This is a genomic window from Halomonas sp. KM072, assembly GCF_050710315.1.
GTDB classification, from domain to species: domain Bacteria; phylum Pseudomonadota; class Gammaproteobacteria; order Pseudomonadales; family Halomonadaceae; genus Vreelandella; species Vreelandella hamiltonii.
Map to the genome: position 1 here is coordinate 626766 of NZ_CP136132.1, position 57671 is coordinate 684436.

Genomic DNA, 57671 nt, shown 5'->3' on the forward strand with positions numbered 1-57671 from the left:
TCGCTGGTACACAGGGTTACGCTGTGTGCTGACCGGTATCGTGGGGGCTGCCCACCTGGTGGTGCTTTGGCGGCTCATGGCCTGAGGCTGGCATCAGACCCGTTTCTGAGCCATTATCACAGCCACGCCAAGGACAGCCATGAGACGATGACATGTTATTGAAATCCCAAGCATCACCCGCTTTCGCGCCCTCCTTCAAGCCAGCCTTGATACTGGCAACGATGCTGGCTTTGGGGGGGCAATCTGCCCAAGCCAGCCCTCAACTGATGACCGAAGTCGATGCGCGAGCCGCCGAGCAAGTGCAGTATGCCAGCTTCAACCAGTGGCTGAGTGATTTCCGCCGTTACGCCGCCAATCAAGGGATCAGTGAAGCCACTCTGGCCAAAGCGCTGGACGGTGTGCGTTATCGCGAGCGCGTGATCGAGCTGGATCGTTATCAGCCTGAGTTCGTCAGGCCCATCTGGCAATACCTCGATAGCGCAGTGTCCAGTACGCGCATTGCCAATGGTCGTGAAAAGTATGCTCAGCATCGCGATACTGCTCAACAGATGCAGCAGCGCTATGGGGTGCCTGCCGAAATCATCGTTGCCATCTGGGGTGTCGAGAGTAATTACGGCAGCAACTTTGGTGACTTTTCGACGCTGGAGTCACTCGCCACTCTGGCCTACGACGGCCGTCGCCGTGATTTTGCCCGCGGAGAGCTTCTGGCAGCGCTGCGTATCATCGATCAGGGAGATATCGCCGCCGATGAGATGCGCGGCTCCTGGGCCGGGGCCATGGGGCATACTCAGTTCATCCCCAGCAGCTTCGAAGCCTATGCGGTGGACGGCGACAACGATGGACGGCGTGACATCTGGGGCAGTATTCCCGATGTCATGGCCTCGACGGCCAACTACCTGGCCCGCGCCGGTTGGCAAGCAGGCCAGCCCTGGGGGGCGGAAGTGGTGCTGCCTGATGCGTTCGACTACTCGCAAACCGAGCGTCTGAGCTCGGCCCAATGGGCCGCGCAGGGCGTACGAGCAGTGAATGGCGATTTGCCTGCTTTCGATAGCGCTGCCGTTATCGTGCCAGCAGGCGCCAGTGGCCCAGCATTCATCGTAGGCCCCAACTTCCGTGCCATTTTGCGCTACAACAATGCGACCAGCTATGCGTTGGCGGTGGCGACATTGGCCGATGCCATTGCCGGGCGTCAGGGCATTACTCAGTCCTGGCCCACTCATGAGGCACCTTTGACGCGCGACGATGTCAGAACGCTGCAACAGCGGTTGAACAACGCCGGTTATTCGGTGGGCGCCGCCGATGGCATCATGGGGCCCAATACCCAGGCCGGTGTGCGAGCCTTCCAGCGTGATCAAGGGCTGGTGCCAGATGGCTTTGCCACTCAATCACTGCTCGAGCGACTGCCATAATTCCACTACCCTTTTAATCCAACTATCAAGGATGCGTTGCGATGGTGAATAGACTGCGAAAGGCCATGGGCATGACGGCTCTGGCGAGTGTGCTGATGGCGAGTGTCAGCGTACAGGCTGAGGACAAGGTGTTCGGCTGGGTGGAGAATGCGTTCATCGAGCCTTGGGGCATTGGCGTCAAGGCCAAGCTGGACAGCGGTGCGCTGACCTCGTCGTTGGACGCCCGTGACATCGAGATTTTCGAGAAGGATGGCGAAGACTGGGTGCGCTTTCGTTTAAAGCTGGAGGACCAGGCCAGCGGTGAGACCTTCAGCGACGAAATCGAACGTCCGCTTTATCGTGAGCAAGCCGTGCGCGGCGCTGGTGGGCGCGATGAACGCCCCGTGGTGCTGATGGATGTGTGCATGGGTGACACCATCTATGAAGAGCAGTTCAGCCTGCGCGACCGTGAAGAAATGCTTTACCCACTGCTGCTGGGTCGTCGCACGATCAGCCACCTTGGATTGCTGGATGTGCGCAGAACGTTCTTGCAGACACCGGAGTGTGGGGAGAATGCCGAGTACGTTCCCCACGACCCCGAAGATGATCAAACCTGATCAATAGGGTGAGTCAGAACAGCCGTGCCAGCAGCGCCGTCACGGCGGTTTCTACTCTCAGGATGCGCGGGCCCAGGTGCATGCCCTCGCATCCTGCTGCCAGCAGTTGCTCGACTTCCCATTCGATAAAACCACCCTCTGGCCCCACGAAAAGTGCACAGGGCTCGTCGACGCCGCGTGGGCAGGCGTCGGGCATGCCGGGGTGAGCAACGAGCCCCCGTCGCTCGTGTAGTACGCCGTTCAGGTGATCTTCCAGAAAAGGGCGAAAGCCCTTGCACAGCGTGACCTGCGGGAGCTGCGTGTCGCGTGCCTGCTCCAACCCGAGCAGGAGATGCTGGTGCACCTTTTCCGGGCGTAGCTCCGGTGATTGCCAGTAGCTTTTCTCCACCCGCTGGGTGTGCAGTAGGGTAATCTGTTTCACGCCTAGCGCAGTGACATGTTCCAGCGTGCGGGCCAGCATGCGCGGGCGCGGCAAGGCCAGCACCAGATGCACCGGTAGCGGGGGCGGTGGAGGCGTTTCCAGCGGGCCCATGTGGAAGGTGGCAACGCTATCGCTCAGCTCGATCAGCTCGGCCTTGCCCATGTTGCCTCCCTGAACGCCCACGCTCAGTTGGTCCCCCGGCTGGGCGCGATGTACGTCGCGCAGATGCGTCAGGCGGCGGGTGTCGGTCAGGTGGGCTCGTTGGCCGTTCACCTCACTGGGGTCGAGCAAAATCAGATTCATGATGGTCGTCTATTAGTCGTGGGCAGGCCGCGCATCGCGGCACTAATCCGTTAAGCTGGCTTGCATGGGCGTGTGTTGCAGGCACAATAGCAGCCATGGCGACAAAAGCCTTTATCGCGTTTAAGGAGATACGCTGTGCGCGTCATTCGTAAATATGCCAACCGCAGGTTGTACGACACACAACAAAGCCGCTACGTGACGCTGGAAGATTTGCGCCGTCTGATCATCGACGAAGAGCCTTTTCGTGTCGAAGATGCCAAAAGTGGCGAAGACCTCACGCGCACGATTCTACTGTCGATCATTATCGAACAGGAGCAGGCCGATAGTGAAGCGGAAGTGTTCTCCAACGACCTGCTGGCCCAGTTGATTCGCGTGTATGACATGTCGTCACCGCTGCCTCTGGCGCGCTATCTGGAACAGGGCACCCAGCTGATGCTGGAGCAGCAGAAGCGCCTCCAGAGCCAGTGGCAGCAGGCCATGCGGCATACGCCCATGGAGTTCATGCGTGAACTGGCCGAGGAGAACATGCGCTTTTGGCAGAACACGCTCAACCAGCCTTCCACCAAGGAAGACGACGACCCAACGGATGGCAAGCCTTAGCTTCACAACAGCGCTGGGTTTCAGACAGCGCTTGGCGCCCCGCTAGCGGCTGCGTTATGGCATAATGCGCCCATCGATGCTCTCCTGTTTTGAGAAGGATACCCATGAAAGTTTTGATGATCGGTGGCGGTGGTCGTGAACATGCCCTTGCCTGGAAGCTTGCCCAATCCCCCCTGGTCGAGCAGGTGTTCGTAGCGCCTGGTAATGCAGGCACGGCCACGGAGCCCAAGCTGAGCAATGTGGCCATAGCCGCAACCGACCTGCCGGCACTGGTGGCGTTTGCTCAGCAAGAGCAGATCGCCCTGACGGTCGTTGGCCCGGAAGCGCCGCTGGTGGAAGGGGTGGTCGATCAATTTCAGGCAGCGGGCCTGACCATCTTTGGCCCTACCCAGGGGGCTGCTCAGTTGGAAGGCTCCAAATCGTTCACCAAGGACTTCCTGGCCCGCCACGCCATTCCCACCGCCGACTACCAGACTTTCACGGCGGTCGAGCCAGCGCTTGAGTACCTGGCCCGCATGGGCGCGCCCATCGTCATCAAGGCCGATGGCCTGGCCGCCGGCAAGGGCGTGATCGTGGCCATGAGCGAAGCCGAAGCCGAAGCCGCCATTCGCGATATGCTGGAAGCCAACGCCTTTGGCGATGCCGGTGCCCGGGTCGTCATCGAAGAGTTTCTGGACGGCGAAGAAGCCAGCTTCATTGTCATGGTCGACGGTGAACATGTCGTCCCCATGGCCACCAGCCAGGATCACAAGCGTGCCTACGATGGTGATACCGGTCCCAATACCGGCGGCATGGGGGCTTACTCACCGGCGCCTGTGGTCACGCCCGAGGTGGATGCCCGCATCATGGAGCAGGTGATCCTGCCTACCGTACGAGGCATGGCCGAAGAGGGCAATGCGTATACGGGCTTCTTGTATGCCGGTTTGATGATCGACGCTGCGGGCCAACCCAAAGTGATCGAATACAACTGCCGCTTTGGTGACCCGGAAACCCAGCCTATCATGATGCGTCTGGTGTCGGATCTGGCGGAGCTTTGTCTGGCGGGCGCCAAAGGCGAGCTGGCAGGCAAGCAGTGTGAATGGGACAGCCGTGCGGCGGTGGGCGTGGTCATGGCGGCGGGCGGTTATCCCGGCAGCTATCGCAAAGGCGATGTGATTCACGGTCTGGCCGATGCCGAGCAGGCCCAGTGCAAGGTGTTCCACGCCGGCACTGCCCTGACCGATGAAGGCGAGATCGCCACGGCCGGGGGGCGCGTGCTGTGTGTCACGGCGCTAGGCGACAGCGTGTCGGCTGCTCAGCAGCAGGCTTATCAGGGGGTCAAGGCCATCCGGTGGGAAGGTGCCGAGTTCCGCCGTGACATCGCCTTCCGCGCCATTGCCCGGGAAGTGAATCACTAACGTCCCCTTTCGTCACCCAAGCAGGAGAGCCGTCATGGAACGCGTTGCTATCGAATTTCCCGCAGACGCGGTGATCCACCGCCATACCCTCTCGGTGCGGGTGACCGACATGAACTACGGCCGCCACCTGGGGCATGATGCCCTGGTGTCGCTGCTGCATGAAGCCAGGGCACAAGCACTGGGTAGCCTGCACTTGCCCGAGTGGGACATGGGCGGCTATCCCAGCGTCGTGGTGGACCTGGCGATACAGTATCAGCAGGAAGCGCGCTTCCCGGAGGTGCTGGTTATCGAGACGGCGGTGCCTGAACCTCAGGGCAAGGCATTGACCGTCTATCAGCGTATCTTGAAGGAAGGCAGCGAGACCGTGGTCGCCACGGCCCGAATCAACAAGCTGCTGCTGGATCTGGGGGCTGGCAAGCCGGTGCCCATTCCTGACGCGGTGAAGCAGGCACTCGCCGAGGCAAGGGGGAGCTGATGTCCCGAGAGTACCCCATCATTGCCGTCACCGGCTCCTCCGGGGCTGGCACCACGACGGTGCGCCGCAGCTTCGAGCGCATGTTCCTGAGAGAAGACGTTCACGCGGCCATGGTGGATGGCGATGCCTTCCATCGCTATACCCGCGATGACCTCAAGCGCATCTTCCGCGAAGAGCCCGAGCGCAAGGATGAGCTTTCTCACTTTGCCGTCGAGGCCAACTTGCTGGATCGTCTGGAAAGCCTGTTCGTCGAGTACGGTGAACACGGCACTGGCACCTATCGGCACTACATCCATGCAGAGGACAAGCAGAAGATCGAAGCCGGTTACCGAGTGGGCACCTTTACCGAATGGCAGGCACTGCCCTGTGGTACCGACCTGCTGTTTTATGAAGGGCTGCACGGCGGGTTGGTGACTCAGGAGTATGACATAGCTCGGCACGTGGATTTGCTGGTGGGCGTTGCGCCGACCATGAACCTGGAGTGGATTCAGAAGATCGATCGTGACACCAAGCTGCGTGGCTACTCACAGGAAGCGGTCATCGACACCATTCTGGGGCGCATGGACGATTACGTGCGCTATATCCAGCCGCAGTTTTCGCGTACCCATATCAACTTTCAGCGCGTGCCTACCGTCGACACCTCCAACCCCTTCGAAGTGCAGGATATCCCGACCGATGCCGAGTCTTTCGTGGTGATTCGCTTTCGCGACCCCTCGACCGTGGATTTCCCCTGGCTGCTGGCCATGATCAAGGATGCGTTCATGACGCGGCCCCATACGCTGGTGGTGCCCGGTGCACGCATGTCGTTGGCGATGGAGTTGATCCTCGCCCCGTTGGTTCGCCACCTGCTGGCTCAGCGCCGTTTCCGATAGGCGCGCTTAGCTGGCTCTTTTGACAATAACGCGCCACACCAAGGAGGCTGCGATGGAGTGCCTGTTTTGTAAAATCATCAACCGCGAGATTCCTGCGGATATCGTTTTCGAAGACGAGCATGTACTTGCCTTTAACGATATTAGCCCTCAAGCGCCTACGCATCAGCTCATCATCCCTAAAAAGCACATTGCTACGCTCAATGACATTGCGCCTGACGATCTGCCGGTGATCGGCCGCTTGCAATATACCGCTGCCCAGTTGGCCAAACAGCAGGGGTTTGCCGAGGACGGCTATCGGGTGGTCATGAACTGTAACGAAATGGGCGGGCAGACGGTCTACCACATCCATATGCACTTAATGGGTGGGCGCGAGTTTACCTGGCCCGCAGGCTAAACTGTCTCGCCGACCAACGGTAAACAGCCATCCATAAAAAAGCCCTGCGGCGGGAAACGCCAGCAGGGCTTTTTGCATTGCGTAACGCCTAAAACATTAGGCGTCGATACGCTTGTACTTCATACGTTTCGGCGTGTCGTTGCCGACCCGTTTCTTATGATCTTCTTCGTATTCCGTGTAATTGCCGTCGAAGAACACCACTTCCGAGTCGCCCTCGAAGGCCAGGATGTGCGTGGCGATACGATCCAGGAACCAACGGTCATGGGAGATCACCATGGCGCAGCCGGGGAAGGCCAGCAGGGCTTCTTCCAGGGCGCGCAGTGTCTCGATGTCCAGGTCGTTGGACGGTTCGTCCAGCAGCAATACGTTGGCACCCTGCTTGAGGGTTTGCGCCAGCTGCAGGCGCCCGCGCTCACCGCCCGATAGCTCGTCCAGGCGCTTCTGCTGGTCGTTGCCCTTGAAGTTGAAGCGACCCACGTAGGCACGCGAAGAGACTTCGTAGCCGTTGATGTTGAGAATGTCCTGGCCGTCGGATACCGCTTCCCAGACCGTCTGCTTGTCATCCAGCGCATCGCGCAACTGCTCGACGTAGGCGATATCCACGGTTTCACCGATTACCACGTCGCCCGCATCCGGTTGCTCCTTGCCGGTGACCAGCTTGAACAGCGTCGATTTACCCGCGCCGTTACCGCCGACGATGCCGACAATGGCCCCCTGGGGAATGGTGAAGGAGAGGTCCTGGTAGAGCAGCTTGTCATCGAAACGCTTGGTGACGTTGTGGAATTCGATGACCTTGTCACCCAGGCGCGGGCCAGGCGGAATGTAGATTTCGTTGGTTTCGTTACGCTTCTGGTAGTCGCCGGACTGCATCTCTTCAAAGCGATTGAGACGTGCCTTGCTTTTGGCCTGACGGCCTTTGGCGTTGCTGCGTACCCACTCCAGCTCCTGCTTGATGGCCTTCTGGCGCGAGGCTTCCTGCTTGGCTTCCTGGGTCAGGCGCTGCTCTTTCTGCTCCAGCCACTGCGAGTAGTTGCCCTCGAAGGGGATACCCTGGCCGCGGTCCAGTTCGAGAATCCAGCCTGCCACGTTGTCCAGGAAGTAACGGTCGTGAGTGATGGCCACGACGGTGCCGTTGTAGTCGTGCAGGAAGCGCTCCAGCCAGGCCACCGATTCCGCATCCAGGTGGTTGGTAGGCTCGTCCAGCAGCAGCATGTCCGGGCTGGACAGCAGCAGGCGACAGAGGGCAACACGGCGGCGCTCACCCCCGGAAAGGTTACCTACCTTGGCGTCCCAGGGCGGCAGGCGCAGGGCTTCGGCGGCCACTTCCAGCTTACGCTCGATGTTATGGGCGTCGGCGGCTTCGATGATGTTTTCGAGCCGCGCCTGTTCGCTGGCGAGGGCATCGAAGTCTGCATCCGGTTCTGCGTAAGCAGCGTACACGGCATCCAGTTTCTGCTGAGCTTCCTTGAGGGCACCCAGCGCTTCCTCGACGGTATCCCGGACGTTTTTCTCGTCGTCCAACTGCGGCTCTTGGGGCAAGTAGCCCACGTTGATGCCGGGCATCGGACGAGCTTCACCTTCAAACTCTTTATCGACACCGGCCATGATGCGCAGCAGCGTGGATTTACCAGCGCCGTTCAAGCCCAGTACGCCAATCTTGGCCCCCGGGAAAAACGACAGCGAGATATCCTTGAGAATTTGCTTCTTGGGAGGCACGACTTTGCCAACCCGATTCATGGTGAATACGTATTGCGCCATGGAAATCCGTTAGGTTGTGGTAAAAGCGGGGCCAGCAGTGCTGGCTTGGTGTACAGATGATAGTGCCCAGCGCGGCTAAAGGCCAGCCGCACGGTACTGAGTCAGGTGAGCAGGAGGAAACGAAAAAACGTGTGGAAATGAAAAATTCTACGCAGACAGGCGTGAATCAGTTGGCCTCCCACAGGCAGGTTGGGGTGGCTACTCAGGCTGTCCTGAATCCATTGCGCGCTGAATTAAATGAAAAGGGGCAATCCAATGATTGCCCCCTGTTCGAACGACAGAGCATCTGCTGCCCGTAAGGCGCTACTCTTCTTCATCCCAGTCATCTTCGATGGCGCGTTGCAGGCGTCGTTCTTCTAACCAGGCCTCTACCTGGCGCCGAGCGCGCAGGGTATCGGCTTTGCTGGGCTTGCTCTTGGCATACTGGTCGTCGTTGACCGCGTCAAGGTTGTCGAAATCGTCAGCGTCCAGCCCGTCGTTGGTGTAAGTCTCGCGATTCAAGGGGTCACGGCTCATGGTATGCCCTCCAACCCAAGCCGGCGCACCGGCATCACAACGGCTTCCTTCAACCATGGCTCCTTTTGCTGTCCAGGAGCCATGACAAATGGAAGCACCTAACGCTAAACAAGCGCCTAGGCGCTATATAACGTCAGTTGAGGCGAAGTTCAAGTACAACTTGCATTGACCGCCGTTAAATATTGCGAGCTGCCGAGCAGGGTGACCAATCGCTGTCAAATGCGGAATGGCAATAGACGCTATTCGGCCAGCTCTTGCTGCTTTTTCAACGCCGCCAGAGCCAATTGGGCTTCGACCCGTTCGGTGACATCTTTCTGCACGCCGATGAAGTACATCAGGTTATCGGCCTCATCATAAACCGGCGTAATCGATAGCTCGTTCCAGAACATCGTGCCGTCCTTGCGATAGTTGCGCAGCACTTCGCGAGAGGGGCGGCCATCCTGCAGGGCATCACGAATCGACGCGAGGGCATCTTGGTCGCGGTCTTCGTTCTGCAGGAAACGACAATCTCGATAAAGGATTTCGTCTGCACTGTAGCCGGTCAGACGCTCGAAGCCCTTGTTGACGTAAATCAGAATGTTTTCGTCACCTTCCTGCTCTGCAACGACAATGCCATCTTCAGAAGCATCAACAATGCGTTCGAGTAACTCCGGGCTGATCAAGGGAGATCGTTTCATCAATGGATTCCTGTGCTTCTCGTCATTCTAGCCGTGTCGCTGTTCGTCAGCGCGAGGCTCGTTATAGGCAGGGTAGGCGATGCCACTTACCACTGATTACAGCTAGGATAGCAAAAAACCACGTTACGCCGTGATTCCCGCCCATCATGGCGAGCGTTGCACGGGTTTGCAATCCTTGAAGATCACTCTGCTTCTGGAAGGCGCTGAGCGCTTACCATGGCCCCCAGTGCAGTGACCGCCAGCACCAGCAGCAGAGGGCTGCTGCCAAGCCACTGTGCCAGCCCGCCAATCAGGCCACCCACTGCCAGCATGAGCACTCCTGTGAAAGTGTTGGATAGCGCCACATAGAGTGCTCGGTTGTCCTGACTGGCTATATCGACCAGGTAGGTTTTGCGGCCCAGGCGAACCCCATGGTGAATGATCATCAGCAGGGAATAAACGCAGGCGTAGGGCAGTACGCTGCGGGTCCACTCGCCCGGTAGCCAGGCAATGCCTGCGCCCAGACAGCAACACAGAGCGGTACCGACGGCAGCATCACGCATGACGCGGCGGCTGGAGTGGTCCGCGCGTTTACCCCAGATGGGGCTGGCAATCATTGCTGACAGCCCTGACACCACCACCATGATGCCTAGCCCGCCCAGCTCACTGCCGCTTTGTTGTTGGCCCAACAGCGCCAGGTAGGGCAGGGCAAGCGCACTGGAAAGCAATAAGGCCCTGGCCAGATTGAAGTGCAGAAAGGTGCGGTCCTCACGCATCAGGGTGAGACCGAGTTTGATGCTGTCCCAGGCGTTTTCACCGCCTTCTACGGCGCCTGGCACCTCCTTGATGCGCGCTGCGCTGAACGCGTTGAGCAACCATCCCGCCGCCGCGACACATAGCAATAGGGCCAGCGCCACGTTACCTGGGCGGTCACCGAACCACAGCAACACACCGCCCGCCGCCAGCGTGGCGGCACCTGCTACGCTGCCACTCCAGCCCATGAGGGTCCCTCGCCTGCGCTTGGCGATGGTCTTGCCAAGGACGTCCTTGGTGGCGATCGATGAGAGCCCTCTCGCTAATGACAGTACCACCAGCACCGCCAGCACCAGAAATCCGCCCACTGTTCCGCTGCCCCAGAGCGCCAGTAGCGCGAGGCACAGTGCGGCCAAGGCTTGAAGCAGCGCTCCGGTGACCCATACCCACTTGCGCTGAGGTTTCAAGCGGATAAATCCTGCCACGAAAAGCTGAGGCAGCAGCGCACCAGCCTCGCGGATGGGGACCAGCATGCCCACCATCCAGACCGGCGCACCAATAATGCCCATCAACCAAGGCAGCACCAGCCGCGCACTGGAAAGTTCATCCGCCAGCTTGTTGCCCAATGCCGCCCATAGATGATGGAAAAAGTTGCGCGGCTGCTCCTGGCAAGCGCCCTCGGGGATGTCGGCACACATACGGCTGTCGTCATCGCCCGTCAGCCACTCATAGAGACGCGTTTGTGAAACATCTGGCTGGGCCATGGGGTTCCTTGGCAGTTGCTAATATAAGATGACAGAATGCTTGATCAATATCATAGCGTAATCGACATGATAGTTTAGCTTGTCAGGGAATTGGCCGATAAGGAGTACGCCATGCCGCAGGTCCGGATTCACTACTGCACCCAGTGTCAGTGGCTGCTGCGCAGCGGCTGGTATGCCCAGGAGTTACTGTCCACGTTTGGTGAGCAGCTCGACCAGGTCGCGCTCGTGCCTTCCCATGGGGGCCGGTTTGAAATCTGGTGTGATGACACGCTGCTTTGGGAGCGCAAACGTGACGGCGGCTTCCCGGATATCAAGACGCTCAAACAGCAGGTGCGCGATCACATCGACCCTGACCGTGACCTTGGGCACATCGACCGATGAGCCAGGATAGAGCGGCTATTCTGTATGGACTGGGGGCGGTCGCCCTTTGGTCGACGGTAGCGACCGCCTTCAAGCTGGCACTCTCCTGGATGAGCCCGTTAGAGCTAATGTGGCTAGCGGCGTTGGTGTCATGGCTGTTGATGGGCGCGCTGGTAGTTGCTCAAGGGCGCATGCAGCAGGCGCTCAGGTACGGCTGGCGCACGGCCTTATGGGCGGGGCTGATGAACCCCGTCGCGTATTATCTGGTGTTGTTTGCAGCCTACGACCGCCTGCCAGGCCAGGAGGCCATGGCCTTGAACTACACTTGGGCATTGGCCATGGCGTTTCTGGCGGTGCCTCTGCTGGGTCACCAGCTGACACGAAGAGACATGGTGGCCGGGCTGATCGCCTATGCCGGGGTGTGGGTCATTGCGACGCGTGGACAGGTTTTCAACGTCGCCTTCGAGGATGGTTTAGGCGTTGCGCTGGCGCTTGCCTCAACGTTGTTGTGGGCACTCTACTGGCTACTGAATGCGCGAGATGCCCGGCCGCCGTTAGTGGGGCAGTGGCAAAACTTCAGTGTTGGGTTACCTTTTTTAACCATTCTGTTACTTTTTGGTCCGGGGTTTCAGTGGCATGGCATGACCGCGCTGGCCTCCGGCGTATACGTAGGATTGTTCGAGATGGGCATTGCCTTCGTGCTGTGGCAGTTGGCGATCCACAAGGTGTCTCGAACCGCCAAGGTGTCTACGTTGATATTTCTCTCTCCGCCGGTCTCTCTGTTATTGCTCTATGTCGTGGTGGGCGAGCCATTACTGAGCTCGACGTTGACTGGTCTATTGCTGATCCTGGCGGGGCTGGCGCTTCAGCAGTGGCCGAGAAAGGAATTGCCCGCTACCGATTGAGTGTTTTTTCAGCATGTTATTGTAAATTTTTGTGACTTTTGTTTTTATGGCTTGCGACTGGTGCTCAGACGTTTAATTTTAGCTAATAGCAATTTGCCAGGGTGTTTTGTCTAGGCAGCACTCATGGTCAATTGAACTCGGCGACAACAAAGCGCCATAGATGAGCCAGTGTTGGCGGGTAAGCAGCCAAGAGGGGTAACAATGCGCGGCAGCGTTGTTGCACAGGGAAAGGCTACTTGCTCATCTGCAGCGAGAAACGTTCATTAGGGATCCACGGCCATGAAGAACAGCAAAACAGCCACGCAAGTATCATCCTCTTTTTTACAACGCGGCCTGCTCCCCGCAGCCGTGGCAACCTTGGGTTGCCTGCCACTGACGGCATTGGCACAAAACCTGCCTGCTACGCTTTACGCGCCGGGCGCTACGGATGTGGTTAGTACCATTCAGCAAACCATCGTCAGTAACCCTCAGGTCAATGCTGCCTGGGCCAACTTCAGTGCGACAGGTAGTGATGTGCGCGTGGCCAAGGGCAACTACCTGCCTTCCATCGATGTCTCGGCAGGCGTTGGACGCAGGGACCAACAGAACGATGGCCGGGGCAGCTATAACAGTGATTTTGCCGAGCTGACCCTGACCCAGATGGTCTTCGATGGCTTCGCGACGCGTAGTGAAGTGGAGCGTCTGGATCGTACGCGGCTGATTGCCTATTTCGAGCTGCTGGGAGCCAGTGAAAATATTGCGTTGGAAACGTTCCAAGCGTATCTGGATGTCATGCGTTTCCGTGAAATGGTACGTTTGGCGCAGGATAACTACCGTGAACACCGCCGCGTGTTTTCGCAGATCGAAGAGCGCGCCCTTTCGGGTGCGGGCAGAGGGGTAGACCTGGCGCAAATCAGTGGCCGTCTGGCGCTTGCCGAGTCCAACCTGATGACCGAAGCCTCCAACCTTCATGACGTGACGGCGCGCTATCAGCGCCTGGTCGGCCAGCTGCCGCCTCAGAACATGACGCCTGCGCCCTCACTGGCGGCTGATTTGCCTGCTGATGTGGGTCAAGCGATCCAGATGGCGTTCCAGGGTAACCCTGAATTCCATGCGGCCATCGAGAACATTGCTGCCCAGCGTGCCGTGCAGAGCGCAGAGCGTGCTGCGTTCATGCCGCGTCTGGATATTCAGGGGCGTACCGGCACCAATAATCAGGATGACGCCATTTCAGGACGCCGCGACGAGCACAGCATTCAGCTGGTCGCGAGCATGAATCTTTACCGCGGTGGTTCTGACAGTGCTGCCTTCGATGCGGCCACTACCCGTATCGAGCAGGCGGTCAATCAGCGCGAAGTCGCCTGTACCAATGTGCGTCAGACCACGCAAATTGCTTATAACGATACCCAGCGCATTGGTGAGCAGCTGCGCTATTTGAATGACCATCGTCAGTCCATCGACCGAGTTCGGGGTGCCTATCAGCAGCAGTTCGATATCGGACAGCGCACCCTGCTGGATGTGCTGGACAGCGAAAACGAGTTCTTCGAGGCCAGCCGGGCCTACGCCAATGCTGAGTTTGACCTGACGCTGGCGCAAGCCCGCACGTTGGCTGCCATGGGCCAACTGATGCAAACGCTGGAGGTCGCCCGTGACGACATCCCCAGCCTGGCAGAACTTGGCTACGAAGGCATGGCGCAGAATCCCGAGATGGCGTGCGGTACCGAAGGGCCACGCGGATTTACGTTGGAAGATTTCACCCGTGGCATCAGCGGGTTACCGATGAATACCACCACGCCGCAAACGGCTTACACCTCGAGTGAACCCGTTCTGCAAGCAGAGGTTCAAGAGAGCGTCTGGGCCGAACCGACGATGCCGACGGTCAGCACAGCGCCCAGCGTGGGTAACCTGTACATTCAGATAGCCTCCCTGGGGGTGGCTGAGCGTGCCGAGCTGCTCAGCGCCCAGCTGGGTGAGCAGTTGACCAGCCAGTCGCGAGTATATGCATCATCAGGCAACTTTCGGGTTCAGCTAGGGCCGGTCGCTTCCATGAGTGATGCCCAGCAACTGCAGCAAACCCTGCGTGGCCTCGGTTACGCCGATGCCTTCGTGACCAACGGCTAGCCGCCACCGGCTACTGAAAACCAGTGATATGCCCGCTGCCAGCAAGCGGCGGGTTGGTTTCAGTGGCCACCCTGGCGTGCCTTTCATGAGCAGTAGACGCTTCACCTGAGGATATGAGGTCTGTGTGACACAAGCGAAGGTAACGACGACGGATGCAGTAAACTCACTGTCCAGTGAACAGCCAAATGGCGATGAATTGCTGGAGTGCCTCAAGGCGATTGCCTCCTTTCATCAGCATGAAGTGTCTGCCGAAGCATTGCGGGCAGGGCTTCCTCTGGAGCAAGGCAAGCTGACGCCGTCGGTATTTGGGCGTGCGGCTTCCAGGGCCGGGCTGACGGCGCGTATCGTCAAAAGTCGTCTTTCGGCACTCAATCCTGCGCTGCTACCCGCCGTACTGCTGCTCGAACCTGGGCGGGCATGCGTCTTGTTGGCCATTGACCTCAAGCAGCAAAAAGCACGCGTTCTGTTTCCTGAGTTGGCAGAGTCAGAGGTCGAGATACCGCTGGCGGAGCTTCACGCGGGTTACAGTGGCGATGCCATTTATGTGCGTCCGAAGTTTCTGACGGACAATGCTTCAGAGCCAAGCGTCAATAGCAAGAAGCGTCGCGACCAGCACTGGTTCTGGGGCGTTATCCGCGAAAATCGTCGTCTATACCGAGACATCGTGTTGGGTTCGCTGGCCATCAACTTGTTCGCGGTGGCCATGCCGCTTTTCGTGCTCAACGTGTATGACCGTGTCGTACCCAATCAGGCAACCGAGACCCTGTGGGTATTGGCTGTCGGTATTTTTATCGTCTTGTGTTTCGACTTGGCGCTGCGACTGATGCGCAGCAGCTTCGTTGATCTGGCGGCAAGCCGTGCAGATGTCAAACTCTCATCATCCATCATGGCGAAATCGCTAGGGCTGCGGCTCGAGGAACGGCCTGCGTCCACCGGCTCGTTTACCTCGACGCTTCAATCCTTCGAGTCGGTGCGGGCTTTCATTGGTTCCGCGACCATTCTAGGCATCGTCGATCTGCCGTTCGTGCTGATGTTTGCGGCGATCATTGCGCTGATCAACCCCTGGCTGGTGCTGCCGGTGTTGGTGGGCATCGTCTTCGTGCTGCTTTACGCGCTGGCTGCTCAGGGCAAGCTGCACGAGTTGTCGCAGACCACGTGGGAGGTGGGTGCACAGCGTAACTCGCTGTTGGTAGAGTCGATTTCCCAACTCGAAAACGTCAAGGCCCTGAGAGCCGAAAGCCGTATTCAGCGTCAGTGGGAGAAAGCCACGGCATTTCTGGCCAAAACCGGCAGTCAGCTGAAAATGGTCAGTACGTCGGTGTCGAACGTGGCGCAGTGGGCGCAGCATAGCATTGCGGTGTGCGTGATCATCGTCGGCGTTTACCAGATCATTCAAGGCAACCTGACCCAGGGCGGCTTGATTGCCGCTTACATGCTCTCTTCGAGGGCCATGGCACCGATTAGCCAAGCGGCTGCGCTGCTGGCTCAGTACCACCAATCTTCCACGGCGCTCGAGTCGCTCAATAATGTCATGGACAAGAAAAGCGAGCGTCATGAGGGTAAATCCTACGTCGAAAAGCCCAGCTTCGAGGGCAATATTCGTCTCGAGAAAGTCACCCTGCGTTACCCCAACGAAGAGCGCGATGCCCTGCGCGAGGTTTCGATCCACGTCAAGGCGGGGGAGAAGGTGGCGCTGTTGGGGCGTATTGGCTGTGGCAAATCATCTCTCAACAAGCTGATCATGGGGTTCTATCAGCCGACGGCAGGGGCCGTGCTGGTCGACAACGTCGATATCCGCCAGCTGGATCCTCTTCACCTGCGCCGCCACATAGGGTATGTGCCGCAGGATGTCAGTCTGTTCTCGGGCTCTTTGCGCGACAACATCGTGGCCGGTGGTGGGAATGACCGCGTTGATGACGAAGCGTTGCTCAGGGCGCTGGAGCTCGCCGGGCTGGAGGCACTGGTGAATGGCCATCCTCATGGAGTGGATTTGCAGGTGGGCGAGCGTGGTCAGGCATTGTCCGGCGGGCAAAAGCAGTCGGTGGCCATTGCCCGAGCGCTGGTGCAGGACCCGCCCATTTTGCTGTTGGACGAGCCCACAAGCTCCATGGACAACGCCAGTGAAGAAGCCTTCAAAGCGAACCTGACCCAGATATCGGCAGGCAAGACCATTCTGGTGGTCACGCACCGTACATCGTTGCTGTCGCTGGTCGATCGCATCATCGTCATGGATGCGGGCAAAGTGGTGGCCGATGGCCCCCGCGATACCGTGGTGGAGGCCTTGCGCCAAGGTCAGATCGGGAGGGCTTCCTGATGGCACGCAAACCTGCTCCCACCTCCGAACAGAAAGGGTTCGACGCGATTGGCCGTTTTTCCGAAAAAGGCCAAAAGCCGTTTCGCCCTTTCATGGACAGGCTATTCGCCAAACGGGTCACGTCTGCGCACCTCAACCGGGATTGGGCAAGCGATACCGACTGGGCGCGTATGCAGCAAGAGCCCATTCGGGCACGGGTGTTTCTCTACACGGTACTGCTGACCATCGTGGCGCTACTGGTGTGGTCCTACTTCGCCGCCATCGATGAAGTCACCCGTGGCACGGGCCGCGTCATTCCCGCCAGCCAGCTCCAGCGTATCCAATCCTTCGATGGCGGGGTGGTCAATCAGATCATGATTCGTGAGGGGCAGCTGGTCAGCGCTGGCGACGTGCTGATGCAGATCGACCCGACTCGCTTCGTCTCGGATTTCAGGGAAAACCGCGCCCAGCGTTTTGCGCTGGAGGCTCGTGCCGAGCGTCTCAGAGCGTTGGCCACCAACTCGCCCTTCGAGCCCTCCGAGGAGCTTCGCCAGGAAGTACCCAATATCGTCATGCAAGAGCGCGAAGTGTACGACAGCCGCCGCGAAGAACTGCGCGAACAGGAAAACGTGCTCAACGACCGTATCCGGCAGCGTCGCGAGGAGCTTCGTGAAGCGCAGGCAAGACGAGATACGGCCCAGCGCGAAGCGAACATGGCCAGCCAGGAACTGAACCTGACACGTCCTTTGCTGGCATCCGGTGCGGTATCGGAAGTAGAGGTGCTGCGTTTGCAGCGGGAAGTATCGCGTGCCACGGGCGAGCGCAGTCAGGCAGATGCCTCGGTATCACGCTTGCAAGCTGCCGTGGAAGAGGCCGAAACCCAGCTGAGGGAGCTGGGGGCCGAGCGTCGCAGCGAGTGGCGTAATGATCTGGCCCAGGCGCTGGGTGATCTGAATGCATTGCAGCAGTCAGGCACCGGTTTGCAGGATCGCGTCCGGCTCACTGAGATTCGCTCACCGGTAGATGGCATCGTACAGCGTATCCACATCAATACGATTGGCGGTGTTGCTCAGCCAGGCCAGGAAGTCGTGGAAATCGTGCCCAGTGACGATCAACTGCTGGTGGAAGCGCGTATTGCTCCGCAGGACATTGCCTTCCTGCACCCAGGACAACCCGCCACCATCAAGTTGACGGCTTACGACTATGCGATTTATGGCGGCCTGCAGGCGGAACTCGAGCATATCAGTGCCGACACCATTACCGATGATGAGGGTAATACTTTTTATCTGGTTCGCGTACGTAGCCTGGAAAACGAAAGCGTCGCCGAACGGCTACAGGTCATACCTGGAATGACCGCTCAGGTGGATATCGTCACCGGTAAGCGAACCGTCATGCAGTTCATGCTGAAACCTGTTTTGAGAGCGTGGCGAGATTCCGTGGGGGAGCGCTGATGAAACACTGGTTCATAACAACAGAGGGCGGTTTGAAAGCGCGCTGGAAAAAAGCATTTCCCGGCACGGCGCAACTGACCCTGGAAAGTGTGGTGCAGCGTGTCTCTGCCCATGACATCGTGTGGTTGTCCACCAGCGTCGAGGGTTGGCCAGAGCAAGTGACCCGCTTGACCAATCTCGAGGCGGTGGTGGTGGTCATGAGCTACGCGCCTGATGATCGAGAAGCGCTACATGCACTCGATCTGGGTGCCCGTGGCTATGTACATACGCTGGCTTCTTCCGAAGTATTGCAGCAGGTGGCCGTGGTGGTTGCCAACCAGGGGGTCTGGGTAGGGCAATCACTGCTGTCGAAAGTCTTGGGAGGAGCGTTCAAGGCGTTGCAGCAGCGTGTAGAGCCTTCGCGCTATGCGCACAGCGAGTATCTTAGTCTCTTGACCGAACGAGAGCGTGGCGTTGCCTTGGCCATTGCCAGCGGGGCAACCAACAAAGAGGCGGCTCGCCAGTTGGACATCACGGAGCGCACGGTCAAGGCACATCTCAGCGCCATTTTCAGAAAGCTGGCGGTACGTGACCGCTTGCAGCTGATCCTCAAGCTGGCCCCCACCACGGAGTATGCTCCCAATAGCGTGGACTGAAGCAGTGCTACTCTGCTGCCAATACTGCGCGTCCAACGCCCTTGAAGAGCCCTGACATGCCGAAGAATTCAGTGCAGCCAGCCGCGATGACCTGTGCCCCTCAGAGCATGGACTTTTCCAAGGCGCTAGAGGCGATGGGTCACACAGCCATGTCGCTCTGGCAAAGCCGACACGCCCGCGAGGCATCGTTTGCATCGCTCCTGCTGATCTCTGCGAGTGATGGGTACTCACGCGCGCAAGTAGTTACCTTGACGGTGGCTACCGACGAACTCGAAGCGGGCAACTGGGCAGCCGTGGTGCCTGCGTTGACACAAGCCGTGGTCAGGCTGCAGGGCAAGTTCGAGCATCCGTTGACCGGATGCCGTATCGAGTGGCCTTTTGCCGTGCGGGCATGGCACTGGGCTGCTCTCAAGCAAGAGCTCAAACGCTACAAACGCAGCTACTTTCGCAGCGGTTTGGCGTTTGAAGGCAAGCGCGAACCCCGACTGCTGCTCAGTGAAATGGAGCTGAATGCCAATGCCTGCCTTTATGGTGGGCACCAGGTGGGCCATGCGCAAATCAATCAGGCCCATCTGGAGCGTTACTTCAAAGCTCGCCACGGCTCCAGTCAGATGCCAAGCTTTGCCGATGAGATGAGGGTGTGGAGCTTTGCGACGGCTGGGGTGTTCCTGGAATTCAGCGGTGGACAGCCGAGCCACCATACCCTGAGCACGCAGCCCCGCTGCTGGGGGCGGCGTGAAACCCCGCCGTTGACGCCAGCTTCCACCGCCGAACTGATTGCCCGCTCGACGCGCTTTCTGGGCAGGCAGGTCAAGGCGAATGGCCGCTACGTGTACGGCTACTTTCCCTGTTTCAATCGTGAGATTGGTACCTACAACATACTGCGCCATGCCAGCAGCACCTACGCGCTGCTGGAGGGCTATGAAAGCTGCGTTGCTCAACGGCTGCTCGACGACGACGCGCTAGGCCAGCTGCGTGACCAGATAGGGCGCGCGCTGGAAAGTTTGTGTGCCCACGATATCCTCCAGCGTGATGGCGCGGCCTATGTGGTCGATACGGGCAACATCATCAAGCTGGGCGCCAATGCAGTGGCTATCCTGGCGTTGGTCAAGTATCGGCAGGTGATGGACGATGACCGCTATGTCGGGCTGGCCGATGCGCTGGCACTGGGGATCGTCCGCATGCAGGAAGCCGATGGCAGCTTCGTGCACATGCTGAATGCGCCAGATTTATCACTCAAGGAAAAGTCTCGGATCATCTACTACGATGGCGAAGCGGCCTTTGCTTTGATGCGGCTATACGGGCAAACCCGCAATCCCCAGTGGCTGGCGTGTGTCGTCAAAGCCTTTGACTATTTCATCGACAATGGTCATGAGCAGGCCCACGATCACTGGCTGGCCTACTGTACCAACGAGCTGGTGATGTACCGCCCCGAGCGCCGCTATTTTGAATTTGCGGTACGCAACGTAGCAGGGTACATCGACTTCATTCGCGATCGGATCACCACTTTCCCGACATTGCTGGAACTCTCCATGGCGTTCCACAAGACACTGCTCACGCTGGAGCAGATGCCGGAGCTTGCCGATGTGCTCGATGGCCTGGACATCGATGCGTTCTATCACGCACTGCATAGCCGCGCGAACTACTTGCAGAATGGATTCTTCTGGCCGGAAGTGGCCATGTTCTTCAAGGCACCGCATACCGTTCAAGATGCCTTTTTCATCCGTCATCATGGCTTCCGCGTGCGCATCGACGATGTCGAGCACTATCTCTCTGGCTTGGTGGCCTATCAGCAATTGCTTGGCCATGGTCGGCAGGCGAGTTTCAGGGTGGGCGAGGGCAAGCTGGAGGCCGAACCACTGGCATCGATGACCAAGGGGCGCTGGCATGTGATGCCGCCAATGGGCTGGCAGGCCACAGGGCTATGTTGCCAACAATCGTTTTTCGAGCCAGGACATCTCGTGGTGGCGAGAGGCAGGGCCGACACAGGCTTTTTGACGGAAGCCGCCATAAAAGCGCTGGTGGAGCAGGGGGCCTCGGCCGTCCTATGTGAACAAGGCGAGGTTTACCAAGCGCTTGGGGTGCCCATTCTGCAGGTAGAGGATGTCAGGGCCGCGGTGCTCGCCATTGGGCAACATCAGCGCCGCCAGTTTCGTGGGCGAGTGGTCGGAGTCACGGGAAGCGCGGGCAAGACCACCGTGGTAGCGATGTTGGCACACGCTTTGGATGACGGCCCCGTGGGGCAGAGTCGAGGGAGTGCCAACTTGCCCATCGGGGTGGCCTGGAATCTGGCGTCCATGCCGCAAACGGCAAACTATTGGGCCGTCGAGATGGCCATTGGCTCCATGGCGGTCAATACAGCGCTGGCGCGGCCTGACCTTGCCATCATCACCAACATTGCCGCGTCGCATCTTGTCTATCACCACTCTCTCGATGAAATTGCTCGAAAGAAAGCGCGCATCTTCAGGAGCATGGCGCCCGGTGGAGTGGCGATTCTCTATCGCGACAGTGCCCATTTCGCGTACCTTGCAGGGCAAGCACGACATTACCGCTTGACGGTGATCAGTTTTGGAGAGCATGAGGAAGCGGATGTTCGACTGCTGGAATATCAGGGGCAGGTCGGACAAGTCTGTATCGATGGCAATGCATATACCGTCGAGCTGGCCGCGGCAGGGCGCCATATGATGTTGAATGCCCTCGCCATATTGGCCGTCGCCCAGCATGACCGGCTGCCTTTGTCGAAGGTCATCGAGCGGTTGCGCACTTTTCAGGCAGTCCCGGGCCGAGGTGCCGTCACGCCTCTGCACTACCAGGGGATGCACATCACTCTGCATGATGAAGCCTACAACGCCAACCCGCTTTCCATGCGTATGGCGCTGGAAGCCTTTGCTGCCTTGCCGGTCAAGGGGGAAAGTAAGCTGTTGATCATGGGCGACATGCTTGAGTTGGGCGAGGAGGCAGAAGTGCTGCACCGTGAGTTGTCGCCGTTGATTGCCGCCTTGGCCACACGGCGTGTGCTGCTATGTGGCCCGCTGAGCCAAACGCTGTTGGCGACGTTGGGCGGTGAAGAAGAGGGCGTTTATCACTACTCGGAGGTCAAGGCGCTCAAGGCGGACCTCGTGAAGCACCTGCAGCCAGGTGATCATGTGCTTGTCAAAGCGTCCCATGGCGTGGGGCTTTCATCGCTGTTTGCACCGTCGAACCATGGGTAGGCAGGCCGTGCGGACGACCCAGCGCCGCTGGTTGACGTTCGCCGCCTTGCTGGTGAGTGCTGTTCCCGCCCTGGCACAGCCTTCTCAGGAAGCGGGTGTTTGTCATACGCTGACACGCGAACCTGCCTTGTCGATAGTGGAAGCGGTGCAGATGCCAGGTGTGTCGGGTGCGGTGACCCATTTTGCCGTACAGGCGCCCGAGCCGCCGGTCTCCAGGGATGCTCTCAGGCAGGATGATATCGCCACTCAACTAGCGGCTGCCCACGCGCTATTTCAGGAGGTGCTGGGCCTGACGCCACCGCTACAGATGCCACGTTATCGACAGGCCGAGGCGATGGTGGTGATTCTGCGAGACGATCAGGTGCGCGGCGGGCAAGCCTATGACGAAGTGGTGCGTAACCCTGGCATGCCAGGGTGCCATATTCGCATGGCGCTGGGAGGTCGCGTGGACGCCTCTGGCAATCTGACGCCTGCCCACGAGCTTTTTCATCTCTACCAAAACGCCCATATGATGTTCAAACAGGGGTGGGTACACGAAGGCTTGGCGCGCTGGTCGGAGTCGCTGTTGAGTGGCGACGTGCAGCCCGGCCCACCTTTACCCACGGATAGCCTTGCATTGGAAAGGGTCATGCAGTCCAGCTATGGTGCGGTGAGTTTTTGGCAGCGGCTATTCTATTTGCTCGACCCTCAGGGCAGTATTTCCTTGCCCAGGTCACTGATATCGCTGCGCTACCAAGATGGTAGCCACGTCGTTGAGCTTGAACGCCTGTACGGCAGCCGTTTCGTGGCGCCCCTGTTCGACGCGCTCCACCAGGCCAGTATCGCTTTGGCTCAACAGCAGCAGTGGCCCCTCTATGGGTGGGCCGAAGCCGAACAGCGCAGTACACACTACAACGACGTTATCCTGGCCGCCTTACGACACGCGATATCGACCTATACATTGCAGCCAGACCAGCCGGATGAGCTGCGAGCGTTCATGCAACTGATCGATGCCAGGTTGGAGTAATGTACCTCATGTTCGCGAATGCAGAGCAGGTGGCTCATCGTCAGCATCTGCGTGCCTTGATGGGCGCACTCTTGCAGGAAGTGATTTATCCGTTTCGCTGGCGAGTGCTCGTCATTATCGTCATGCAGGTAGCGGCACAAGCGCTGCTGCTGGCCAGCTTGTTATTGCCCTGGCAACTGTTGCAGGTATTGATGACCGGTCAAAGCCGCTTGACCAATGGGCTACCGGCGCGGTTTGGCGATAATGACAAGATCGTCATGCTGTTGGCATTGGCTGTCCTCTGCTTTTGTGCCTTCGCTCTGCTTCAGTGGCTGATCAAGCGCTGCATTTCACGCTTCTTCGATACCTTACTGAAAACGCTCAACAAGACGCGCCTGGTGGCCAATCATCGCGCCTTAGGTAGGCGCGTGCTGACCATCGTGCTGGGAGCGCTATCCTCGGCCTGCATTGCGCTGCTGTTTTGCCTGGTCATTGGGTCATTACACCCTGTGCTGGGATTGCTGGCGGCGGCCTGTGTGGCGACCCTGATGGGCATCGTGGTGCGGCATTATCGTTTCGAAAAAGTGCCCCGGATTCAGGAAAAGCTGCAAAGCAACGTGTTGACGGTGATCAATGTCAGCTTTGCGCTGGGGTTCGGCATCCTGGTCATCGATTATATTTATGGCTCGGTGCGCCCCCTGTTCATGCTGTTCATCCTGCTGATTGCCCTGCGTCAAATGATGGCTGCCAGCGTCAATGGCATCGTCAACGTGCTAGGGATCATCAAGCATTTTCAGCACATCAATATGCTGCTGCTGCCCCGTACACGGCAAGTATTCATAGAGGAGGCCACAGATTTCCTCCAACGCTTCGAAGCAGCAAGGTTGGCTCAATGGTTGCCCGGCTGGCTTGCCGAACGTCATCATGGCGTCTTCGAGATCGTCGAATGCCGCCTGCTTCATGGGCGTACCGTTTCCCACGTGCTGCTACGTGCTCAACACGGCAGCGCGCCACCCGCTTACTGGCTGTTGAAATGCTACGTGCCCGCTCGGGAGAACGAGGCGCATCATGAAGTGGCATTGCTCGAAGAGCATCATATGACAGCCTGCGCAGTACAGCCCGAAGTGCCCAGGCTGCTCGAGCATGGTGGCTTGCTCTGGTGCCGTTACGTGGTGCTGAACGTCGGGAGCCAGCGCCCACAGTGGCTAAACTCCGAAGAGCGCAAGCCCTGGATGGCCACACTTCGCAAGGCGCTGCTGCAACTACCGGTCTCTCAGGGGCTCGTGATGCAATATCGAGCCACCTTCGCTTCGCTGCCTGAGCGCATGAGGAGCATCGACACCGCCTGGTTTGATTACCTTGCCCATGAAGACAGGGAAGCCTTTCAGGTAGCGCGTTTCAAAGAGTGCTGGCCACATATCATTGCCTTGGTCGAGAAGGTGCCTCAATGCCTGACCATCCATAATCCCGCCAGCGCGCGCCTGGCCTTGGTAGATAATAAGCAGTTGCTGCTGTTGGATTGGCATGGGTGGGCTCATGACACGCTGGGAAGCTACTGGCCTCTCTCGGCCAAGCTGGCGGCAGAGGTGCACACGCTGCTGGCAGCCCAATGGCCAATGCTGTGCGCCTGCCCCAGGTGGGCGGAGTTACAGACCCCTGACGTGGCGGCACATCATGTTGCTCTTGCTGCCCGTGCCCATGAGTTTTGCCACCGTTGCCGAGCCAGTAACGATGCGGGTGCGCTCAACATGTTGCCAGGTATTCTGAAAGCGCAAGAGGCTCTTCTCACAGCGACGGGACACGACGTTTCGTACGCCGCCAAATAAGCCCGATTCATCCTTTTTTCTTATTGGCCACCGGTACAATAGGCAGCCCCGTCAGCTACCACTATCTTGTTTAAAATGCCGCTAATAGGCATCGCTACGTTCGTGGCGACTGGCATCGGCAACCCCTTAATCGAGCAGTGGGTGGAGAACAAGACATGGCAACGGCAACGGTTATCTCGATTTCAGGTCAAGCATGGGCGCGTGACGAAGACGGCAACCTGCGTGAACTGCGTATTGGCGACGTCATCCAGGAAGGCGAAACCCTCGTCACTTCCGCCGATGGTCGTGTAGAGCTGGATTTTGCCGATGGTACCGGCGCCAATGTGGTCGAGGGTGGCCAGGAAGTGGCCGTCACCCCTGAACTGGATGTCGATGCCATTGTCGCCACGGACGCCAGCGCTCTGGACGATGACCTGGAAGCCCTGCTTGCCGCCCTCGAAGATGAAGACGGTGACCTCCTCGATATCCTGGATGCCACGGCGGCCGGTGCTGGCGCAGGTGGCGGTGGCGTTGGCGGCAGCAGCTTCGTGCGCGTTGCCCGTATTGCCGAAGAAACCGACCCGCAAAGCTTCAACACCGAAGGCGGACTGGAAGGCGCCGAATTCGTAGAATTTGATGGTGGCGCCGCCGCTACCGCTGCTGCTGATGACACAGATGCAGACGCTGATGCGGATGCTGATACTGATGCTGATGCTGATGCTGATGCCGATGCTGATGCTGATGCCGATGCCGATGCCGATGCCGATGCCGATGCCGATGCAGACGCCGATGCGGATGCAGACGCTGATGCGGACGCAGACGCCGATGCCGACGCAGATGCGGATGCAGACGCCGATGCCGATGCCGATGCTGACGCGGATGCGGATGCGGATGCGGATGCAGACGCTGATGCTGACGCCGATGCCGATGCCGATGCCGATGCCGATGCCGATGCCGATGCCGATGCCGATGCCGATGCCGACGCGGACGCTGACGCCGATGCAGACGCTGATGCGGACGCTGATGCGGACGCTGATGCGGACGCTGACGCCGATGCGGATGCCGACGCTGATGCAGATGCCGACGCCGACGCCGACGCTGATGCCGATGCCGACGCGGATGCAGACGCCGACGCTGATGCCGACGCAGACGCTGATGCGGATGCGGATGCGGATGCGGATGCCGACGCGGACGCCGATGCAGATGCAGATGCAGACGCAGACGCTGATGCCGATGCCGACGCGGATGCCGATTTGGAAGCCACCATCACCATCGACACCCTGGCAGGTGACGACGTGATCAACGGTGCCGAAGCGGCCGAGGGCAACCTCATCACCGTCACCGGCACCGTGGGCGGCGACGCCAAGGCCGGTGACACCGTCACCCTGACCGTGGGCGGCCAAGAATTTACCGGCCTGGTGGGCGAAGACCTCACCTACGCCATTGACGTCCCCGGATCGCTGCTGGCGGCCAACGACAGCATCAGCGCGTCCGTGAGCGGCGAAGACGCCGCCGGCAACCCCTACAGCGCCGACGCCGAGCGTGACTACACCGTCAACCTGGACGCCACCGCCACCATCACCATCGACACCCTGGCAGGTGACGACGTGATCAACGGTGCCGAAGCGGCCGAGGGCAACCTCATCACCGTCACCGGCACCGTGGGCGGCGACGCCAAGGCCGGTGACACCGTCACCCTGACCGTGGGCGGCCAGGAATTTACCGGCCTGGTGGGCGAAGACCTCACCTACGCCATCGACGTGCCCGGATCGCTGCTGGCCGACAACGACAGCATCAGCGCCTCCGTGAGCGGCGAAGATGCCGCCGGCAACCCCTACAGCGCCGAGACCGACAAGTCCTATGACGTGAACCTGGGCGCAGAAGCCACCATCACCATCGACACCCTGGCGGGTGACGACGTGATCAACGGTGCCGAAGCGGCCGAGGGCAACCTCATCACCGTCACCGGCACCGTGGGCGGCGACGCCAAGGCCGGTGACACCGTCACCCTGACCGTGGGCGGCCAAGCATTTACCGGCCTGGTGACCGCCGATGCCAACGGCAATCTGGTCTACGCCATCGACGTCCCCGGAGCGCTGCTGGCCGACAACGACAGCATCAGCGCCTCCGTGAGCGGCGAAGATGCCGCCGGCAACCCCTACAGCGCCGAGACCGACAAGTCCTATGACGTGAACCTGGGCGCAGAAGCCACCATCACCATCGACACCCTGGCGGGTGACGACGTGATCAACGGCGCCGAAGCGGCCGAGGGCAACCTCATCACCGTCACCGGCACCGTGGGCGGCGACGCCAAGGCCGGTGACACCGTCACCCTGACCGTGGGCGGCCAAGCATTTACCGGCCTGGTGACCGCCGATGCCAACGGCAATCTGGTCTACGCCATCGACGTCCCCGGAGCGCTGCTGGCCGACAACGACAGCATCAGCGCCTCCGTGAGCGGCGAAGATGCCGCCGGCAACCCCTACAGCGCCGAGACCGACAAGTCCTATGACGTGAACCTGGGCGCAGAAGCCACCATCACCATCGACACCCTGGCGGGTGACGACGTGATCAACGGCGCCGAAGCGGCCGAGGGCAACCTCATCACCGTCACCGGCACCGTGGGCGGCGACGCCAAGGCCGGCGACACCGTCACCCTGACCGTGGGCGGCCAAGCGTTCACTGGCCTGGTGGGCGAAGACCTCACCTACGCCATCGACGTCCCTGGATCGCTGCTGGCCGACAACGACAGCATCAGCGCCACCGTGAGCGGCGAAGATGCCGCCGGCAACCCCTACAGCGCCGACGCCGAGCGTGACTACACCGTCAACCTGGACGCCACCGCCACCATCACCATCGACACCCTGGCAGGTGACGACGTGATCAACGGTGCCGAAGCGGCCGAGGGCAACCTCATCACCGTCACCGGCACCGTGGGCGGCGACGCCAAGGCCGGTGACACCGTCACCCTGACCGTGGGCGGCCAAGCATTTACCGGCCTGGTGACCGCCGATGCCAACGGCAATCTGGTCTACGCCATCGACGTCCCCGGAGCGCTGCTGGCCGACAACGACAGCATCAGCGCGTCCGTGAGCGGCGAAGACGCCGCCGGCAACCCCTACAGCGCCGAGACCGACAAGTCCTATGACGTGAACCTGGGCGCAGAAGCCACCATCACCATCGACACCCTGGCAGGTGACGACGTGATCAACGGCGCCGAAGCGGCCGAGGGCAACCTCATCACCGTCACCGGCACCGTGGGCGGCGACGCCAAGGCCGGTGACACCGTCACCCTGACCGTGGGCGGCCAGGAATTTACCGGCCTGGTGGGCGAAGACCTCACCTACGCCATCGACGTGCCCGGATCGCTGCTGGCCGACAACGACAGCATCAGCGCCTCCGTGAGCGGCGAAGATGCCGCCGGCAACCCCTACAGCGCCGAGACCGACAAGTCCTATGACGTGAACCTGGGCGCAGAAGCCACCATCACCATCGACACCCTGGCGGGTGACGACGTGATCAACGGTGCCGAAGCGGCCGAGGGCAACCTCATCACCGTCACCGGCACCGTGGGCGGCGACGCCAAGGCCGGTGACACCGTCACCCTGACCGTGGGCGGCCAAGCATTTACCGGCCTGGTGACCGCCGATGCCAACGGCAATCTGGTCTACGCCATCGACGTCCCCGGAGCGCTGCTGGCGGCCAACGACAGCATCAGCGCCTCTGTGAGCGGCGAAGATGCGGCGGGCAACCCCTACAGCGCCGAGACCGACAAGTCCTATGACGTGAACCTGGGCGCAGAAGCCACCATCACCATCGACACCCTGGCGGGTGACGACGTGATCAACGGCGCCGAAGCGGCCGAGGGCAACCTCATCACCGTCACCGGCACCGTGGGCGGCGACGCCAAGGCCGGCGACACCGTCACCCTGACCGTGGGCGGCCAAGCGTTCACTGGCCTGGTGGGCGAAGACCTCACCTACGCCATCGACGTCCCTGGATCGCTGCTGGCCGACAACGACAGCATCAGCGCCTCCGTGAGCGGCGAAGATGCCGCCGGCAACCCCTACAGCGCCGAGACCGACAAGTCCTATGACGTGAACCTGGGCGCAGAAGCCACCATCACCATCGACACCCTGGCGGGTGACGACGTGATCAACGGTGCCGAAGCGGCCGAGGGCAACCTCATCACCGTCACCGGCACCGTGGGCGGCGACGCCAAGGCCGGTGACACCGTCACCCTGACCGTGGGCGGCCAAGCGTTCACTGGCCTGGTGGGCGAAGACCTCACCTACGCCATCGACGTCCCTGGATCGCTGCTGGCCGACAACGACAGCATCAGCGCCTCCGTGAGCGGCGAAGATGCGGCGGGCAACCCCTACAGCGCCGAGACCGACAAGTCCTATGACGTGAACCTGGACGCAGAAGCCACCATCACCATCGACACCCTGGCGGGTGACGACGTGATCAACGGCGCCGAAGCGGCCGAGGGCAACCTCATCACCGTCACCGGCACCGTGGGCGGCGACGCCAAGGCCGGCGACACCGTCACCCTGACCGTGGGCGGCCAAGCATTTACCGGCCTGGTGACCGCCGATGCCAACGGCAATCTGGTCTACGCCATCGACGTCCCCGGAGCGCTGCTGGCCGGCAACGACAGCATCAGCGCCACCGTGAGCGGCGAAGATGCCGCCGGCAACCCCTACAGCGCCGACGCCGAGCGTGACTACACCGTCAACCTGGACGCAGAAGCCACCATCACCATCGACACCCTGGCGGGTGACGACGTGATCAACGGCGCCGAAGCGGCCGAGGGCAACCTCATCACCGTCACCGGCACCGTGGGCGGCGACGCCAAGGCCGGTGACACCGTCACCCTGACCGTGGGCGGCCAAGCATTTACCGGCCTGGTGACCGCCGATGCCAACGGCAATCTGGTCTACGCCATCGACGTCCCCGGAGCGCTGCTGGCCGACAACGACAGCATCAGCGCCACCGTGAGCGGCGAAGATGCCGCCGGCAACCCCTACAGCGCCGACGCCGAGCGTGACTACACCGTCAACCTGGACGCCACCGCCACCATCACCATCGACACCCTGGCAGGTGACGACGTGATCAACGGTGCCGAAGCGGCCGAGGGCAACCTCATCACCGTCACCGGCACCGTGGGCGGCGACGCCAAGGCCGGTGACACCGTCACCCTGACCGTGGGCGGCCAAGAATTTACCGGCCTGGTGGGCGAAGACCTCACCTACGCCATTGACGTCCCCGGATCGCTGCTGGCGGCCAACGACAGCATCAGCGCGTCCGTGAGCGGCGAAGACGCCGCCGGCAACCCCTACAGCGCCGACGCCGAGCGTGACTACACCGTCAACCTGGACGCCACCGCCACCATCACCATCGACACCCTGGCAGGTGACGACGTGATCAACGGTGCCGAAGCGGCCGAGGGCAACCTCATCACCGTCACCGGCACCGTGGGCGGCGACGCCAAGGCCGGTGACACCGTCACCCTGACCGTGGGCGGCCAGGAATTTACCGGCCTGGTGGGCGAAGACCTCACCTACGCCATCGACGTGCCCGGATCGCTGCTGGCCGACAACGACAGCATCAGCGCCTCCGTGAGCGGCGAAGATGCCGCCGGCAACCCCTACAGCGCCGAGACCGACAAGTCCTATGACGTGAACCTGGGCGCAGAAGCCACCATCACCATCGACACCCTGGCGGGTGACGACGTGATCAACGGTGCCGAAGCGGCCGAGGGCAACCTCATCACCGTCACCGGCACCGTGGGCGGCGACGCCAAGGCCGGTGACACCGTCACCCTGACCGTGGGCGGCCAAGCATTTACCGGCCTGGTGACCGCCGATGCCAACGGCAATCTGGTCTACGCCATCGACGTCCCCGGAGCGCTGCTGGCCGACAACGACAGCATCAGCGCCTCCGTGAGCGGCGAAGATGCCGCCGGCAACCCCTACAGCGCCGAGACCGACAAGTCCTATGACGTGAACCTGGGCGCAGAAGCCACCATCACCATCGACACCCTGGCGGGTGACGACGTGATCAACGGCGCCGAAGCGGCCGAGGGCAACCTCATCACCGTCACCGGCACCGTGGGCGGCGACGCCAAGGCCGGCGACACCGTCACCCTGACCGTGGGCGGCCAAGCGTTCACTGGCCTGGTGGGCGAAGACCTCACCTACGCCATCGACGTCCCTGGATCGCTGCTGGCCGACAACGACAGCATCAGCGCCTCCGTGAGCGGCGAAGACGCCGCCGGCAACCCCTACAGCGCCGAGACCGACAAGTCCTATGACGTGAACCTGGGCGCAGAAGCCACCATCACCATCGACACCCTGGCGGGTGACGACGTGATCAACGGCGCCGAAGCGGCCGAGGGCAACCTCATCACCGTTACCGGCACCGTGGGCGGCGACGCCAAGGCCGGCGACACCGTCACCCTGACCGTGGGCGGCCAAGCATTTACCGGCCTGGTGACCGCCGATGCCAACGGCAATCTGGTCTACGCCATCGACGTCCCCGGAGCGCTGCTGGCCGACAACGACAGCATCAGCGCCACCGTGAGCGGCGAAGATGCCGCCGGCAACCCCTACAGCGCCGACGCCGAGCGTGACTACACCGTCAACCTGGACGCCACCGCCACCATCACCATCGACACCCTGGCAGGTGACGACGTGATCAACGGTGCCGAAGCGGCCGAGGGCAACCTCATCACCGTCACCGGCACCGTGGGCGGCGACGCCAAGGCCGGTGACACCGTCACCCTGACCGTGGGCGGCCAAGAATTTACCGGCCTGGTGGGCGAAGACCTCACCTACGCCATTGACGTCCCCGGATCGCTGCTGGCGGCCAACGACAGCATCAGCGCGTCCGTGAGCGGCGAAGATGCTGCTGGCAACCCCTACAGCGCCGACGCCGAGCGTGGTTATGTCGTCGACACTGACGCGCCCCTCGCCGACCCCGTATTGACCGGTGCAGAAACGGGCAGCGGAAACCCGGTTGGTCGTATCGATCAGGTGATGTTCAAGTCATTCACTGTGGGTGGTGGCGTTGATCAGGTGAATGGAGGGTTCGAGCAAACTCCTACAGAGTTCGAGGAAAATGCGTCCCTGGGAGGAGAGGATGGGCTCAGTAATGAAGCTGACCTGACCTTCGTACTCAGCTCGTTACCCACCTACGGCAAACTCTATATTGATTTGGGTACCGGCAATTACCAGGAGGCAACGACTGCCACGGAGTTCGATACCACGGCGAAGCTGTACTGGTCCGTTACCAAAGACGAGCTGCAGGCAGCCTTGAGCAGTGCAGATACCATCACCTTGAGTGGTAGTGATTTGACTGCCTGGCAGAATCAGGGAGTCGATATTTATGCCTACAACCTCTTTGGTGTGAAAGACAACACCTTGCTGAACGTCAGCAACGGTAACCTTGGTGTTTCTGACAACACTGGCTTGCAGGTAGATGCACCCAATCAGTTGGGTGAGCGTGGTGGCAACTCAGAAGAGCTCGTCTTCGACTTCCGCAAGCCGGTAGGAGAAGCAACGGTTACCGTGGCGAACCTGATTGCCCAAGAAGGGGAAGTGGGCTCGGTTGCAGCATATCTGGATGGCCAGTTGGTGGGTGAGTGGACCTTCAGCAATAACCCGGCCGATAAGCTGGGTGGTGAAAGTATTGACAAGGTCCTGAGTAACGGCCAATTCACCATCAACGGCGTCATCTTCGATCAGCTCCGCTTCACGGCCAAGGAGTACGCAGACGGCTATACCCAAGGTGGCGGTAGCGGAAGCGACAGCAGTGACTACTTTGTCCGCGCTATCGACTACAAACTGGTACCGGATGCAGGCTTCAGCTACCAGGTCATCGATGCAGCAGGCAATGAAAGTGGCGTAGTCGACGTCATTATCGGTGAGCCGAGCGTTGCTACTGATGTACCTGTAGGCAACGTACCGGTTGCGCCTCCAGGTATCGATTTGAGCGGCAGTACTCTGGTGGTGAACGAGGCCTTCCTGAAAGATGGCACCAAAGCAGGACAAGGTGAGCCTCAGGCGGCAGGCAGTTTCTCTGTCTCGTCTGCGGCAGGCATTGCAACGATCACCGTGGCTGGCAAGGTGCTGTCGGTAGCACAGCTATTGGCGACCAATGGTGGCAGTCCGATTGAAATCGTGACCAAAGAGGGTAATACGCTTCGCATTACAGGTTACAACGGTGATGAAAAGGGTGGGGCGCTCAGCTACCAATTCGTGCTGAAGGAAACGGTCAGCCATTCGGCACAAGGTACTGACTCAGCCTTCAAGAACGCCATTGATGTCGCGGTTAAGGATATCCAGAATCAGACATCGACAGGCACGATCAAGGTCACGGTCATCGACGATACGCCGGAAGCCTTTACGCTTGCCAATGTCATTCAGGTACCTGTCAGCGAACTGGAAATTGCGCAGCTGAATGCTGGATGGAAAAACCTCACTTCCACTAGTGGTTCAGGCAGTGTGACCACTACCGCCAATAACCAAGGGGTGTATATCCAGTGGGGTGGCTCCAGCGGCTCAGGCTATGACTTCAAATATGCCTCTGGCCTGACAGGCTCGAAACCGGTAGATGCGGACTCCAAGTTCGTGGTGGGCACGCTGACCCACAACAACTTTGCCATCTCCAGTGATGCCAAGGTACTGAAAACCGTCGATCTTCAGGTCTCCTTCAAGGCAGTCATCGATGGCGTCCTTACCACGGTTTCCACTGTCATCAAGCTGGAGCATGACGAGACGCCAAATACCAATCGGGTAGCCACGCATCCGGACAACGATGACTTCGTGAAGATCAAGAACCCCAACGATACGCAGATCATTCGTGTGGGTGATCGCGAGTATGTGCTGCATATCAAAGGGTTCTTGGACAAGGATGGCAACCTGGTCGACAAGGTGCGCACCACAGAGACGAAAGCTAATTCCTTCGACCTCTATGCCGAAATTTCATCCACCGACGATCTGCCAAGCGTCCAAGGGCAACTGGAAACCAATTGGGGTGCGGACGGTGCTGCAACGGTGGGTGCGCTGTTGTGGAGGGTCAATGGTCAGGATGTGCAGACCAATACCATCAAAGGGCAGTTTGGTACCTTGACCGTGGATGCGTCGGGTAACTACACCTACGTGGTAGACCGTGAAGTACGCGACAGCATGAAGCTGAGTGAGAAGCGCGTGGAAACCTTTACCTACGTTCAGGTAGATGCGGACGGTGACAAGGTTGCCTCGACGCTGAAGATCGATCTCAGCGGTGTGCCCAACAGTGTCAACGCGGTGGATAACGTAGCAACCGCTGATCTGACTTGGGTCACCATCACTCCGCCTGCCATCACGTCACAGATATTGGGAGCTCAGAGTTCGACTCACGCGACTGCTGACGTCAAAGTCGATCAGTATCGGTCAGGCGTCCTCACTATTGGTCAGGGTGGGAGTGCCAAGGTAAGCTTCAATGCAAGTTTTGAAACACCTGGAAGCACTAAAGCGTCGTTGACTTGGAAACTGCTGCAAGAGACAGCGCCCAATCAGTTCAAAGATGTCTCTGGCTTTGGTGGGACAGCTGTCAACGGGCAGAATAACCTGGAACTGAACGGACTGAGCGCTGGCAAGTACGTGGTGCAGTTCACGGCTACGACCAGTGGAGTACATAGCACATGGTTCTTGATCTTCAAGACCGATTACTACTCCAAGGTGACATTGGGAGACGTCGGGGCAGTGGTACAACCCGCCAGTTATCAGGAACCCAGGCTGACAGAGGCGAAAGGCAACGTGCTGACCGATGCCGGTATCGACGGCAAGAGTGACATCCCCGGCTCTACCGATACCGTGTTGAAAGTCTGGAACGGCAATGCTTTTGTGGCGACCACGGAGTCAGGCGTCAAGATCGTTGGAAAATATGGCGAGTTTACGCTGGAGTCGGATGGTGATTACACCTATCGCCCCGTTGCCAACCCAGAGCACGTGGGCCAGATCGATAGCCTCACGTATCAACTGGTGCACCCAACGGGTGTGACGGCGGAAGCCACTCTGCGTGTTGGCATCACCGGCCCTGGCGTCGACAGCTTCGTCTGGGGAAGCGAGGGTAACGACACGTTGCAAGGGAATGGTGGTAACAACGTCATCTACGGCGGCGAAGGAAGCGATATTCTCGCGGGTGGGGCAGGTGCAGACACCTTCAAGTGGGAATTCGGTGATCAGGGCATCAGTGGGTCGGGTGCTGCCGTGGACAAGGTCACGGACTTCACGCTGGGTGTGTTTGGCGCGAATGCATCGGCAGATCGCCTGGATCTTGCGGATCTTCTCCAGAACGAAAACGCTGGTAATATCGATCAGTACATCAAGGCAGAGCAGCAAGGGGCAGACACCGTGCTGCATATCAAGTCAGATGGTGGCATTGCCAGCGACGGCAGCAACGCCGATCAACAGATCGTGTTGAAGAACGTGCAGATGCCGCAGGGTACCAGTTCGTCTGACTTCATTCAGTCTCTGTTGGATCACGATCAGTTGAAGATTGATCAGTAACAGCGTTGACCAACCCAAGGCCGCCTACGGGCGGCCTTGTCGTATCTACAGTAAGATTACGTTTAGCAACCAATAGGCGCGTTTACTTACAGGGGAAGCCGCTATGCTCTATATCAAACGTAACGCCAAGGGAGAGATCGTGACGCTTAGCAAAGAGCCTACGCCCGAGTGTAACGAAACCATCGCGGCCAATTCACCAGAGGTGTTCGCCTTTTTGGCCCAGCAAACCGGGCAGTCGGCACAGATGATTGCCTCTGACCTGGCCTTTGTGAGGGTAGTGGAAGACATGCTGGAAGTGTTGCTCGAGAAGGGCGTGTTGAGTTTTACGGATTTGCCGCCAGCGGCACAAGCGAAAGTCATGGCGCGCAAGACATTGCGCGCCAAGAACGATGTGAATCTGCTGGGGGACGAAGATACGCTGATCTAGGCGTGGCGCGCTCAAGGCGCGCCTGTTGCTGCCGTGCTGGCTTTTGAGCCGCTAATGCGCGCGAACGGCTGGGCCTGTTACGCCATCTACACCGGTGCGGAACAGGCTTTCCAGCTCCTCCGGGGCGGCCACGCCCTCGGCGATCACCTGAATACCCAGTGAGTGGCACAGGGTTGCCATGCCGCGCACGATGGTCTGCTGCTCGTGGGAGGTATCGATACCCCGCACCAGGCTGCTGTCCAGTTTCAGGTAGCTCAACCCTACGTCGTGCAGGTCGGCCAGCTTGGTGAATTCAGCGCCCACGTGCTCGATGCCGAACTGGCAGCCCAGCGGGCGCAGAGCGCTGCATAGCCCGCGCAAGCTGCCAATGGCGTGAGGAGTCAGCGTAGCGGGTACCTCGAAGCAGAGCTTGCGCGCCTGAGCAGGCTGCTTCTCCAATAGCTGTCTCAGCTCATTGACGAACTCGGCATTGGTAATCGAGGCAATCGACAGGTTGATCCCGAACGATTGCTCACCGTGGGCCGTGAGCTTATCCAGCGCTTTTTTGACGACAGCGATATCCAGCGCGGGCTCGAGAGAAAACCGTGTGACCCAGGGAATGAAGAGCCCCGCACTTTGCCATTCGTTGGCCAACTTGAGGCGGGCAGGGCACTCGTAGTGCAGTACCTGTTGGTCGGCATCCATGACGGGGAAGTACGCCAACTGCGGCCCCTGGGCAATGGCCGCTGTTAGCGCACTACGCCACTGAGTGTGGTTGCCGAACAGGGAGCCTTGTTCACGCTGACGCACCACGAGGTGAGTGGTGCTGCTAGGGCTTTCGGCTTCGGCCAAGGCGTCGTCCAGGGTGGCCAGCAGCGGACCTCGTTGGTCTTGGGGGTGGTAGGCAACTACGGCGGTGGCCAGGCTTGGGGCGGCCGTCTCGTGATGTGCCGTGACCTGTATCAGGGCTTCTTCCAGGCGAGGCAGCAGTACATGAGGCTGCTCTTCCATGGGCAGCATCAGCAGAAAGTCACTGCCGTTGAGTCGGCCCACCAGAGGCTCCTCGGAGGCCGTGTCCAGTGCGGCCAACTGCTGGGTGAGCTGCTTGAGCAGGGCATCGGTGGCTTGGTGGCCAAGCTGCTCGTTCAACTGCTCCAGAGCGCGCACACGCACCATGACCAGCAGCCCCGTGGCACGGGCGTCTTCACTCTCCAGCAGAGCGCCCAGCTTGCCCAGCATTACATCGCGGTTCAAGGCGCCGGTCACACGGTCGTGCTGCAGGTGACGGCGCAGCTCGTCCAGTTTTTGCCCTTCGTGGCTGAGCATCTGGCGCACGTTGGCCGACAGCACGTTCATTGCCTGGGCCACTTCGCGCAGCTCCAGCGTGCGGGGCTCCTTGATGGTGGTGAAGCGGCGCGCACTGATGTCTTTGGCCTGGGCCACTACCCGCACCAGCGGGTGTTTGATGCCTCGTACCATCACCGTGGCCAGGGTCAGGCTGATCGCCCCCGCCAGCAGGAACCACCCCGCCAGCTCCAGCATGCTGCGCCATAGCGAGGCGTAGGCAAAACTGTGCTGGCTCTCCAGCTCCAGCGTGCCAAACTGCCGCCAGCCATCCTGAATGGTAGCGGTGCCCACGGGCACATCGAACTGCACCAGGCTACGAAACCAGCCGGGCACGTCGCCGCTGTACTCACCGGCGTGGCGTTCCACCAGCACGTCGCCTTCGGCATCGCGCAGCACGATAGAACGGTAGTAACCGGTATCGAACTGGGCTGCTATCAGTAGTTCAAGAATCACCAGCTCCTTGTCCAGCTGGCTCATGGAAAGCGCCAGTGCCGTGGCGTTGTCCTCGTTCTTGATGCGCACTTCCTGCTCGATGTAAGCGCGGCTGCTGTTGATGCTGATGGCCAGGCTGCCGACGAACGACAGCAGCAACAGCACGATAATGGCCAGCCAAAGCTGTTTGATCAGCGACATGGTGCCTGTTCCTCTTAGATGAATCCTTGTGATTGCATGCGCTCGATGACGCTGCGCCAGCGAGATAGCCGCGCCAGCGGGTCGGCGCGAGACTCGGAGCCGCCGCCTGCCCACAAACCACTGCTATTGAAACTGAAGACCGGGTCCAGGTCGTTACGCTGGGAAGCGGGCGTGATGGAAGGCATCAGGTTATCCAGCACCAGCGGTTCGGCATTGGGCGTCGAGTAGTAGCCCAGCACCATGTGCGCCTGGGTAATCTGACTACGCCCGATCCGTGCACGGACATAAATCATGCGAAGCCGGTCACCCGGAACGCCCAACTGCTTTAACGTGATGTATTTGGCAATCGAATAGTCTTCGCAATCACCCTGACCATTGCCCATGGCCTCCAGGGGGGTGGCCCAAAAATCTTCCTGGCCCCACGCCTGGATATCATCTACCCAGCGAATGCGCCGGTTGAAGAAGTCATTCACGTCGCGCAGTTGCGTTTGAATATCCTGGCCCTGCAGGCGGTCGAGCAGGCTGAACCACTCTTCCAGCACGTTCATTCCGCTTTGGCCATAAAGCCGCTGCATGGATTGACGCAGCCGCTGAGGGTTGAAGGCGGCCGCAGGAGAGGGCTGAAACCCCAGCCCAACACCCAGCAACAAGGTACCTGTGACGGTCAAGAACCGCCGACGTGTCAGGCCATGAGGAGAAGGGGAGGAGTGCAGGGACATGGACGCCATGAGTGTTGAGCAAATAGAGCTTAAGATTACTCGCTGGCATGCAAAAGCGCTATCCCTGCTGGTCACAAAGTATCAACGTTTTATTACTGGGCTGCCTGATAGGTGGCTTCCAACATGGGCTCCAGTTCGGGCCAAACGTTGTCGAGAATGATAGGCTGTGCGTCTGCCGTGGGGTGGATGCCATCGCTTTGCATCAGCTGGGTATTGAGCGCCACATCTTCCAGCAGGAAAGGCACCAGTGAAAGCGAGTACTCATCCGCCAGTGAGTGGAACACGCCGGTAAAGGCATCGCGATATGCCTGCCCGTAGTTGGGAGGAATATCGATGCCCAGCAGCAGCACCTCGGCATCGGCCTGCTGGCTCTGTTCGATCATGCTGGCCAGATTGGCGCGCATCTGGGCCGGAGGCAGGCCCCGCAGGCCATCGTTGCCACCCAGCTCCAGCAGAACGATATCCGGCTGACGCTGTCGGAGTATGTCGGCGAATCGTTGCGCACCGCCAGAGGTGGTTTCACCGCTGATGCTGGCATTGACCACTTGGGCCTCGCCCTCCAGGCGCTCGGCGAGCAGCGCCACCCAGCCTTGCTCTTCCTCGATACCATAGGCAGCGCTCAAGCTATCGCCCATCACCAGCAGCGTGGGTAATGCGCGAGTATCCGAGGACGTGTCGTCGTCATCGGCGTACAAGGGGAGCACGCTCAAACAGGTCACCAGGGTGACGGCCGTCAGCATGAAGGCTCTTGAAAGTGCTGTTGGTGAGAAAGCTGTGTTTGCGAGTGTCGTGTGCATCGCCTGTCGTACAGGTACCATTCGTTGTCGAACCGTTATTAAAGGGAATCCACGCTTCATGTCCTACTCCTCTGACCCTACTTCCAAAGTGCCCACCGATGCTGCCAATGCGCATGCGCCCACCACCGACACGCCAACGTCAGGTAAGGTTCCCCCCGTCATTGCGCCCAACGTCGTGCTGCATGCCCATCAGTTGGCAAAACGCGTGGCCAGTGGCGAGCGCTCGCTGACCATTCTGGACCACCTCGACCTCAGCGTGGCCGCCGGTGAAAGCGTTGCCATTCTAGGCAAGAGCGGGGCAGGCAAGTCAACCTTGCTGGGGCTACTGGCGGGGCTGGACACGCCAAGTGATGGTGAGCTGACGCTGTTTGGTCACCCGCTGAGCCAGCTGGATGAGGATGGGCGTGCCGCGCTCAGGGCCGGACGAGTAGGTTTCGTGTTTCAAAACTTCCAGCTGCTGCCCACGCTCAGCGCCTTCGAAAACGTGCTGCTGCCGCTGGAGTTGTCGCCCCGGGCAGGGGAAACCGCCGCCGCCCAGCAGTGGCTGGAGCGTGTGGGGCTAGGGGAGCGCACCTCGCATCTGCCCAAACAGCTCTCTGGGGGCGAACAGCAGCGCGTGGCGATTGCCCGTGCCTTCGTCACCGACCCGGAGCTGGTGTTCGCCGACGAACCCACCGGCAACCTCGACCCGGATACCGGCGCACAAATCATCGACCTGCTGTTCACGCTGAACCAGCAGGCGGGCACCACGCTGATCCTGGTGACTCACGACCACGCGTTGGCGCGTCGTTGCGACCGCTGCCTGCGGCTCACCAATGGCCAATTGACGCCTTTCGTTCCCGCCCCGGCCACCAGCGAGGAAGGCAATGAGTGACATCAACTGGCGGCTGGCCGCCCGTAGTTTAAAACGTGACTTGCGCGCGTCAGATGTCCGGGCGCTGTTCGTGGCCTTGATGTTGGCGGTGGCGGCATCCACCATGATCGCCTTCTTCCTGGACCGTCTGGAGCGTGGCCTGGAGCGCCAGGCCAGCCAGATATTGGGCGGCGACCTGGTGCTGGAACAGCGTGAGCCCTTCGATGAGAGCCTGCGTGCCGAACTCGAAGCGGCGGGCTTTATCCTGAGCGACCAGGTAGACCTGGTGTCGATGATTAGCCGCGGTGAGCGCTTTCAACCGGCCAGCCTCAAGGCCGTCGATGATATCTACCCGCATTATGGCGTCAACCTGGTCGATCTGGGCAACGGAGTCGAACGCCTGGCCTCCGGGCCTGGCGCCGGTGAGGCCTGGGCCGACCCGCGTCTGGCGGAGCTGATCGAGATCCAGATAGGCGATCAGGTACAGGTAGGCCAAACCGAGCTGACCATCACCGGCATCATCGAGCGTGAAGCCGACCAGTCCGCAGGGTTTGGCAACTTCAACCCCCGGCTGATGCTCAATACCGCCGACCTTGACGCCACCGGGCTGGTGCAGCCTGGCTCCCGGGTCGAGTTCGAACTGCTGGCCGCCGGGCCACCCGCTGCCCTGGAACAAGTCCAAGGCTTGCTGACACAGCTGCGCCGAAATGGCGTTGACGTTCGTGACGTGCGTGTCGACCGGCCGCAGTTGGGCAATGCACTGCAGCGCGCGGAGAGCTACCTGGGGCTGGCAGGGCTGGCGGCCGTGCTGTTGGCCGGGGTCGCAGTGGCCATGTCGACTCGTCGCTATGTCGAGCGCCATCTGGACACCGCCGCGCTGCTGCGCTGCTTCGGCGCTAGCCAGCAACAGCTGGTCATGCTGTTTAGCCTGCAGCTGGTGGGCCTGGCCTTGATGGCATCACTACTGGGCGCGGCCCTCGGGCTGGTAGGCCAGGCACTGCTGCTGTGGTTGTTGAGCAGCTTCCTGCCCATGACGCTGCCTGCCCCCGGCATCATGCCGCTATGGCTGGGCATCTTCACCGCGCTGGCGGTACTGGTGGGTTTTGCTGGCCCCACCTTGCTGCGCATCAAGCAGGTGAGCGCGCTGAAAGTGCTGCGCCGTGAGCTGGACCCGCTGCCGCCTGCCGCCTGGCTGGTGGTGGGCGTGGCCAGCCTGGTGTTTGGTGGCCTGCTGTGGCTCTACTCGGGCAGCTTCTCGCTGGCTCTGGCGCTGCTGTTGGGCGGTTCGCTGTTGCTGGCACTGTTGTGGGGCGTCAGTGCCTTGCTGCTGAACGGCTTGTTGAAGGCAGTACAGCGCCTCTCAGGTGCTAGTGAATGGGGCCAGGCCCTGCGTTTGGGAGGGCGGCAGTTGGCCCGTCGCAAACAGGCCGGGTTAGGGCAACTGCTGGCCTTTTCGGTGACGTTTTTCGCCATGGCCATGATCGTGCTGGTACGTGGTGATCTGCTGACCACCTGGCAAGACCAGCTGCCGGACACCACGCCCAACTACTTTGCCATCAATATCCAGCCCAGCGAACGCGAGGCCTTCGAGCAGGCCGTGGCCCCGCGCGTCGAGACCCAAAGCACGCTCTACCCCATGGTGCGCGGGCGCATCAGTGCCATCAACGGGCAAGCCCCCCGGGACGCCGTGCCACCCGATGCCCGTGGCGACAACTCCTTGCGCCGCGAGCTGAACCTCACCTGGCAAGCCACGCTGCCGGAAGGCAATCGCGTAGTGGCCGGGCAATGGTTTCGCACCCCCAGCGAGCCTCAGGGCTGGATGAGTGAAGTCGAAGCCACTGCCTCGGCGGTGGCCAGTACCGTGCCCATTTCGGTGGAAGAGGGGCTGGCAGCCCGCCTGGGGCTAGGCGTGGGCGATGAAATGACCTTCACCGTGGGGGGCGATACCATCACCACCCGCATCGACAGTTTGCGCAGCCTGAACTGGGATAGCTTCAACCCCAACTTCTTCGTGATCTTTCCGCCGGGCGTACTGGAGTCCTTTGGGCATAGCTTCATCACCGCCTTCCACTTGCCAGACGCGGAGCAGAGCCTGGTTCGCCAACTGGTCAGTGACTTCCCGGGCGTCTCGTTGCTCAACGTCGATGCCATCCTGGGCCAGGTACGTGACGTGCTCACCCAGGTAACGCGGGCCGTCGAACTGGTGCTGGCCCTGGTGCTGTTGGCAGGGGTGAGCGTGTTGTACGCCGCCCTCACGGCCAGCCGACCGGTACGCGCCCATGAAAGCGGCCTGCTGCGGGTGTTCGGGGCGGGTAATCGCATGATCTCCCGCGTGCAAGGAGCCGAGTACGCCCTGCTGGGCTTTGCCAGCGGGCTGCTGGGCGCCGTGCTGGCCGAGCTGGTCACCGCCGTGCTCTACCTCTACTGGCTCGACCTCACCCCGCGCCTGCATTGGGGCCTATGGCTAGTGCTGCCCCTGGGCGGCGCGCTGCTGATCGGCATCATTGGTCATCTGCTCTCTTACCAACTGCGCCGCCAAGCCCCCGCCGCCAGCCTGGGGCTGTTGGGAGAAGCGTAGGCAATGAAGGAGTGGCTGCCCCGGCAGCCACTCAACAGGCCGATTTGTTGAACGACTGCATGAGCCGGTGCATTCTTCGCTTTTCACAAAGCAGGCTTCGTGTATGCTACGCGCCTCTTCATTGGAGTTCGCGGCATGTGGTCGTTCAACGTCTCTCCTTTTTTACCTGTGCTTCCTCGTTTTCAACAGGGCATGCCGATCCTGGCAGGGCTTGTTGTCACCCTGTTGAGCGCTGGTGATGCCCATGCATCCGTGGCGCGGCTGGAGGCTGACCTGCAGGCCCAGTGGGGCCGTGGCGAGCAGCTCATCGAAATCGGCGAACTCCGTGAACAGGAGCAGCGCGTGATCGCCGAGCATATCGTGATCCGGCAGGCGCAAGGCGATGTGGTGACCATCGAGGCCTACCACGTGCAGGGCGATTACGACCAACCCGAGAGCGTCTCTTTTCACGGTATCCGCGTCATCGAGCCTGACGTCAGTGACCCGGTCTTGACGCTGACCGAGCTGGCCCTCGATCGACCAGGAGCGGCCGTCCCCGACTTCACCAACTTCACGACCTCAGATGCACCGCTTCACGGCTTGCGTTTGCAGGAGCTTTCGCTGTGGCTGGACGGCACCTTGGCCAAGCAGTGGACAGCAGAGTGGGGCAACGACGCGGCGCTGACGGGCTACCTCACCCTGGAAGCCCTGGTGCTGGAAGAGATGAGCCACGCCGCCCTTGGACGTTTTGAGCTACACGGGCTAAACGCCGAGTTCAACGATTTGGCGTCTGGCTTTACCGCGTCTCTGGCGCTGGATGAAGTGATCGTTCGTGGGCTGCAAGGGCTCGACCGCCCAGGGCAAGCGCAGTTGGAACGGGCCGAGTTGAATGGCTTCCGCCTGACCGGAGACCGCTGGAGTGTTCTGCTGGAGCGCGCCTGGGCCAGTGGCAATACCTACGTAGGCGATGTGGGCTTCCAAGGAGCCGCGCTGGATATCGGGCAACTGATTCGCTTGGCGCCTGCGCAAGAGCGCCAGGACCTTCAGGTAATGAACAATGTATTGACCGGTGGCAGCGGGCAGATGAATGCCGCAGGTCGCAGTGTCTCTGAGTGGGATGACGAGACCCAACCACCGCAGCTGACGTCGGAAGGCTTCTTGCAGCTCAGCGGGGCGGGTGACGTGCGCTATCAGATGGAGCTTCCCGTGACCCTGCCAGCGCACGTCACCGTCGAGCAGGCCATGCAAGACCCCACCCTGTTCGAAACGGCCACCCTCCATGGCGGTAGCATCACCCTGGCCTACGAGGATGCCGGCCTGCTGCCGCGTCTCGCCTCTGAACTCGCTGCCCAAGAGGGGATCAGTACCTCGCAAATGGTGTCACACAGTTGGGCCCAGGCCCGCCAGCTCGAAGCCGTGGCAGGCCCGCAGGTCGCCAAACTGATGGTGGCGCTGGTCGATATCATGGGCGGCCACGCCCAATCCTTGACCACGCACATCGCGTTGCCGGACCCGTTTACCCTCGAACAATTCATGATGGACCCGCTTGGCAGTAGCCAACGTTTACGCTTCACCTTTCAGCTCAAATAGCGCGGTTGTCCAGTTGGTCAGGGTGAGATCGCCTCTGGCAACATGAAACATGCTCATGCAACACCTGATACGGATGCGATGAAAGTCGCGTCTGACTGGGGTATCATGGCCCTCTCGCTTCTCCATGATGACCGTTTCGTTACGAGGTTCCCGCCGATGTTCAGCCGCGATATGACAATTGCCGGATTCGATGATGTGCTGTTTGATGCCATGCAGAAGGAAGTGGCACGCCAGGAAGCCCACATCGAACTGATTGCTTCCGAAAACTACGCCAGCCCGCGTGTCTTGGAAGCACAAGGCAGCCAGCTGACCAACAAATACGCCGAAGGCTACCCCGGCAAGCGCTACTACGGCGGCTGCGAGTTTGTCGATATCGCCGAGAACCTGGCCATCGATTACGCCAAAGAGCTGTTTGGCGCTACTTATGTCAACGTGCAGCCGCACTCCGGCTCTCAGGCGAACAGCGCCGTGTTCCAGGCGCTGGTCAGCCCCGGCGACACCATCCTCGGCATGAGCCTGGATGCGGGCGGTCACCTGACTCACGGTGCCAAGCCCAACTTCTCTGGCAAGCACTACAACGCCATCCAGTACGGTCTCGATGAGCAAGGCCTGATCGATTACGCTCAAGTGGCCCAACTGGCCCGTGAGCACCAGCCGAAAATGATCATTGCGGGCTTCTCGGCCTACTCCCAGATTGTCGATTGGGCCAAGTTCCGCGAAATCGCCGATGAAGTAGGGGCTTACCTGCTGGTCGATATGGCCCACGTCTCGGGTCTGGTGGCGGCCGGTGTCTACCCCAGCCCGCTGCCCCATGCCCACGTGGTCACCTCCACCACCCACAAGACCCTGCGTGGCCCCCGTAGCGGCGTGATCCTCTCGGCGGAAAACAACCCCGAGATCGAGAAAAAGCTCCAGTCTGCCGTCTTCCCCGGCGGCCAGGGCGGCCCGCTGATGCACGTCATCGCGGCCAAGGCGATCTGCTTCAAGGAAGCCATGGCGCCCGAGTTCAAGACCTACCAGCAGCAGGTCGTCAAGAACGCACAGGCCATGGCAACCGTGTTCATCGAGCGTGGCTACGACATCGTCTCGGGCGGTACCGAAGACCACCTGTTCCTGCTTTCTCTGATCAAGCAGGGCGTGACCGGCAAAGATGCGGATGCTGCCTTGGGCCGTGCCCACATCACCGTCAACAAGAACGCCGTGCCCAACGACCCGCAAAGCCCGTTCGTCACCTCTGGCCTGCGTATCGGCACCCCGGCAGTGACCACCCGTGGTTTCGGCGAGCAAGAGTGTACCCAACTGGCGGGCTGGATCTGCGATATCCTCGACGTCCTGGCCAAAGGCGAAGACACCAGCGGCATCGAAGCCCAGGTGTTGGATAAAGTGGCAGAGGTGTGTGGCCGCTTCCCGGTTTACAAGTAAGCGCTACTGCCTTCAGCAAGTAAAAAACGCTAGCCTCGGGCTAGCGTTTTTTTATGGTAGGTCGCGTTTCCTAAGCACGTATCAATCGGCAGAACGGTCCTGAGCATCACGCGCAGGCTCTGGTCTCACAACGCTGACGGTACGCTGCTCTTTGGTCCATTTTCCCGCTTTTTTGTCGATATACTGAAAATGCTCGTTGGTGAAGCTGCCCTGATTGCAGGCATGCCGATAGGAGACAGTGGGCACGGCCTGTTGATCGAGTAGCGCGATGAAAACCCCCGGCCCGGTCAACTCGAAGACGTTGGTCAGGGAGCTGTCCTGGATATTGTGCTGGACTCGCTCGATCAGCTTCAACAGGTTCGGATTGCCGGGTCGGCTGGCAATGAAATAGTTGCTGAGCTCACCACGGCGTGTGGTGATGTAAAGCTCCTCATGCTTGCCTAACGTGTTGGCCAAGGGCCAGATCGCATGGGCATCGATATCCAGATACACGCCACCGTGTTGGTAGAGCACCAGCAGCCGCCAGAAGTCGGCTTGGGCAGCACCGATTTGCAGGCGATCATATTGCTGATTGACCTCTGCGGGGTAGTGGTCGGCAATGAACGCTTTTCTGGCCTCGGTAATCATGAACCGATACTCGAAACGCGGTGCCATCAGGCGGTTGAACAGATAATTCAGATAAACGGGCAGCGTGACCTTGTTGGTGAAGTTGGTCTGCCAGATGATCTTGGGAATGGGCGTTGGCTCTTTGGGCTTCAGCCAGGGCGCCGCTTGTTCCGGGAGCGTAAAGCGCTTGTTGGGGAACAGGGCATGAAAACCATAGCTCAACAGCTTGGTGATGTTGGCCAATAGCTTGATGATTCTGCTGGTCGCCACGATATGCGGCTTGCGAGATTTTGTTTGAGACGGCATTGGCTCTCTTTGCTCATTTCAATGAAAAGCCTGGGGAGTAGGCTCCTCAGGCTCTTCGATACTATCTGATGGTGCTGGGTCATTTACCCGGCCATCACCAACCGCCTTGGCTTTCCAGCAAACTGCGGATGTTGTTGTCCAAGGGGAGGCGGAAGTCTGCACTGCCCAAGACCATCGCATCCCCAGCACGCACCACCCGTGCGCTCACATACAGAGAGTCCTGACCTTGTGCATAGGTTCCCATGAGAATGGAGCGAGCATTGTGCTGAGAGCTCAAACGTTGTACTTGCCTGGAGAGAATCAGCTCTCCCACATTCTCTTCGATGAACATGCTATCGCGCATCTTGACCTCCCGCACCTGCATGCCTTGCTGGGCAAGTGCCGAGGCCATGATCTCCGAACTGATGCGTCCAAAAGTGGACGACTGGCTCAAGTTGTCGATGCTGACGAAGGTGGCCGCAATCATGGGGCTATAGCGGGTAAGATCGGGGTTGCTTGCCATCATTTGCTGGGCAGCTTGATGTGCAAGTTCAGACAGGTCTGGTTTGGGCGCTTCAGGTTGGCTGCTGTTGCCAAGCGATGCGCAGCCCGTCAGCATCAATAGCGCAAGGCTCAGCGCAGCAGTGTTCATGGCGCGGCGGTAAGAGACAGGAAGCACCGTCATAAGCGTCAACAGCATAAAGGTTACCAAGTGTCGGTGATGGAAATAGTCGGCGTCGTGGGAGCCTGAGGCACTCTATGGGGTGCATACTGGCGCCGATCACCGGCATTAATGTAATAGATATTGGACGAAGAGTAGAGGATTTGATCCTGTTCAACGATCTGTGTGGTGACGATGATCTCTTCGTTGCTGGTGGGTGTCCAACTACCCCCGACAGAGTCGGCGAGGATGCCGGCCGGGATCAGTGCCAGCCCAGGCTCACTCCAGTGGCGGATGGGAAAGCTGGCGACGGCAATGCCGGTTGCCAGCGCCGTGTAAGCACCAAAAGGCGGACGCGTATAACCACGGTCACGATGCTGAACGACTTCCACATCGATCTGAACCGTTGCTCCGTTGGCACGGGGCTGGGTAGTGACGCTGCCACCGCGTGACACCAGCTCGCTGGTCAGCAGGGTTCTGAAGCCTCGTTCGAACTCTCCGCCACTGTAATAACTGCCGTACTGTGCGTGTTCGGGGGCGAGAATGTGCAGGTCGCGGAACCGTACCCGTTCGCTGGCCAGGATACCTGCCGCTTCATGTCGGGCCAGGACTTCCCAGTGCTGGGCAGCCTGCATGCGCTGTTGTTCACTGTAAGGGTAGGTGGTAGCAATCGGCGTTTGTGATGTGTTGGCGTAAAAACAGCCGCTTAGCATCAGGCCAACCGCGCCTAGCCCAAGTGGGGCAAGACAGCGGCGAGTGAGAGACAACAGAGGACGAATGCGCACCGGTAGTTCCTTATCGCTAGTAAACGGCTTTTTGATAGACTAGTTTGCCATGCTCATAGTAGATCGGCCACGAGGTTTAAAACTTGAATGAGTAACCCCCATGCTTGAGGACCATCGTAGCGGCCCTCGTCACGATTCGTTGCTGTCATCTTACCCGGAAGACGATAGCAACAATGGCTGGATGATCAGCTACATCGACATCATGACGCTACTGGTGGCGCTGTTCGTGATCATCATTGCTGCTGCCGGGGTCACTGGCCCCAACTGGAACCCGGAAGCACCTGACACCGAGATCAGTGAAAGCAGTGTGCCTACCTTGGAAGTTCCGCTGCCTGCGCTGTTGGATGAACGTCGCCAAAAGCGCAACATTGCTTATCTGAATGAGCCCGGAACGCTCAGCCCGATGGCCATCAGCGCGGCCTTGGGGGTGGCTGGGCTGCCCGCACCGGTCATGGTGATGCCTGAACCCGCCGAGGTGCCGCCTTTGCTGGCGCTGGCACCTGTCGAGCCAGCATCGCCGGTAGCGCCGCTGCTGGAGCGTTACCTGCCTGCGCTGCCCACGCCGCTGCTTACCCATGAAACTCAGCGCTCGGGCCAGCCACTGGCAAATTACATGGTGCTGTTGACCGATCGCCCGCCCGTCAACGTCCAGCAGGTGGAGGACGAGGCCATCAGCAGTGCGTTGGCACTGGACGAGCAGTTGTCTGAGCGGGTCGAATCGTCCCTTTACCTGCCTGACCTGGATGGCGTCGAGGTCTCCCGAGTGGCAGAAGGCATCAGCCTGCGCGTGCAGGATCAGCTGCTGTTTCCTTCAGCCACCGCTGGGCTGACCGAGGGCGGTACATCGCTGGTGGGAAGCCTGCTGGAAACCATTCAGCGCTACGACGGTGAAGTCTGGGTCGAAGGGCACTCGGATAGTCAGTCGATCAATACCCCCGAGTTTTCGTCCAACTGGGCGCTTTCCAGCGCACGGGCCATTGCCATCGTCGAAGCACTGGAAGCTGCAGGTGTCGAACCTGAACGGCTACGCGCGGTCGGTTTTGCCGACACTCGCCCACTGGAAGATAACAGCAGCGCCGAGGGGCGCGCCCGCAATCGACGTGTCGAAGTAGTGATTCACGTAGAGTAAGCACCCACACGCTGGCTTGGGGCAGCTCACTGTTGTAGGGGGGCTTCAGCCCGCGATGATTCCAGCACCTGGCTTGATAGGGGTGGCTACTCAGGCAGTCGCCCAATGAAATTGGCCTCCCACAAGCAGGTTGGGTGCCAGCTCTGGCTATCAGCCAATGAAATTGGCCTCCCACAAGCAGGCTGGGTGCCTGTTCTAGGCTATCAGCCAATGAATTGGCCTTCCACAGGCAGGCTTGGGACTGCTTTGCTTTTGCTGAACAAAAAAAGCCCGCCAGGGGGTGGCGGGCATCAAAGGGCTTGGCTCACTGCAGCCCACTGACATCTGGTGAGGGGGTGTACGAGATCGCCAGTGGGTACAATTCGAGTATAGCTATTTTTAAATGTTTGCCAAGGATTTGTGTAAAAAATTTTGTTGTTGTGTCGTTTTGGGCGCTCTATTAGATAATTCTTGTACAATTTCTGGCAATACTCCCGCATCTTGGCCTCTGTTTATTTGCGCTTTTTTGGTGCGTCTTCGCTTGCCCTATTTTGGTGCTGCCTTTGTTGGAAGCTTTCGTGTGTTTTAATTATTTGATTTTAATTAACTAAATCGTTCTGGCATGCATTCTGCTTTGGTAGTTTCCTACCTTAGGTGCTTTTTTCGAAAGGCCTTCACGTTCGGCTTTTGAATGACCTGATTCCAGTTTGCAAAAGGTGCTGCCATGACCGAGTCCGCTAGTCCTGCACTACTTGACCCCGCGTTACAGCCGCGTCTGGTGGTCACTGATCTCGACGGTTCCTTGCTGGACCACCACAGCTACGACTTTTCGCCTGCGGCCCCTTGGCTTGCCCGCCTCAAGCAGTTGGGCGTGCCGGTCATTCCTGTCACCAGCAAAACGCGGGCCGAACTGGTGCCGCTACGTGAAGCGCTGGGGCTGACGGCAACGCCCTTCATTGCTGAAAACGGTGCCGTGATTGGTCTGCCGCCCGGCTGGTGCCATGCCAGCCTTGACCGGCCGGGTAGCGGGCTGGACGGCGTGGTCATCAAGCACACGGGGGTGGATATCCGCTTTATCCGTGCACGCCTGGCCATCTGGAAGCAGCGTCTCGACCTGCGGTTTACGCCCATGGGGGAGATGGAGGTGGCAGAGGTCATGGCCAGAACTGGCCTGGACGAGCCCCGTGCCAAAGCAGCCAAGCGGCGCGAGGGCAGCGAGCCGCTGATCTGGGAAGACGATGAAAATGCCTTGGAAAAATTGCGTGCTGCGCTGGAGGGCGATGGGTTGACCATGACCCAGGGCGGTCGTTTCTGGCACGTCATGGCGCAGGCATCGGGCAAGGGAAGTGCGGTGAACTGGTTGATTCAGCGCTTTGCGTCGCTACGCGGGCGGCAGCCGCTTGCGCTGGGGCTAGGCGATGGCCCCAACGACGTTTCGATGCTGGAAGCCGTCGATCAGGCCGTGGTGATCAAAGGGTGCCATGACTTGAGGGTGGCGCCACACAACCGGGCGCTGTACCGCACCCAGGCAACCGGGCCAGCCGGATGGGCCGAGGGGGTGGCTCACTGGTGGGGGCGAGACGACCGCCGGCTAGCGGCGGAGCCCCATCTGCAAACCACCACGGCTTAACTCAACGAGGAAGCGCGCATGAGTGATTTTCATCAGAATGGCGTCATTACCGATTTTCATAATCTGACCCGTCGCCCCGTGGAAGATCTCGAGCGGGAGCTGTGCCAATTTGCCAAGCGCCGCCCCATGGGGTTGATTCTACCGTCGCTGTTTTCCGAGCTGGAAGGGCCTGCGCTGTCGGTCATTGTCGATGAGTTGGCCAAGGTTCCTTATCTCAACGAGATCGTGATTGGCCTGGACCGGGCCGACCGAGAGCAGTTTCTTTATGCTCGCGAGTTTTTTTCACGCTTGCCTCAGCATACCCGCATTCTGTGGAACGATGGTCCTCGGCTGCGAGCGCTGGATGCGGAGCTCGAGCATCACGGGCTAGGGGCGCTTGAACCTGGCAAAGGGCGCAACGTATGGTACTGCGCGGGGTATGTGCTGGCGTCAGGACGCTCGTCGGTGGTGGGACTGCACGACTGCGATATTCTGACCTACGACCGCAGCTTGCTGGCGCGCTTGATGTATCCGGTGGCGCATCCGCGCTTCAACTACAGCTTCTGCAAGGGGTACTACCCACGCATTGCCGAAGGCAAGCTGAATGGTCGGGTGTCTCGTTTGATGGTGACGCCGCTGCTACGGGCATTGAAGACCGTGTGCGGCCCGCTGCCGTATCTGGATTACCTGGACAGTTTCCGCTACCCGTTGTCGGGGGAGTTTGCCATGCGCAGCGACGTGCTGGAGGGCATTCGCATTCCTGCCGATTGGGGGCTGGAAATTGGCGTGCTCTCGGAGCTACAGCGCAACTACTCGCATCGCCAGCTGTGCCAGGTAGATATTGCCGATGCCTACGACCACAAGCACCAGCCAGTGAGCGAAGAGGATGCCAGCGGTGGTTTGAACCGCATGAGCCTGGATATCGCCAAGGCACTTTACCGCAAGCTGGCCACGCAAGGCGTCAGTTTTAGCAGCGAAGATTTCCGTACCTTGAAAGCCACCTATTATCGGTTGGCCCTGGACTTGATCGAGGCCTATGACCACGACGCCACCATGAATGGACTGAGTCTGGACCGCCACTGCGAAGAGCAGGCGGTAGAGCTGTTTGCCAGCAACCTGCTGGAAGCTGGCAACCTGTTTCTGGACAACCCGCGTGAGCGCCCGTTCATTCCTAGCTGGAACCGGGTGCAGGCCGCTGTACCTGACCTGCTGACCCGGATGCACGAAGCGGTCGCGCTGGATAACCAGGGGGATGTGTAGGCCATGACGGCCTACGTTTGACGCCTAGAAATCGTCACTGTGCACCTGTGTGCTGGAAGGCGCCAGTGACAACGCCTTGGCTTGATGCCGTGACGCGTTGAGCTTGAAGTTGTTGACCATCTGACGCAGCTGGGTGCTCAAATGCGCCAATTGCTGGGCAGCGTGATTGCTTTGCTGCACCAGTCCGGCATTTTGCTGGGTCATCTGGTCCATCTGCGTTACGGCCTGGTTGACCTGCTCGATGCCGCTGCTCTGTTCGATGGTGGCCGCAGAAATTTCCTGGACCAGCGTGCTGAGCTGCTGGATGTCGCCCACCACGCCGTTGATGACATCACCGGTACTGCGCACTCGGCGGCTGCCTTCGACCACCTGAGCATCGGCATTCTCGATCAGCCCCTTGATCTCCTGGGCGGCAGACGCGGAGCGGCTGGCCAGCTGTCGAACCTCGTTGGCCACCACGGCAAAACCGCGCCCTTGCTCCCCTGCACGAGCGGCTTCCACGGAGGCATTCAGCGCCAGGATATTGGTCTGGAAGGCAATCGCATTGATCGTTTCGACGATGCTGCTCATGCGAGTGGCGCTTTCATTGATGGTCGCCATGGTATCGATCACCGAGGCCATGGCGTCGCTACCCCGCTGGGCGCTTTCTGCGGTTTGGGAGGCCAGGCTGCGAGCGTGGTCGGCATGCTCTGCGTTCTGCTTCACTGTCGCGGTCAACTGCTCCATGCTGGAAGCGGTCTCCGCCAGCGACGCTGCCTGCTCTTCGGTGCGCGTCGAGAGCTCTTCATTGACACCTACGATCTGTTCCACCCCGTTGTTGACCTGATCGGCGCCATGATGGATGTCGCTGATGGTGCCCGCCAGGGTTTCGCGCATCCGGTTGATGTCGAACAGCAGGCTGCTTTGATCACTTCCTTTCAATGCAGCGGCCTGGGTCAGATCGCCATCGGCAATATGACGTACCACACTGGCCGCATAGCGGGGGTCACCGCCCAGCCGACGCGCCACGTCCCGGATCACCCAGCCCATCAGCAGCGTCACGGGCAGGCCAATGACCAGCAGAATGACTGCCGAACGTACCAGTCCAGCCACAAAGGCTGCATCGATATCGTCCACATAGACGCCTGCCGCCATGGACCAACCCCATTCGGGCAAGTGGGACACATAGCTTACCTTGGGTGACTGCTCTTCACCCGAGATGCGCCGCGAGTAGTAATCCACGTGCCCGCCACCTGCCTGGGCCACATCGCGAAGTACGCTGTACAAGCGCATGCCGCTGGCGTCCTGGAAGTTGGTCATGTCTTCGCCACGCGGGCGATTGGGGTGGGACACGATGGCCAACTGGTTGTCGAACGCAAACACATATTCGCCTTCACCAAAGCGAACGCTGGCAAGGTTATCGATGGCCCGCTGCTGCGCTTCATCGACGCTCAGTTCACCGCTGGCGGCACGTGCTTGCAGATCGGCGAGCTGACCGTGAACGCTGTTGACGATGTACTGAATGCTGTCGCGGCGCTCGTTGGCGATGGTTTGGCGGTTTTCCCAGGCCAGCCAGCCTACCAGGAGCAGCATGGCCACCCAGATGATGCCCAGCGTGCTCCAAAGTTTCTGTGTAGTAGTCAGGTTGTTCATGGCGTCCTTATATCGATTAGTTCAGTGGGTGAACCCTCACTCCTATCGGCCATGAGGCGACCTACCTTAGTCGAAAGGAGTGTTTTTAACTAAATTTTACAATTGCTAATTATAAAAAGTAATAACAATATAATGTTTTGGTGAGATACACTTGGTGCAATGCACACTGCGTGCGGTCAACTGCTGGAGGTCCATCATGCAACGCCCCGTCGTCACGCCCTTTTTCGATGAGCCAACCAACACGTTCAGTTACGTGGTGAGAGACCCCGATGGCACCGCCTGCGCCATCATCGACTCCGTACTCGATTTTGATTACGCCGCTGGGCGAACCGATACCCGTTCAGCGGAGCAGATCATTGCGTTTGTGCGCCGTGAAGGGCTAAGCGTGGCCTGGATACTGGAAACCCACGTTCATGCCGACCACCTTTCGGCGGCCCCCTACTTGCACGCCCAGCTGGGCGGCAAGACCGGCATTGGAGCGTACATCGTCGAGGTGCAGGAGATTTTCGGCAAGGCCTTCAATGCGGGCACCGAGTTTGCCCGGGACGGTAGCCAGTTCGACGCGCTATTCCAGGAGGGCGATACCTTCATGATTGGAGCCCTGGAAGCCAGCGTGCTGCATACGCCTGGCCACACGCCCGCCTGTTTGACCTATGTGGTGGGGGATGCCGCGTTTGTCGGCGATACGCTGTTCATGCCCGACTACGGCACCGCCCGCTGTGATTTTCCCGGTGGCGATGCCCGCACTCTCTATCGTTCGATTCAGAAAGTGCTGGCCCTGCCTGACACGACACGGCTGTTTCTGTGCCACGACTATAAAGCCCCGGGGCGTGACGTGTACCAGCACGAAACCAGCGTTGCCGAGCAGCGCCAGGCCAACATTCATGTGCACGAGGGCATCAGTGAAGACGCCTTCGTGCGTATGCGCACCGAGCGAGATGCCACCCTGGGCATGCCTCGGCTGATCATTCCGTCGGTGCAGGTCAACATGCGGGCTGGGGAGCTGCCCCCCGAGGAAGACAACGGTCAGGTGTATCTCAAGGTGCCGCTCAATCGTTTCTGAATCTTTTCAATCTACGCAATACAAGGAGCAGACGGTGGACGTAATGGCAAGCCTGCAAGGGCTGGTGGGGGGCGTGTTGATTGGGCTCTCCGCCGTTTGGTTGATGGGGGCGCTGGGGCGTGTTGCCGGCATCAGCGGGATCATTGGAGGGCTGGTGCTTCAGCGGCCCAAGGGCGATAGCGCTTGGCGGGTGGCTTTTTTGGCGGGCCTGGTCAGCGGCCCGCTGCTGGTCATGGCGCTGGGCGGAGGCCTGGGCAATGTGGCTGGCAGCCCCAGTGAAGTGATTGGCGCGCCTGCCGGAGGCGTCTCGTTGATGCTGTTGGCGGGCCTGCTGGTGGGGCTGGGCACCGGGCTGGGCAGCGGCTGCACCAGCGGCCACGGCGTATGCGGCCTGGCGCGTTTGGCGCCGCGTTCCATGGCGGCCACGGGCATGTTTCTGGTGACCGCCATCGCCACCGTGTATGTGGTGCGTCATGTCATTGGGGGTGGCGTATGAGCCGGGCTGCGTTGAAAACGGCAGCGGGCTACGTGGCAGGGCTGCTGTTTGGGTTAGGGCTGGCTATTTCCGGCATGACCGACCCAGCGAGGGTGCTGGGGTTTCTGGATATTGCGGGCGCCTGGGACCCCACGCTGATGTTCGTGCTGGGGGGCGCGGTGTGCACCACGTTTGCCGGTTACCGGCTGGTGTTTGCTCGGGGGCAGCCGCTGTTGGCCGGTGGCTTTCAACTGCCCACGCGCCAGGAGCTGGATGGCAAGCTCCTCGGCGGTGCGGCGCTGTTTGGTGTGGGCTGGGGGCTTTCCGGCTACTGCCCGGGGCCTGCCATTGCTTCTCTGGGCGGCGTCACGCTGCCGTTACTGGCCATGTTGGCGGCCATGGTGCTGGGCTGGTGGGGGGCTGCACGCCTGTCTCGCTAGCACCACTGAACCAACGTGGCATGTTGTCGCCCTTGCCCCTGTCGGCAGGGGCGTTTTTTTTGATCTGAGGCAAGGGTTTTCGACCGGCGCTTAACGCTCGGTTAATACGCTTTTGTCATGCTGCTTCCATAACAAGGAAACCGCTATGCACGTCCTATTGATTGAAGATGACCCGCTGGTGGCGTCGGGTATTCGCGCCGGACTGATGATGTATCACTTTGTGGTCGAGCACGTGACGTCGTTACAGGCAGCGCGGCAGGCCATGCAGAGTGTCGCCAGCGACGTGGTCATCCTCGACCGTGGGTTACCGGATGGCGATGGCTTGACCCTGCTGCAAGCCTGGCGTGACGAGGGGGTCACCACGCCGGTGCTGGTGCTCACGGCCAGAGATGCCGTGCGTGACCGGGTGGATGGGCTGCAAACCGGTGCTGACGACTACCTGATCAAACCCTTCGACCTGGATGAGCTGGTTGCGCGCCTGCATGCGCTGTTGCGGCGTGTGGCAGGACGCAGCCAGGGCTTGACCGTGCACGGCACCCTGACCCTGGACCCGGCTGCTCGAGAAGTGAGAGTGGCCGATCACCTGGTTGCCCTGTCGCGTCGTGAACTGGTGCTGCTGGAAGCTTTCCTGCATGCGCCGCGCAGCGTGCTTTCCGCCGACCAGCTCAAGGATAGCCTGTATGGCTTGAGCGACGATGTCGAAAGCAACGCGCTCAATGTGCACATTCACCACCTGCGGCGCAAATTGGGCAGCGGCATCATCGAAACCGTGCGTGGGTTGGGGTATCGGTTGGGCAAGCCCGAGGCGGTCCAGGTGCCCGGCCAGCGGCCCAAGGGGCAACGATGAGCCTGCGCGCACGGCTACTGTTGATGCTGGGCATCACGCTGGTGTTGCTCTGGGGCGTGGCTGCCGCGTGGCTGTTGAACGATTTACAGGCGTCTTTCGTGCGCACCCTCGACCAGCGGCTGGCCCAGTCGGCGCGCATGGTGGCCGGGCTGGTCCATCAGCTGCCGCCAGAGGTGTGGGAGCAGAACATGACTGCCGCGCTTTCCATTCCACCCATTGAAGGGCTGGCCTGCCAGGTGCACTCGCCGCGTGGTGAGATCATTGCGCGGACCCACGCCAATATGGAGGCCGTGTTGGCTCCCGGCCAACACGGCCATAGCTACCGTCAGGAAGGGGAGACCACCTGGCGTGTGTTCACCTACGAGCGAGGTGGGCTGATCATCACCACGGCAGACCGCATGGATGAGCGCAACCTGCTGCTGGGCGGCATCGTGCGGGTGGCGGTGGTGCCGTTCGTGGTGGCGCTGGTGGGTAGCCTGGTCGCCCTGTGGATTGGTGTATGGCGTGGGCTGGCGCCACTGTCACGTTTGCGCGCCTCCCTGGCCAGCCGCCACCCGGAAGCGCTGGCGCCGGTGTCTACCTATGGTGTGCCCAAGGAGATCAAGCCGCTGATCGACACGCTCAATGGGCTGCTGGTGCGCGTTCAACAGACGCTGGTGCGCGAGCAGCGCTTCACCAACGATGCCGCCCATGAGCTGCGTACGCCGCTAACGGCTATCAAGACCCACCTTCAAGTGGCGCAGCGGGCAGAAGGCCCGCTGGCACGCGAAGCCTTGAGCCACGCCGAAGAAGGCGTGGTGCGGCTGGCCGATACGCTGGATCAGCTGCTCACCCTGGCCCGGGTGGAAGGGCGCATGCGTTTCGACGATGGCGAACCTTGCAGCGTCGGCCCGGTGGTCGAGCTGGCCGTCACCGATAGCGTGGTCGACCCAGCACAGTGCCGCGTGCCTGAGGCATTACCCGATGTGCAACTGGCCATGCCTCGTGAGCTGGCGATTACCGCGTTGCGCAATCTGCTGGACAACGCCGTGCGCCATGGGCCTGCCAACGCGCTGATTCACCTGAGCGTGCAGCGTTGGGGTGGGCGGGTCACGTTCACCGTGGCCGACGAGGGGCCTGGGGTGGATGACGCCACGCTGAAACAGCTAACGCAACGATTCTGGCGTGCCAGCAAGCACCAGGGCAGTGGCCTGGGGCTGGCCATCGTGGCCGCCATCGCCGAGCGCTTTGGCGGCAGCGTTCACTTTGCCAATGCACCCACCGGAGGTTTTCTGGCCCACCTCACGGTGCCCGAAGTGCTACCGCCAAACGCGTCATCACCACCAACGCCGTTACTGCAAGACCCAACATAACAAGCAAT

General features: G+C 60.3%; 43 protein-coding genes (1 of these 43 only partly in view). 31 read left to right on the top strand and 12 right to left on the bottom strand.

Going from position 1 to position 57671, the window contains the following annotated elements; translation table 11 throughout:
- The 3 genes from RVM26_RS02955 to rloA3 form a co-directional block, all read left to right on the top strand.
- A protein-coding gene (locus tag RVM26_RS02955) for a DUF3429 domain-containing protein (RefSeq protein ID WP_498940692.1) crosses the window boundary here: on the top strand, window positions 1–85 show its 3' end. The gene continues 374 nt to the left of window position 1, outside the view; only the last 85 of its 459 coding nucleotides appear in the window; the start codon falls outside the window, past its left edge; the stop codon is at window positions 83–85.
- A 67-nt stretch (window positions 86–152) separates the two neighbouring features.
- Window positions 153–1409 (top strand): lytic murein transglycosylase, encoded by a 1257-nt coding sequence (locus tag RVM26_RS02960; RefSeq protein WP_498940694.1) that lies wholly within the window; start codon window positions 153–155, stop codon window positions 1407–1409.
- Window positions 1410–1474: 65 nt separating this feature from the next.
- Window positions 1475–2005, top strand: a complete 531-nt coding sequence (gene rloA3 / locus RVM26_RS02965) for a retropepsin-like aspartic peptidase RloA3 (RefSeq protein WP_498941701.1) — start codon at window positions 1475–1477, stop codon at window positions 2003–2005.
- A 13-nt stretch (window positions 2006–2018) separates the two neighbouring features.
- Here the strand turns inward: rloA3 and RVM26_RS02970 are convergent, their stop codons facing one another.
- Window positions 2019–2729, bottom strand: a complete 711-nt coding sequence (locus RVM26_RS02970; protein ID WP_498940696.1) for a 16S rRNA (uracil(1498)-N(3))-methyltransferase — start codon at window positions 2727–2729, stop codon at window positions 2019–2021.
- Window positions 2730–2864: 135 nt separating this feature from the next.
- On the opposite strand from RVM26_RS02970, the gene phaR reads away from it, so the two are divergent.
- From phaR to RVM26_RS02995, 5 genes are all read left to right on the top strand, one after another.
- A complete protein-coding gene (gene phaR, locus RVM26_RS02975) occupies window positions 2865–3329 on the top strand; it encodes a polyhydroxyalkanoate synthesis repressor PhaR (protein WP_016916575.1) in 465 nt (154 codons plus the stop codon).
- Between the two features lie 104 nt (window positions 3330–3433).
- Window positions 3434–4726, top strand: a complete 1293-nt coding sequence (gene purD, locus RVM26_RS02980; RefSeq protein WP_498940697.1) for a phosphoribosylamine--glycine ligase — start codon at window positions 3434–3436, stop codon at window positions 4724–4726.
- 34 nt (window positions 4727–4760) lie between these two features.
- Window positions 4761–5201 (top strand): acyl-CoA thioesterase, encoded by a 441-nt coding sequence (locus tag RVM26_RS02985; RefSeq protein ID WP_498940699.1) that lies wholly within the window; start codon window positions 4761–4763, stop codon window positions 5199–5201.
- Window positions 5201–6073, top strand: coding sequence for a phosphoribulokinase (locus tag RVM26_RS02990; protein ID WP_039182055.1), 873 nt, complete (start codon window positions 5201–5203; stop codon window positions 6071–6073). The genes RVM26_RS02985 and RVM26_RS02990 overlap by 1 nt, the downstream gene beginning before the upstream one ends.
- A gap of 52 nt (window positions 6074–6125) precedes the next feature.
- Entirely contained in the window at window positions 6126–6467 is a 342-nt protein-coding gene (locus RVM26_RS02995) for a histidine triad nucleotide-binding protein (RefSeq protein ID WP_498940701.1), read from the top strand.
- Window positions 6468–6563: 96 nt separating this feature from the next.
- Here the strand turns inward: RVM26_RS02995 and ettA are convergent, their stop codons facing one another.
- The 4 genes from ettA to RVM26_RS03015 form a co-directional block, all read right to left on the bottom strand.
- Window positions 6564–8225, bottom strand: a complete 1662-nt coding sequence (gene ettA, locus RVM26_RS03000) for an energy-dependent translational throttle protein EttA (RefSeq protein ID WP_016916580.1) — start codon at window positions 8223–8225, stop codon at window positions 6564–6566.
- Between the two features lie 303 nt (window positions 8226–8528).
- Window positions 8529–8741, bottom strand: a complete 213-nt coding sequence (locus tag RVM26_RS03005) for a PA3496 family putative envelope integrity protein (RefSeq protein ID WP_039182061.1) — start codon at window positions 8739–8741, stop codon at window positions 8529–8531.
- A gap of 239 nt (window positions 8742–8980) precedes the next feature.
- Entirely contained in the window at window positions 8981–9418 is a 438-nt protein-coding gene (locus RVM26_RS03010; RefSeq protein WP_039182065.1) for a PAS domain S-box protein, read from the bottom strand.
- A gap of 182 nt (window positions 9419–9600) precedes the next feature.
- Window positions 9601–10914 (bottom strand): MFS transporter, encoded by a 1314-nt coding sequence (locus tag RVM26_RS03015; RefSeq protein ID WP_498940704.1) that lies wholly within the window; start codon window positions 10912–10914, stop codon window positions 9601–9603.
- 111 nt (window positions 10915–11025) lie between these two features.
- Here RVM26_RS03015 and RVM26_RS03020 point away from each other — a divergent pair, with 111 nt between their 5' ends.
- From RVM26_RS03020 to RVM26_RS03070, 11 genes are all read left to right on the top strand, one after another.
- A complete protein-coding gene (locus RVM26_RS03020) occupies window positions 11026–11295 on the top strand; it encodes an Rdx family protein (RefSeq protein WP_016916584.1) in 270 nt (89 codons plus the stop codon).
- The gene (locus tag RVM26_RS03025; RefSeq protein WP_016916585.1) at window positions 11292–12179 is read left to right on the top strand and encodes a DMT family transporter; all 888 of its coding nucleotides are present in this window, start codon (window positions 11292–11294) and stop codon (window positions 12177–12179) included. Before RVM26_RS03020 ends, RVM26_RS03025 begins: the two co-directional genes overlap by 4 nt.
- 279 nt (window positions 12180–12458) lie before the next feature.
- Window positions 12459–14279 carry a TolC family outer membrane protein gene (locus RVM26_RS03030; RefSeq protein ID WP_498940706.1) on the top strand — a complete coding sequence of 607 codons (1821 nt, stop codon included), beginning with the start codon at window positions 12459–12461 and terminating at the stop codon, window positions 14277–14279.
- A 196-nt stretch (window positions 14280–14475) separates the two neighbouring features.
- Window positions 14476–16593, top strand: a complete 2118-nt coding sequence (locus RVM26_RS03035) for a type I secretion system permease/ATPase (protein WP_486997006.1) — start codon at window positions 14476–14478, stop codon at window positions 16591–16593.
- The gene (locus RVM26_RS03040; RefSeq protein WP_498940707.1) at window positions 16593–18023 is read left to right on the top strand and encodes an HlyD family secretion protein; all 1431 of its coding nucleotides are present in this window, start codon (window positions 16593–16595) and stop codon (window positions 18021–18023) included. Before RVM26_RS03035 ends, RVM26_RS03040 begins: the two co-directional genes overlap by 1 nt.
- Entirely contained in the window at window positions 18023–18658 is a 636-nt protein-coding gene (locus RVM26_RS03045) for a response regulator transcription factor (protein WP_498940709.1), read from the top strand. Before RVM26_RS03040 ends, RVM26_RS03045 begins: the two co-directional genes overlap by 1 nt.
- Before the next feature lie 56 nt (window positions 18659–18714).
- A complete protein-coding gene (locus RVM26_RS03050; RefSeq protein ID WP_498940711.1) occupies window positions 18715–21870 on the top strand; it encodes a UDP-N-acetylmuramoyl-tripeptide--D-alanyl-D-alanine ligase in 3156 nt (1051 codons plus the stop codon).
- 7 nt (window positions 21871–21877) lie between these two features.
- Window positions 21878–22876, top strand: coding sequence for a hypothetical protein (locus tag RVM26_RS03055; protein WP_498940713.1), 999 nt, complete (start codon window positions 21878–21880; stop codon window positions 22874–22876).
- Between the two features lie 8 nt (window positions 22877–22884).
- Window positions 22885–24681, top strand: a complete 1797-nt coding sequence (locus RVM26_RS03060; protein WP_498940715.1) for an ABC transporter ATP-binding protein — start codon at window positions 22885–22887, stop codon at window positions 24679–24681.
- A gap of 155 nt (window positions 24682–24836) precedes the next feature.
- Window positions 24837–35216 carry a BapA/Bap/LapF family large adhesin gene (locus RVM26_RS03065; RefSeq protein ID WP_498940717.1) on the top strand — a complete coding sequence of 3460 codons (10380 nt, stop codon included), beginning with the start codon at window positions 24837–24839 and terminating at the stop codon, window positions 35214–35216.
- Between the two features lie 103 nt (window positions 35217–35319).
- Window positions 35320–35643 (top strand): tryptophan synthase subunit beta like protein, encoded by a 324-nt coding sequence (locus tag RVM26_RS03070; RefSeq protein ID WP_193461966.1) that lies wholly within the window; start codon window positions 35320–35322, stop codon window positions 35641–35643.
- A 51-nt stretch (window positions 35644–35694) separates the two neighbouring features.
- Here the strand turns inward: RVM26_RS03070 and RVM26_RS03075 are convergent, their stop codons facing one another.
- From RVM26_RS03075 to RVM26_RS03085, 3 genes are all read right to left on the bottom strand, one after another.
- Complete coding sequence (locus RVM26_RS03075) at window positions 35695–37602, bottom strand: bifunctional diguanylate cyclase/phosphodiesterase (protein ID WP_498940719.1); 1908 nt, start codon at window positions 37600–37602, stop codon at window positions 35695–35697.
- 14 nt (window positions 37603–37616) lie between these two features.
- Window positions 37617–38321: a transglutaminase-like cysteine peptidase gene (locus tag RVM26_RS03080; protein WP_498940721.1), complete on the bottom strand. Its 705-nt coding sequence runs from the start codon at window positions 38319–38321 to the stop codon at window positions 37617–37619.
- A gap of 92 nt (window positions 38322–38413) precedes the next feature.
- A complete protein-coding gene (locus tag RVM26_RS03085) occupies window positions 38414–39061 on the bottom strand; it encodes an arylesterase (protein ID WP_446718790.1) in 648 nt (215 codons plus the stop codon).
- 115 nt (window positions 39062–39176) lie between these two features.
- Here RVM26_RS03085 and RVM26_RS03090 point away from each other — a divergent pair, with 115 nt between their 5' ends.
- From RVM26_RS03090 to glyA, 4 genes are all read left to right on the top strand, one after another.
- Window positions 39177–39992, top strand: coding sequence for an ABC transporter ATP-binding protein (locus tag RVM26_RS03090; RefSeq protein ID WP_498940723.1), 816 nt, complete (start codon window positions 39177–39179; stop codon window positions 39990–39992).
- Complete coding sequence (locus RVM26_RS03095) at window positions 39985–42549, top strand: ABC transporter permease (RefSeq protein ID WP_498940725.1); 2565 nt, start codon at window positions 39985–39987, stop codon at window positions 42547–42549. Before RVM26_RS03090 ends, RVM26_RS03095 begins: the two co-directional genes overlap by 8 nt.
- A gap of 135 nt (window positions 42550–42684) precedes the next feature.
- Complete coding sequence (locus RVM26_RS03100) at window positions 42685–44118, top strand: aq_1923 C-terminal domain (protein WP_498940727.1); 1434 nt, start codon at window positions 42685–42687, stop codon at window positions 44116–44118.
- A 156-nt stretch (window positions 44119–44274) separates the two neighbouring features.
- A complete protein-coding gene (glyA, locus tag RVM26_RS03105) occupies window positions 44275–45540 on the top strand; it encodes a serine hydroxymethyltransferase (protein WP_016913272.1) in 1266 nt (421 codons plus the stop codon).
- An 81-nt stretch (window positions 45541–45621) separates the two neighbouring features.
- Here glyA and RVM26_RS03110 read toward each other — a convergent pair whose 3' ends face one another.
- The 3 genes from RVM26_RS03110 to RVM26_RS03120 all read right to left on the bottom strand — a co-directional run bounded on the left by RVM26_RS03110 (window position 45622) and on the right by RVM26_RS03120 (window position 47805).
- On the bottom strand, window positions 45622–46452 hold the full coding sequence (locus tag RVM26_RS03110) for a glycosyltransferase family 32 protein (RefSeq protein WP_498940729.1): 831 nt from the start codon (window positions 46450–46452) through the stop codon (window positions 45622–45624).
- Between the two features lie 94 nt (window positions 46453–46546).
- Entirely contained in the window at window positions 46547–47131 is a 585-nt protein-coding gene (locus RVM26_RS03115) for a FlgO family outer membrane protein (protein ID WP_240525219.1), read from the bottom strand.
- A 5-nt stretch (window positions 47132–47136) separates the two neighbouring features.
- Window positions 47137–47805, bottom strand: a complete 669-nt coding sequence (locus RVM26_RS03120; protein ID WP_052196507.1) for a hypothetical protein — start codon at window positions 47803–47805, stop codon at window positions 47137–47139.
- Between the two features lie 172 nt (window positions 47806–47977).
- Between RVM26_RS03120 and RVM26_RS03125 the strand changes: the two genes are divergently transcribed.
- From RVM26_RS03125 to RVM26_RS03135, 3 genes are all read left to right on the top strand, one after another.
- Window positions 47978–49006, top strand: coding sequence for an OmpA family protein (locus RVM26_RS03125; RefSeq protein ID WP_039183758.1), 1029 nt, complete (start codon window positions 47978–47980; stop codon window positions 49004–49006).
- Between the two features lie 703 nt (window positions 49007–49709).
- Window positions 49710–50615: an HAD-IIB family hydrolase gene (locus RVM26_RS03130; protein ID WP_498940731.1), complete on the top strand. Its 906-nt coding sequence runs from the start codon at window positions 49710–49712 to the stop codon at window positions 50613–50615.
- Window positions 50616–50633: 18 nt separating this feature from the next.
- The gene (locus RVM26_RS03135; RefSeq protein WP_498940733.1) at window positions 50634–51854 is read left to right on the top strand and encodes a glycosyltransferase family protein; all 1221 of its coding nucleotides are present in this window, start codon (window positions 50634–50636) and stop codon (window positions 51852–51854) included.
- Between the two features lie 24 nt (window positions 51855–51878).
- Here the strand turns inward: RVM26_RS03135 and RVM26_RS03140 are convergent, their stop codons facing one another.
- Window positions 51879–53486 carry a methyl-accepting chemotaxis protein gene (locus RVM26_RS03140; protein WP_498940735.1) on the bottom strand — a complete coding sequence of 536 codons (1608 nt, stop codon included), beginning with the start codon at window positions 53484–53486 and terminating at the stop codon, window positions 51879–51881.
- A 196-nt stretch (window positions 53487–53682) separates the two neighbouring features.
- Between RVM26_RS03140 and RVM26_RS03145 the strand changes: the two genes are divergently transcribed.
- The 5 genes from RVM26_RS03145 to RVM26_RS03165 all read left to right on the top strand — a co-directional run bounded on the left by RVM26_RS03145 (window position 53683) and on the right by RVM26_RS03165 (window position 57663).
- On the top strand, window positions 53683–54549 hold the full coding sequence (locus tag RVM26_RS03145) for an MBL fold metallo-hydrolase (protein WP_498940737.1): 867 nt from the start codon (window positions 53683–53685) through the stop codon (window positions 54547–54549).
- Between the two features lie 34 nt (window positions 54550–54583).
- Entirely contained in the window at window positions 54584–55045 is a 462-nt protein-coding gene (locus RVM26_RS03150; RefSeq protein ID WP_287806003.1) for a YeeE/YedE family protein, read from the top strand.
- Window positions 55042–55464: a DUF6691 family protein gene (locus tag RVM26_RS03155; RefSeq protein WP_498940739.1), complete on the top strand. Its 423-nt coding sequence runs from the start codon at window positions 55042–55044 to the stop codon at window positions 55462–55464. Before RVM26_RS03150 ends, RVM26_RS03155 begins: the two co-directional genes overlap by 4 nt.
- Window positions 55465–55609: 145 nt before the next feature.
- Complete coding sequence (locus RVM26_RS03160; protein ID WP_016913284.1) at window positions 55610–56311, top strand: response regulator; 702 nt, start codon at window positions 55610–55612, stop codon at window positions 56309–56311.
- Complete coding sequence (locus tag RVM26_RS03165; protein WP_498940741.1) at window positions 56308–57663, top strand: sensor histidine kinase family protein; 1356 nt, start codon at window positions 56308–56310, stop codon at window positions 57661–57663. Before RVM26_RS03160 ends, RVM26_RS03165 begins: the two co-directional genes overlap by 4 nt.
- Window positions 57664–57671 lie beyond the last annotated feature (8 nt).

Excerpts from the sequence above, each read along its gene's own strand:
- RVM26_RS03135 (WP_498940733.1), top strand. The coding sequence starts at position 50,634 with ATGAGTGATTTTCATCAGAATGGCGTCATTACCGATTTTCATAATCTG.
- RVM26_RS03020 (WP_016916584.1), top strand. The coding sequence starts at position 11,026 with ATGCCGCAGGTCCGGATTCACTACTGCACCCAGTGTCAGTGGCTGCTG.
- RVM26_RS03120 (WP_052196507.1), bottom strand. The coding sequence starts at position 47,805 with ATGCTAAGCGGCTGTTTTTACGCCAACACATCACAAACGCCGATTGCT.
- RVM26_RS03085 (WP_446718790.1), bottom strand. The coding sequence starts at position 39,061 with ATGCTGACGGCCGTCACCCTGGTGACCTGTTTGAGCGTGCTCCCCTTG.
- RVM26_RS03050 (WP_498940711.1), top strand. The coding sequence starts at position 18,715 with ATGCCGAAGAATTCAGTGCAGCCAGCCGCGATGACCTGTGCCCCTCAG.
- RVM26_RS03155 (WP_498940739.1), top strand. The coding sequence starts at position 55,042 with ATGAGCCGGGCTGCGTTGAAAACGGCAGCGGGCTACGTGGCAGGGCTG.
- RVM26_RS03065 (WP_498940717.1), top strand. The coding sequence starts at position 24,837 with ATGGCAACGGCAACGGTTATCTCGATTTCAGGTCAAGCATGGGCGCGT.
- RVM26_RS03030 (WP_498940706.1), top strand. The coding sequence starts at position 12,459 with ATGAAGAACAGCAAAACAGCCACGCAAGTATCATCCTCTTTTTTACAA.
- RVM26_RS03130 (WP_498940731.1), top strand. The coding sequence starts at position 49,710 with ATGACCGAGTCCGCTAGTCCTGCACTACTTGACCCCGCGTTACAGCCG.
- RVM26_RS03070 (WP_193461966.1), top strand. The coding sequence starts at position 35,320 with ATGCTCTATATCAAACGTAACGCCAAGGGAGAGATCGTGACGCTTAGC.
- RVM26_RS03160 (WP_016913284.1), top strand. The coding sequence starts at position 55,610 with ATGCACGTCCTATTGATTGAAGATGACCCGCTGGTGGCGTCGGGTATT.
- RVM26_RS02960 (WP_498940694.1), top strand. The coding sequence starts at position 153 with ATGTTATTGAAATCCCAAGCATCACCCGCTTTCGCGCCCTCCTTCAAG.
- RVM26_RS03060 (WP_498940715.1), top strand. The coding sequence starts at position 22,885 with ATGTTCGCGAATGCAGAGCAGGTGGCTCATCGTCAGCATCTGCGTGCC.
- glyA (WP_016913272.1), top strand. The coding sequence starts at position 44,275 with ATGTTCAGCCGCGATATGACAATTGCCGGATTCGATGATGTGCTGTTT.
- RVM26_RS02985 (WP_498940699.1), top strand. The coding sequence starts at position 4,761 with ATGGAACGCGTTGCTATCGAATTTCCCGCAGACGCGGTGATCCACCGC.
- RVM26_RS03015 (WP_498940704.1), bottom strand. The coding sequence starts at position 10,914 with ATGGCCCAGCCAGATGTTTCACAAACGCGTCTCTATGAGTGGCTGACG.
- RVM26_RS03095 (WP_498940725.1), top strand. The coding sequence starts at position 39,985 with ATGAGTGACATCAACTGGCGGCTGGCCGCCCGTAGTTTAAAACGTGAC.
- RVM26_RS03040 (WP_498940707.1), top strand. The coding sequence starts at position 16,593 with ATGGCACGCAAACCTGCTCCCACCTCCGAACAGAAAGGGTTCGACGCG.
- RVM26_RS03115 (WP_240525219.1), bottom strand. The coding sequence starts at position 47,131 with ATGCTGTTGACGCTTATGACGGTGCTTCCTGTCTCTTACCGCCGCGCC.
- RVM26_RS03075 (WP_498940719.1), bottom strand. The coding sequence starts at position 37,602 with ATGTCGCTGATCAAACAGCTTTGGCTGGCCATTATCGTGCTGTTGCTG.
- ettA (WP_016916580.1), bottom strand. The coding sequence starts at position 8,225 with ATGGCGCAATACGTATTCACCATGAATCGGGTTGGCAAAGTCGTGCCT.
- rloA3 (WP_498941701.1), top strand. The coding sequence starts at position 1,475 with ATGGGCATGACGGCTCTGGCGAGTGTGCTGATGGCGAGTGTCAGCGTA.
- RVM26_RS03100 (WP_498940727.1), top strand. The coding sequence starts at position 42,685 with ATGTGGTCGTTCAACGTCTCTCCTTTTTTACCTGTGCTTCCTCGTTTT.
- RVM26_RS02970 (WP_498940696.1), bottom strand. The coding sequence starts at position 2,729 with ATGAATCTGATTTTGCTCGACCCCAGTGAGGTGAACGGCCAACGAGCC.
- RVM26_RS02995 (WP_498940701.1), top strand. The coding sequence starts at position 6,126 with ATGGAGTGCCTGTTTTGTAAAATCATCAACCGCGAGATTCCTGCGGAT.
- RVM26_RS03045 (WP_498940709.1), top strand. The coding sequence starts at position 18,023 with ATGAAACACTGGTTCATAACAACAGAGGGCGGTTTGAAAGCGCGCTGG.
- RVM26_RS03090 (WP_498940723.1), top strand. The coding sequence starts at position 39,177 with ATGTCCTACTCCTCTGACCCTACTTCCAAAGTGCCCACCGATGCTGCC.
- RVM26_RS03080 (WP_498940721.1), bottom strand. The coding sequence starts at position 38,321 with ATGTCCCTGCACTCCTCCCCTTCTCCTCATGGCCTGACACGTCGGCGG.
- RVM26_RS03110 (WP_498940729.1), bottom strand. The coding sequence starts at position 46,452 with ATGCCGTCTCAAACAAAATCTCGCAAGCCGCATATCGTGGCGACCAGC.
- RVM26_RS03025 (WP_016916585.1), top strand. The coding sequence starts at position 11,292 with ATGAGCCAGGATAGAGCGGCTATTCTGTATGGACTGGGGGCGGTCGCC.
- purD (WP_498940697.1), top strand. The coding sequence starts at position 3,434 with ATGAAAGTTTTGATGATCGGTGGCGGTGGTCGTGAACATGCCCTTGCC.
- RVM26_RS03125 (WP_039183758.1), top strand. The coding sequence starts at position 47,978 with ATGCTTGAGGACCATCGTAGCGGCCCTCGTCACGATTCGTTGCTGTCA.
- RVM26_RS03005 (WP_039182061.1), bottom strand. The coding sequence starts at position 8,741 with ATGAGCCGTGACCCCTTGAATCGCGAGACTTACACCAACGACGGGCTG.
- RVM26_RS03165 (WP_498940741.1), top strand. The coding sequence starts at position 56,308 with ATGAGCCTGCGCGCACGGCTACTGTTGATGCTGGGCATCACGCTGGTG.
- RVM26_RS03010 (WP_039182065.1), bottom strand. The coding sequence starts at position 9,418 with ATGAAACGATCTCCCTTGATCAGCCCGGAGTTACTCGAACGCATTGTT.
- RVM26_RS02990 (WP_039182055.1), top strand. The coding sequence starts at position 5,201 with ATGTCCCGAGAGTACCCCATCATTGCCGTCACCGGCTCCTCCGGGGCT.
- RVM26_RS03145 (WP_498940737.1), top strand. The coding sequence starts at position 53,683 with ATGCAACGCCCCGTCGTCACGCCCTTTTTCGATGAGCCAACCAACACG.
- RVM26_RS03140 (WP_498940735.1), bottom strand. The coding sequence starts at position 53,486 with ATGAACAACCTGACTACTACACAGAAACTTTGGAGCACGCTGGGCATC.